Genomic DNA, 56,937 nt, shown 5'->3' with positions numbered 1-56,937 from the left:
CTGGACAGTTTTCTGTCCCTGAAGATCGCGCGCGCCACGCAGCAATGGCAGCTGAAGAACGTGAAGCGCCGCGTCGATGCACAGGTTGCGTTCGACGGGGCCGAGTTTTCTGAGTATCTGGATCAGGTCCACAGCCACCAGCACATGTTGCGGCGGCATTTACAGAAGACCGGTCAGACTGCCTTTTTCATTACCTATGACGACCTGGCCGAGTTGGACGTTCTGAACGGTCTGGCCGCATGGCTGGGGGTTGAGGCGCGGCTTAGCAAACTTGACGATACTCTGAAACCGCAAAACCCGGCTCCTGCCGTATCGAAAGTCACCAACCCCGATGAGATGCAAGACGCCCTGTCCAAGCTGGACAGGTTCGGATTGCACCAGCCCGCCCGTTTCGAACCAAACCGGGGCGCGGCGGTGCCGCAATACGTCGCCGCAGCCAGATCAGCATTGATGTATTTGCCCATTCGCGGCGGCATAGAGCCTGTTATTGCGCAATGGATGGCCAGCCTGGATGGCTGTTCTACGGACGATCTGGTCACAAACCGGAACCGCAAGGAAATCCGCGTCTGGATGCAAGACCACCCCGGACACCGAAAGTTCACCGTGTTGCGCCACCCGTTGGCACGGGCGCATTCGGCGTTCTGCCAGTACATTCTGGATACCGGGCCGGGCAGTTACAAGATGGTCCGCAATTATCTGCGCAACCGCCTCGACCTGCCAATCCCCGGGCAGGTACGCGACAACAATTACTCGGTCGAACAGCATCGGGATGCATTTCTGGCGTTCCTCGGGTTCCTGCGCATGAACCTCAACGGTCAGACGCCGATCCGCGTTGACGGGACGTGGTGCAGCCAGTCCCGCACGCTGGATGGCATTGCCAGCTTTCTGATGCCCGACGTGATTCTGCGGGAAGAGGAGCTGATCACGGCTCTGCCGGATCTGGCCCGCTCAACAGGCCACCCCAATCCGCCGGTTCCCGGCCCGTGCGCGCAAGATGTTCCGTATACGCTGGATCAGATCTATGACGAACAGCTTGAAGCGCTGGCATCCGAGGTCTACCAGCACGACTATGAAACATTCGGGATTGCAGCGTGGGCGCCTGTGCCCCCTAAGGGCGCAGAGTGATCAGCGTCCCTCGGTTGACCATCGCATAGATTTCTTCGATCTCGTCATTCTTGACCGCGATGCATCCCGCGGTCCAATCCGGAGTTTTCTTGGCGCGTTTGAACTCGGATCGCAGATTTGGCTGCCCGTGAATGAAGATGTCCCCACCCGGATCAACTCCCTCAGCCTTGGCCTTGGCGATGTCCTGAGAGTTGGGATACGATATCCCGATAGACAGGTGATACCGGCTGTTGGGGTTGTGCCGATCGATCAGGTAACTTCCTTCGGGCGTGCGGCCGTCTCCGCGTTTGGTTTTTGTGCCCTGCGGCGCAAACCCCAAATCCACATCATATTCCTTGAGGACTTTTTCGTGGTGCAACAAATAAAGTTTGCGCGCGCCCTTGTTGACCACCAGCGAGGTGACCTCGGGCCCATCATAAGTCAGAAAATTTGGTCGGGCTGATGCACAAGCCGAAAGGCCCAGCGTTGCCATCGCCCCCAATCCGAATGCTCGACGATCCATGTTTCACTGCCTGCTTTGTTTTTTGGGGCTTATTATGCCAAAAAATGCGAAAACTGAAATCACTTTTTGATGTTCAAGTTTTCGGTCAGATGCCGCTCGATGCTCTCCAAGCGTTCCAGAACCTCATCACGATACGCATCAGTTTTGACCTCATCCTCTGCATGGTGCGCGTCCTGCATGGAATTTACGATCAGACCCACCAATAGGTTCACCACCGCAAAGGTGGTGACCATGATGAAGGGGACGAAGAACAGCCAGGCATAGGGATAAACCTCCATCACCGGGCGGACGATCCCCATCGACCAGCTTTCCAGCGTCATGATCTGAAACAGTGTATAGGCTGACCGGCCAAGATCGCCGAACCAATCCGGGAAGGTTGCCGAGAACAGCTTGGTCGAGATCACGGCACCGATATAGAACAGAATTGCCATCAGCAGGAACACACTGGCCATTCCCGGCAGGGCCGAGATGAACCCTTCAACCACCCGGCGCAGTCTTGGCGCAACGGAAATCACGCGCAATACCCGCAGGATTCGCAGGGCTCGCAGAACGGACAGGCCTCCGGCGCTGGGAACAAGCGCAATGCCGACGATCAGGAAATCGAAATTGTTCCAGCCGTTTGTGAAAAACCTGCGCCCAGTCGCGATCAGTTTCATGGTAATTTCCGCCACAAAGATCGCAAGGCACAGCTTGTCCAGCATCACGATCAGCGGCCCGGCGGCTTCCATCAGGGTCGGCGACGTCTCCATCCCTAAAAGCACTGCGTTAAGGATGATGACAGCCGTTATGAATTGCCCGAATGCAGGCGCTTCGATGATGTTCAGCAAACGCTGTCTGAAACCCATGGGTCGCTTTCTCCTGTCTGATCAAGATGCGGCGTTCAGGGTAAACCGCGCAGCAAGTTCCGTATGTGACGACCATCGAAACTGGTCAACGACCTGCACCCATTCAAGGGTATAGCCAGCGTTAACCAATATTTTTGCATCGCGCGCGAAGGTGACGGGGTTGCACGAGACATAGGCAATCACCGGGCGTCTGGCCTGTGCCAGCTCGGCCACCTGCGCCTCGGCACCGGCGCGGGGCGGGTCCAGTACGATTGCGTCAAACGATTTCAGTTCATCCGGCATCAACGGACGACGGAACAGGTCGCGGGCCTCGGTCGTCACGCGTTTCAGACTTTGCGCCCTGCGCCAGCCCTGATCCAGTGCCTGCACCATGTCTGCCGCACCTTCTACCGCGTGAACCTCGGCTTTTTCCGCCAGCGGCAATGAGAATGTGCCGCTGCCCGCAAACAGGTCAACAATTCGTTTCGCACCCTGCGCCGCCTCGGAAACGGCCTGTAATAGAGCCTGTTCTCCGTCTTTGGTCGCCTGAAGGAAGGCACCGGGCGGCGGCGTGACGACGGCGGCCCCAAAGCGCTGAACCGGAGCGTGGCGCATGGCGATCACTTCACCATCCCAGCTGAGCCGCGCTAGACCGTGTTTTTCGGTTTCTTGCGCCAGTGCCAGCTCCAGCGGCCCATCCAAGGGCTTGCCGCCCTTGACGGCCACATCCAGCCCGCCTTCGGACAGGGTGAGCGTGACGGCCAAGACGCCCTTGCGGCTGCCGCCCAGAACCGCCAGCGCCTCGGCCACGGAAATTGCGGCGATCAGGGCCGGGTCAAGCAAACGGCAGTCCGGGATTTCGGTGATCGTATCCGATGCACGTCCATGGAACCCGGCCAATGTGCCTTTCTTGGTCCGCCTGACGGCAATCGTGGCGCGTCGGCGTGAGTGTTCGGGAGATGTGTGTATCGGACGCATCGGCGCCTCAACCCCCTGCGCGGACAGGGCGTTGCGGACAATGCTCAGCTTCCAGTCGGCGACAAACGCATCAGAGGCGTGTTGCAACTGACAGCCACCGCAGGCTTTGTAATGGCGACACGGGGCCTTTACCCGGTCATCAGACGGCACCTCGACGCGGATATCGGTCAGCACCTGATCAACAAGGGTGCCGCTGACAACCTCACCCGGAAGGGTGCGCGGGGCATAAACGGGCCCATCAGCGATGCCGTCGCCCTGATGGCCAAGCCGGGTTATTGTGTATTTCTGCGTCATGAGGGGCCTGATATCCGGGCTTTGGGTGCAACAAAACCCTTATTCGGCAGCTTCTGCCTGAATGAAGCCACCAGATTGCCGATGCCAGAACCGGGCGTAAAGCCCGCCCTGATCCAAAAGGTCTTCGTGGGTTCCGGTTTCCACGATTTGCCCCTGATCCAGAACGATGATCCGGTCCATCTCGCTGAGCGTTGACAATCTGTGGGCGATGGCCAGAACGGTTTTGCCCTGCATCACCCGGTGAAGCGCCGATTGAATCGACGCCTCGACCTCGGAATCAAGGGCTGAGGTTGCCTCGTCCAGAACCAGAATGGGTGCGTCCTTAAGAATAGCGCGTGCAAGGGCGATCCGTTGCCTTTGACCACCGCTGAGCTTTACACCTCTCTCGCCCAGATGAGCGTCATAGCCGGTACGGCCCTGGGCGTCCTTGAGGCTCAGGATGAAGTCATGCGCTTCGGCCTTGATTGCGGCCTTGATCAACTCGGCCTCGGACGCGTCCGGGCGGCCATAGAGGATGTTTTCGCGGGCGGACCTGTTGAACATCGCCGTTTCCTGCGTGACCATGCCGATCTGGCGGCGCAAACTGTCCTGCGTGACTTGCGACACGTCCTGCCCATCGATGCAAATAGCGCCGTTTTCCCTGTCATAGAGCCGAAGAAGAAGCGAAACGAGTGTTGATTTGCCCGCCCCTGAGGCACCGACAATTCCCAGCTTTTCGCCCGGTTGCACGGTGAGCGTCAGGTCCGTAACACCGCCGACGTCCCGGCCGTAAGCAAAACTGACATCTTCGAACGAGATGGATCCTTCGGTTACATCAAGATCTTTCGCGCTGCGCGCATCCTCGACCCTGTCCCGTCTGGCCAGCGTCTTCATCCCGTTTTCGATCTCACCCACATTGGCATAGAGCCCCATCAACGTGAAGCTGACCCATCCGGTCATCTGCGAAATCCGAACCGACACCGCGCCAGCGGCAACGATGTCACCGGCGGTTGCCATTCCGAACTGCCATAACCACAGCGTCGCCCCCAGCAGGAGAACAGGCAGAATGCCGGCAAGCGCCATCAGGATGAACCGGAAACTGGCCGACAGCTTGCCGAACGCCAGTGATTTTTTCCGCAGCTCGACCATCGAGTGCCGCGCGGCCTGATCTTCGAAATCCGAGTGCGCAAAAAGCTTGACGGTTTTGATGTTGGTGATCGTGTCGACCACCTGCCCCGAAACCATCGCCCGCGCCCCTGCACGTGCAGCCGAGCGTATGCGAATACGCGGCAGGTACCAGCGCACCAGAAGGAAATAGACCACCAGCCAGGCTGCAAAGGGCAGCATCACCAAAGGATGAATAGACCCTAACAAAAGCAAAGAGCCCGCTAGCGACGCCAACGCAAACACAATCGCACTGATCGTTTCGGACACGACCGAGGCCATGGCGTTCGACGTCTGCATCTGTTTCTGGGCAATGCGCCCGGCGAAATCATCGTCGAAATAGGTGACAGACTGGCCCAGCGTCCAGCGGTTCAGCTTGGCCAGCACCAAAGGCGTGATGTTGGGCATCACGATATAGTTGTTTGAAATCGAAGACAGCCCAAACAGGATCGGGCGCAGCAGCATGAAGAACACCACCGCCCCAAAGATCATCCACATATTCCCGGCGGTCATGAAATGCTCGGGCCCGCTGGATGTTGCCACATCGATCACACGCCCCAGAATCCACGCTGTTCCAGCCTCCATCGCGCCAGCCAGGGCCGAAAAGAACGCGGCGACAAACAGCATGGGCCACGCGCCCGAAAGGCTCCAGCGAATGAACGCCCCCAATGTCTGCGGCGGGGGCGTTTCTGTGGTCCTGAACGGATAGATGAGATCGGCAATCTTCATTCAGCGGCCTCCGGGTTCATGAAGCCGCCAGATTGCCGCGCCCAGAACTGCGCGTAAAGGCCACCCTGCGCCAATAGATCAGAATGCGCGCCCTCTTCGACGATGCGGCCCCCGTCCATCACCAGAATGCGATCCATCTGCGCAATGGTGCTGAGACGGTGGGCGATTGCGATCACGGTCTTGCCCTGCATCATTCCGTAGAGCGTTTCCTGAATTGATGCTTCGACCTCGGAATCCAGCGCCGATGTCGCCTCGTCCAGCAAGAGGATTGGCGCGTCCTTCAGGATCACCCGGGCCAGCGTTACCCGCTGCCGCTGACCACCAGACAGCTTTACGCCCCGCTCACCCACATGCGCATCATACCCGGTGCGCCCCTGCGGGTCTTGCAGGTCAAGGATGAACGCGTGCGCTTCGGCCTGTTTGGCTGCGGCAATCATCTGCGCCTCGGTCGCGTCCGGACGACCGTAAAGGATGTTGTCACGCACAGAGCGATGCAGCAACGCACTATCTTGCTGGACCATGCCGATATGGCTGCGCAGACTGTCCTGTGTGACATCCGCTATGTTCTGATCATCAATCAGAATGGCACCGCGTTCGACGTCATAAAACCGCAAAAGCAGCTTTACCAGAGTCGATTTCCCGGCACCCGACCGCCCAATGAGACCGACTTTTTCGCCGGGCTGAATGGTCAGGTTGATGTGGTCAAGCCCACCGGCCTCGCGCCCGTAATGGTGCGAGAGATTGCGGATCTGGATCTCACCCCTGGTCAACCGCAGGGGTTTGGCCTCGCGCGCGTCAAGCAGATCGATGGGTTGGGCAATGGTCTCCATCCCCTCAGCCACGATACCAAGCTGGCGGAAAAAGCTGGTCAACGCCCACATGATCCATCCGGTCATGGCGTTCAGGCGCAGGGTCAGTGCGGTTGCTGCCGCGACGACGCCGACCGAAGCGGAACCCTGCATCCACAAGGCAATTGCCCAGCCCACGACACCCACGATCAGCACCCCGTTCAGGGTAACCAGAACCGCATCCATGATGGTGAAAATCCGCATCTCGATCTGGAATGTCCGGCGGGTTTCCTCGATTGCTTCGCGGGCATAGTCCAGCTCTTGCGGGCCATGGGCGAACATCTTGACGGAATGAATGTTGGTATAGCTGTCCACGACGCGGCCGGTAACAGTTGATCGCGCATCGGAGGCCGCCTTGGAGGCCGGCCCGACACGGTGAACCGTCCAGCGCACCAGCATCGCGTAGAACACAAACCAGATCAGCAGCGGGATCAACAGGCGCGCATCCGCTACATAAAGCAGGATCGCCGCACCGACCAGGTAGGCCAGTGAAAAGGAAATCGCGTCAAAGACCTGAAAGATCACCTCACCCGCTGCGGGCGGTGTCTGCATGATCCGGTTGGCAATTCGCCCTGCAAAATCGTTTTCGAACCAGCCAACCGACTGACGCAGAACGTGTTTATGGGCGCGCCATCGGATCAGAGTGCCAAAGTTCGGCAGGATCGTGTTGTTCAGGATCAGTACGTCGACCAGATGCAACAAAGGGCGCAGAAACAGGACAAAGGCCGCGATCAACAGCAGCTCGGTCCCGTGGTTCTGCCAAACCTCGGTTGGGGTACCGCCCAACAGGTCGACGACACGACCCATATAATAGATCAACCCGATCTCGACACCGGCGACGATAATGGAAATCAGCGCAGCCCAGACAAAGACCCGGTAGAACGGGCGCGAATAGTCCAGCAGGAACGGCCACAGCCGGGTCGGCGGCGTGTCAGCCTCATGATAGGCGACAAAAGGGTCAACAAGGTTTTCGAAATAGCGAAACATGGAGTGTGCTCCGATTGAGCAGAGAAAAAGACGTGCGAAGACAGATGGCGCCTGAACACCACCCTTTACGGGGCAAGTGTCCCGGCTTTAGCCGAACCAGATCCCGTAATACATTCGCATTCCTCCATCCATATGACGGGCGCACCTAACCACAATGGGCAAAAGTTGTCATCCCCTTTTGAGACTAAACATCAGCTTGCAAGCAAGTCTTCGCGTGACAGCTCAAAACCCGACGCGATCCAGAGGCTTTCAAGCTCGGCCAGTTTCTGGCCCAGCGCCGGGCCGGTGAACCCGGGGATCAGGTCCTTGGCCTGTATCGGGAAACGCGCGGCTGCACCTGCGTGCAGGTCCTGTCTGAAGTTTTCGGACCAGGGTTGTTCAAAGAAGGCGCACCGCAAAAGGGTTTTGTTCAAACCGCCTTCGTCACCATACCGATAGCCCAGTTCAGCCACGCTGGTGGTTGACTGCGCTTCCGTCCGCATTCCGGTCAGGCGTTGCAGTTGCGAACGGCTCAGGCGCAGGGTTGCGGCATCATCGGGCGTCGCGATAGCCGCCAGACGACGCAGGGGGTTCGGCTCGGCACCTGCCGCATTTTCCAAAGCGACCAGCGGTGCCAGCGACCGGTCATCCGCGCCCGGCAGCAATTGCGCCAATACGCCGGTGCTGCGCATCGTCGCAATGGCCGGGGCCGGATCAGGCGCGCCCAGCAGTTTCAGCAGTTCGGCCCCGACGCGTTCCCGCGACAACGAGGTCAGCCCATCAAGATTGGCACCAATGGCAGCCAGCGCGTCCGGGTCGAAACCGGCATCCGGGTCACCATACCAAGCGTGAAACCGGAAATAGCGCAGTGACCGCAAATAGTCTTCGCGAATGCGATCTTGGGCCTCGCCGATGAACCGCACGCGCCGGGCCTGAAGGTCGGGAAGCCCGCCAAGGGGGTCTAACACGGTGCCATCTGGCAGTGCATAAAGCGCATTCATGGTAAAGTCGCGCCGCGCGGCATCTTCTTCGACGTTATCGGAAAAGGCGATGACGGCGCGGCGGCCATCAGTTTCGACGTCACGCCGGAAAGTGGTGATCTCGTGCGGGATACCGGCGCTGACCACTGTAATCGTGCCATGGTCGATACCGGTGGGGATGGCCTTGAGGCCCGCTGCCTGCGCCATCTCGACAACCTGTTCAGGCCGGGCGTCAGTGGCAATGTCGATATCCGACACCGGCGCGCCCAGCAGCGCATTGCGCACGCACCCGCCCACAAAAAGCGCTTGCGCCCCGGATGAGGTCAGGGCGGCGCATACCTTTTGGGTCGCCGGTTCGCTGACCCAAAGTTCTTCAATCTGCATCATTCATTCACCCGTGCAGCAAGCCCGCGCAATATGCGGGCCGTCGCGCCCCATATGTAATAAGGGCCGTACGGAACTGTGTAATATCTGCGTTTCTGGCCACGCCAGCGGCGAGATTCAACCAGATAGTTCTTGGGATTCAAGAGATGCGCAAGGGGGGTCGAAAAGACTTCGTCGACTTCGCCGGGTTCCGGAACAGGTTGGAATCCCTTTCGAAGAACGGCCACCACGGGTGTAACCGTGAAAGAGGTGACTGTTTCATGCGTCGGCAGGTAACCCAGAATTTCTGGAAGATCCGCGGGAAGACCAATCTCTTCCTGTGCTTCGCGCAGGGCCGTAGCCGTGACATCTGCATCCCCTTCATCCTGTTTGCCGCCGGGGAACGCGATCTGACCCGGGTGGTGTTTGAGGGCCGAGGACCGTTTCGTCAGAATCACCCGAGGGGTGTCATCTGCAAGCGAGATTGCAACCAGAACCCCCGCCGGGCGCAGGCGACGCCCGGGCGGCAGGGAAGTGTCCGGGTTCAGGTCAAAGTCGCTGGACCCGTGACCGGGACGGCGCAGCGCCGTCCGGATCTGTTCAATCGGGTCAAGCACCCTTGCGGTCTTCGGCTTCAAAGCCAACTGTTGACGGATCGAGCACGTAATGTGCGCCGCAGAACTGGCAATCGGCAGTGACCTGACCTTCGGGCGTCGTCATCTTTTCGAGGTCCTTTGCCGAATAGATCGACAGGCTCTGCCGCACCCGCTCTTCGGAGCAGGTGCAGCCAAACTGCACGGACTGCGCATCATAGACCCGTGGCTGTTCTTCGTGGAATAGCCGGACCAACAATTCAGTCGGCGCAATTGAAGGACCGATCAACTCAAGATCCTCGACTGTGTCCAGCAGGATATTGACCCGGCCCCAGTTTTCGCCCTCTTCGCCGTCGACCAGATCGCTGGCGGTCAGAATCTCGCCATTGCCTTCCCCCGAGGCGGCGAATGGCGAGGCTTTGGGCATATGCTGCAACATGATACCACCGGCACGCCAGTGTTCATTCACGCCGGGCTCGGTCGATTTGCCAAAGCTCAGCGAGAACCGGGTTGGCAGCTGTTCGGACTGCGCAAAATAGGCCTCGGCGCAGGCGCTGAGAGAGGCTCCGGTCAGCGGAGTGATGCCCTGATAGGGCTGCGTGCCTTTGCCCTGATCTATCATGATGGCAAAATACCCTTCGCCCACCTGATCGAAGGGGGCCGTATCAGTGAGCCGGTCACGGTCAAAGCTGGCATAGGCCCGGATCTGCGCAGGCTGGCCTTCGGTCTTGGGTGCGTAATAGTCGGTCGCAATCATGCGCACCGGCCCCTTGGACTGCACCTGCAACGACAGCTTCCAGCGCAGCGCAACCGTCTGCCCGATCAATGCGGTCAGCAGGGCCATCTCGGCCACCAGCGCCTCGACCTGTTCGGGGTAGTCATGCTGCTTCAGGATGCCATCCAGCACACCATCCAGACGAGCCACACGGCCACGCATATCCGATACATCGAGTTGAAAGGGCAGGACGGTATCGTCCCACGCGATTTTCGTTCCAAGAGACATGGGGTTTCCTTACGCGCCACAGGTTGGCATACCGGCACCATATAGGTCGAACAGATTAGGTTTTAAGGGGCCATACATGATCAGGCGGTTCGGTGAAACCCCAGAGCCGGGGCGGAAATACACGCGACGGGTCGGTGTTTACGCACTTTTGCCCCGCAGAAGTCACCTTTTGCTGACCTGCCAGACAGAACCCGGACCCGACCTGCAATTGCCCGGCGGGGGTATTGATCCGGGCGAATCACCTGTTACCGCCCTGCATCGTGAAGTCTTTGAAGAAACCGGGTGGATTATTGCTGCACCCCGACGGATTGGCGCCTTTCGACGCTTCACCTATATGCCGGAATACGACCTGTGGGCCGAGAAGGTCTGCCTGATCTATCGCGCCCGCCCCGTACGCCGCATAGGACCGCCGACCGAGGCGTTTCACGAAGCGTTGTGGATGGAAACCGCCGACGCCGTCGGTTTACTGGGAAATGACGGTGACCGGCATTTTGCCGAAATACACCTCGGCTCGCTTTAAGGTCCGTTATATTCAAAGAAGACGGCCGAGACGTCGTCTCCGATACCGTCTTTCGGTGACATCACTTGTGTCAAACGCCAGAACATATCGTCCAGAAACTCTGACCCGCCCCTTTCCGAGATGCTCTGTTGGGCCATCTGACGCAAACCGTCTTCGTCCAACAAACCGCCACCAGCCAGTTGGCATTCGGTAAACCCGTCCGAGTACAAAAGCAGCTTGTCGCCGGGCTGCATCTGCGTTTCGATTTGTTGAAAGCTCGCATCTTCGATCAATCCTATGGGCAAGCCTCCGTCACCAAGAAACTCAGCGCGGCCACCCTGCCGCAGCAGCAGGGGATGCGGATGCCCGGCTTGCACCATCTTCAGATGCCCGTTGCGCAGGTCGACGATGGCGTAGACCATCGTAAAATACTCTTCGATACCTTCATCGGCCATCAGCCGGGAATTGAGCGTTTCAGCCACATGTTCTGGTGGCAGAAGTGCGTAAAACTTGTCGAACCTCCGCTCCATCGCGACGTTCTGATCGAAATGCTTGCTGGACAGATATCCCCCCAATCGCGCCGTCATCATGGCCGAGGTGATACCATGCCCGGATACGTCGATGCTGTAGAACCCAAGCCGGTTCACCCCGGGCGAGAACATCCCCACCAGATCACCGCCGATATGACCACAAGGTTTCAGCAACAAACTGACCCGCGATTTGCCGAATGTCCGGGTCAGTTCGGGAACCAGCGATTCCTGAATTTTCCGCGCCTGCATCAGGTCCTTGTCGATCGCGTCATGCGCAAGCCTGAGTTCCTTGAGCGCGGATTCAATCAGGCGGTTTTTCTGGGAGAGCTCGCGCTGCATGTCCAGAATGCGCGCACCAGCTGAAATCCGGGCGCGCAGTTCGTCCGCCTCAAGCGGCTTGATCAGAAAATCGTCGGCCCCGGCATCCAGACCGCGCGCGACTTCCTGCTTTTCGCTTTTGGATGTCAGAAGGATGAAATAGCTGTATTGATCCGTTTCCAAGGCCCGAAAGGCACAGCAGAATTCAAGGCCGCTCATCCCCGGCATGACCCAGTCGCTCAGCACAAGATCGGGCGGATTATCGACACAAAGCGCCAAAGCGGCATGGCCTGTATCGGCCTCGATCACCTCGAACCCCCATTTCCTGAGCGAGGCCACCAGAATGCGCCGTTGCAAGCGGCTGTCATCCACCACCAGCACCGTGCGGATCGCGCCGAAATCCAGATCAGTTCTGGTTTCCTCAAGACTCGCCCCCGGCACCATTTACCCTCTGCTCTGATGAGTTTCGTTACTTATGGCGACCCTATCGCCGACTGATTTAACATCCGGTGAAGAGTGACGATTGCCGAAGCGTGGCCCCGTTAACCTGCTTTTTACCGGACGCGTCTATTCAGAACCATGACCATTCATTAGCTGGTGTATAGGATGATCCACTGGGCCAGAGTCAGGCAGTTGCGGGATGAAGTCGGCCCCGAGGAATTCGATGAGGTGGTAGAGATATTTCTGGAAGAGGTGCAGGACGTGATCACCCGCCTGCGCCGCGATACCAACCGGGCCGAGCTGGAACAGAACCTGCATTTCCTGAAAGGAAGCGCGTTGAGCCTGGGGTTCGATCAATTCTCGAAACTCTGCCAGGATGGGGAACGGCAGGCCGCAGCAGGGCAAGGGGCCGAGGTTGATCTGCCGGCGCTTTTGGCCGCTTTCAACAGCTCGAAAACCATGTTTGAAGCTGAGCTGAACAAGAACCTGAGCTAGATCACGAACTGTGCCAGCGTCTCGTCCTCGGTGATGTCGGTATAGGTGAACCCGGCATCGTCCAGATGGGCAAACAGGCGCATAAAGTTTTCGGGCTTGCGGGTTTCGATCCCGATCAGAACCGAACCGAAATTGCGCGCCGATTTCTTCATGTATTCAAACCGCGCGATATCATCCTCGGGGCCGAGAATATTCAGGAACTCCTTCAGGGCGCCGGGTCGCTGCGGCAGGCGCAGGATGAAGTACTTTTTCACACCGGAATAACGCTGCGCACGTTCCTTGACCTCGGGAAGGCGTTCGAAATCGAAATTGCCGCCGGATGTCAGGCAGACCACGGTCTTTCCGCGAACAAAACTTTGGATATCGCCTACTGCCTCGATCGCCAGCGCCCCCGCAGGTTCCAGCACGATGCCTTCAACATTCAGCATCTCAATCATGGTGGTGCAGATACGGTCCTCGGACAGCACCAGAACATCCGACAGGTGACGTGATTTCAACAACTCGAACGGCTTTTCACCGATCCGCCCGACCGCCGCGCCATCGACAAAGGTATCTACTCGATCCAGCGAAACAGGGTGTCCTGCTGCGAGGGCTGCGCGCAGACAGGCCCCTCCGGCCGGTTCGACGAACAGGCAATGGGTGCGGTCCCCGAACCAAGTGGCCACGCCGGCGGACATGCCGCCTCCGCCCACGGGAAGTACAATGTGATCGGGCGCACCGCCCATCTGCCTTTCGATTTCAACCGCCAGCGAGGCTTGCCCTTCGATCACATCGGCATCGTCAAAAGGCGACAGGAAATACCCGCCCTGCTGTACGCACCACGCTTGAGCGGCAGCGAGCGTGTCATCGAAATAGTCACCGATCAGATGAATCTCGACGTTATCCCCGCCAAAAATGCGGGTTTTCTGGATCTTCTGCTGCGGCGTCGTGACCGGCATGAAGATCACGCCCCGGACGCCCAGATGCTTGCACATGAAGGCCACGCCCTGCGCGTGATTGCCCGCACTGGCACAGACGAACAGGTCCTGCCCCTGCTGCTTGCGCATGGCGTTAAAGGCACCGCGGATCTTGTAGGAGCGCACCGGGCTCAGGTCTTCGCGCTTGAGCCAGATATCCGCCCCATAACGTTCGGACAGGTGGGCATTGCGCTGCAACGGCGTTGCCGGGAAGACAGAGCGCATCGCCTTTTCGGCGGCGCGGGCGCGAGTCATGAAGTCAGTCATGCGGCATTCCCTGCCCCATCAGCGCGATAAGGGCAAGGAATACATATGTGTACGCGGGTCAGGAGAGTTGGCGTTTTTCAATAAAGACGCCATACATGGTTGTCAGGATGCTGACGTTGATCAACGGCAGGATCAGCATTCCAAAAAACAATGTCAGTAAGATGCCTAACAGAGGAATAAACGCCAACCCGGTGAATATTAGCTGAACCAGAAATTGGAACAGAAAATTCACGATCAAAAGAACAATAATAGCCCCCGATGCACCCTGAGTGCTGTTCCATACATCTGCCAGAGTCGCCGGGTGCCCGATAGCTGCCGCTGGCAAGACGATAGAAAGGCGATAAAAGCAGACAACCAGAAAGATGGCATAAACAGCGACAAGCGCGAATCCGATTGAGCCGCCACTCAGTGCTGACATAACAAAGCCCATCGGAAGGAATGCAATGGCCATCAAAATTCCCAACATCAGAAAGCGACCGAAATAGGCCTGAATCCTGTCGAAGCGGAATGTCGGGAGTATTCCCGTGGGATATTCTTCCATCAGGATGAAGCGGTGCCATGACACCGCGATCCAGAACATGGTAACGGACATTACCGCCAGTAAAACGACCACAAAGACAAAGGCTGAACCTGCGGTTGCACCTGGCGGCAACGCGCCTGTGTTGTCTTCAAGCGCCTCAAGCGGAATACCAAGCGCCAAAAACACGCCCACGATGATGATTGTCGCAATTAGAGCAGGGCCAACCGTTATCTGTAGCACCTGCTTGATGTTTCCAAATACCATCCGCACAGAATGCAAGAAAATCTGCCATCCCAACATTTTAAACCGCCCCTTCAACCAATGCTTGTTATTCTCTGCACCCGTTTCACCCCATTTCAGGTACTGCGTCAATCCTCACAACTTGCCCCCGCGTCCAAAACCCGCTAGGGGCCAATCGTTCTACGCATAAAGGGAAGTCAGATGTCCGCGCCCAAGAAAGTTGTTCTGGCCTATTCCGGTGGCCTTGATACCTCGATCATTCTGAAATGGCTGCAGACCGAGTATGGCTGTGAGGTCGTGACCTTCACTGCCGATCTGGGTCAGGGCGAGGAGCTGGAGCCCGCGCGCCAAAAGGCCGAATTGCTGGGGATCAAGCCCGAGAACATCTATATCGAGGATATCCGCGAGGAATTCGTCCGCGATTTCGTCTTCCCGATGTTCCGTGCCAATGCGCAATATGAAGGTCTGTACCTGCTGGGCACCTCGATCGCGCGGCCGCTGATCTCGAAACGCCTGATTGAGATCGCTGACGAAACTGGTGCTGATGCCGTCGCCCATGGTGCAACCGGCAAAGGCAATGACCAGGTCCGGTTCGAACTGGCAGCATATGCGCTGAACCCAGACATCAAGGTGATCGCCCCCTGGCGTGAATGGGATCTGACCAGCCGTACCAAGCTGCTGGAGTTTGCCGAGCAGAACCAGATTCCGATTGCCAAGGACAAACGGGGTGAGGCGCCGTTCTCGGTCGATGCGAACCTGCTGCATACCTCATCCGAGGGCAAGGTTCTGGAAGACCCTGCCGATATGGCGCCCGACTATGTCTATCAGCGAACCGTCCACCCCGAGGACGCCCCGAACGAGCCTGAGTTCATCGAGATCGGCTTTGAAAAAGGCGACGCGGTCAGCATCAACGGCGAGGCGATGAGCCCGGCTACGATCCTGACCAAGCTGAACGAATACGGCGGCAAGCACGGTATTGGCCGTCTGGACCTGGTCGAAGGCCGTTTTGTAGGCATGAAGTCGCGCGGTATCTACGAGACACCCGGCGGCACCATCCTGCTGGAAGCGCACCGTGGCATTGAATCCATCACCATGGACCGTGGCGCGATGCATCTGAAAGACCAGCTGATGCCGCAATATGCGGAACTCATCTATAACGGTTTCTGGTACAGCCCCGAGCGCCAGATGCTGCAAGCCGCCATCGACAGGTCGCAAGAGCATGTCACCGGCACCGTTCGCGTGAAGCTGTACAAAGGTCTGGCCTCGACCGTGGGTCGCTGGTCGGATCATTCGCTGTACTCTGAGGCGCATGTGACCTTCGAAGAGGATGCAGGTGCGTACGATCAGAAAGATGCGGCAGGCTTTATCCAACTGAATGCGCTGCGTCTGAAACTGCTGGCTGCGCGCAACAAGCGCCTGTCCAAGTGATCGACGAAGACGATAGCGACGACGAACTCGACATGTTCATCGAGGCGCAGGACACGGTTTGGGCCGATGTCCTGCGCGAACTTGAACAGGGGCAGAAAACCAGCCACTGGATGTGGTTCGTGTTTCCGCAACTGGCCGAGCTAGGCCAATCCCATATGGCACAGCTCTACGGCATTGAAGATCTGGACGAGGCGACACGCTATCTGAACCACCCGGAACTGCGCGACCGGCTTAGGCAGGCGGCCTCGCTGATGTTGCTGCACGCAGGACGCGATGCCAGCGACATTCTGGGCGGGATTGACGCGAAAAAGCTGCGATCTTCGATGACATTGTTTTCGTCTGTGGCAGATGCTCCGCCCGAGTTTCGTGCTGTTCTGGACGCCTTCTATGGCGGTAAGCCTTGTGACCGGACGGTTCAGATCCTCGGCGCATCGTGATCAGAAGTTCCAGTTGGGTCAGCCTTGCCTGTTCGGCACCTGACGCATTACGCATTCGGAAACCGTGAAAGGATCCCGAATGCTTCAGGACATCGCCGATGGAATTCAAAAAGGGCTGAACGGCAAAAGCTTTGACGGTTCGCTCAAATTCGATTGCGGCGCGGACGGTGTGATTGTTCTGGCGGACAATCAGGCATCGACGCAGGACCGGGACACGGATTGCACAATCCGCATCTCGCAGGAAAACCTGACCAAGCTGCTGACCGGAAAGCTGAACCCGATGACCGGCGTTGCTTTGGGCAAGCTCAAGATCTCGGGCAATATGGGTGTTGCGATGAAGCTGGGGCAACTGCTGGGCTGAATTTGCCGCAAAGCTGGCCTTTGGTCCGAGTCCAGCCAGACTGGCGGTTCCACCCGCGGTGTATCGCAGTTCCGCATCGGGATACCTGTCGCGCATGATCTGTTGCAAATGAGCGGAGGTTTCGCCCACCCATCAAATGAGCCGTATACAGGTGATCGCAGACGATAAACTCGTCTCACCAGCGCGTGACATTGCATGACAGGCAATTGCAAGGCGGTCGAACCCGCGTCAATCTCATCTTAAAAGGAGACCTGACATGATGCGGACTGCTTATTTCGAAACCGTCAGACCAGCCCTTCTGTTTACACTGATTGCATTGGCTGCCCTGTTGCGCGCGCTGCCTGCCCCGGCTGCAGGAACCGAAACGCTGACGGTGGCCGGAGGGTGTTTCTGGTGCGTGGAATCCGATTTCGAATCCGTGCCCGGCGTTATCGATGCGGTGTCGGGGTACACCGGCGGGACATCTGCGGACCCGACATATGATCAGGTTTCAAAAGGGGGGACCGGCCATTACGAGGCGGTTCAGATCACGTTCGATCCGGCGCGGGTTTCTCGCGCATCGTTGCTGAGCATGTATTTCCGGTCGGTTGACCCGACAGACGCCGGTGGCCAGTTCTGCGACCGGGGCGAAAGCTATCGAACCGCGATATTCGTCTCTAACACAGGAGAAAAGGCGCTGGCGGAACAAGCCAAAACAGACGCGCAGCAAGCGCTGGGGCAGACCATTGTCACCCCGGTTCTGAGCGCAGGACCCTTTTACCCCGCCGAGGCGTATCATCAGAATTATTACAAAGGCAACAAACTGGTCCTTACCCGCTTTGGACCAAAGCGTCAGCACAACGCCTACAAAGCGTATCGCAAAGCCTGTGGTCGTGACGCGCGCGTCAAGCAGCTTTGGGGCGGGGAAGCGCCATTTGCAGGGTCCTAGTCAAAGGATGCGTCACGCACTTCTTTCAGATCGGGAATGACATCCGCCGTTCCGTGCCGCATGACCATCAGAGCTGCGGCGCGGTTTGCCTGCAATATGGCCTGTTCCATTGGCATTCCGCGATCCATGCCTGCCAGCACATAGCCGGTGAAGGTGTCGCCTGCCCCTGTGGTATCCACCGCCCGCACCTTATGCGCGGGAAACTCGACCGGATCGTTGCCCTGCTGCAAGTACCTCGCGCCTTTTGAGCCGAGGGTAACGATGACATGCCGAACAGGCAGATCGGCGATGCTCAGACCGGTTTCCTGACGCAGTTGCTCGGCCTCCACCTCATTCAGGATCAGAAAATCCAGAAAAGGCAGAACGCCCTGAACGGCCTGTGCCTGAAACGGGGCTGCGGCATAACAGACGGTCAAGCCAAGCTTGCGCCCCAGCTGCGCCGCTTCGACCTGGGCATTGGTTTCATTCTGCAAGATCAGCAGATCACCGGTGTTTGCCGAGGCCAGCACCTGCCCCAGATGGGCGGGTTCCAATGCGTGATTGGCGCCGGGATACAGGATAATCAGGTTTTCACCCTCGGCATCCACCGCAATGATGGCGTGGCCCGTGGGAACATCCACCTCAGAGATATGGCGTGTATCCACACCATATTCTGTTAGTCGATCCTTGGCCCAGCGCCCATCGGGCCCCACGGCACCTATATGGCTGACGCGTGATCCCGCACGCGCAGCGGCCACCGACATGTTGGCCCCCTTGCCGCCCAGAAACCGATCCAGCCGACGGGCGGCCAGGGTTTCCCCCGGCGCAGGCAGATGCGGCAGGTCATAGACCATATCCGCGTTGATCGAGCCGAGATTCCAGATCGTCATGATTTATCCGATGTCGCAAGAGGCCAGAATGGCCATATTCAGAATATCGTTCGCGGTCGAGACGGTCGAGCAGATCTGGATCGGCTTGTCGATGCCTGACAGGATCGGGCCAATCACGGTGGCTCCACCCATTTCCTGCATCAGCTTGGTCGAGATTGATGCCGAATGCCGGGCCGGAACGATCAGGATATTCGCCGGACCGGTCAGGCGCGAGAACGGATAGGCCGTTTGCTGTTCGACGTTCAGGGCAACGTCCACCGTCATTTCACCCTCGTATTCAAAGTCAACGCCGCGCCGATCCAGCACAGCCGGGGCCCGGTGCATCTTTTCAGCACGTTCTGACACCGGATAGCCAAAAGTTGAGAAGCTGACAAAAGCCACGCGGGGCTCCAACCCCATATGCCGGGCAACTGCGGCCGAACGTTCGGCAATATTCGCCAGATCGTTTTCGTCAGGCCATTCATGCACCAGTGTGTCGCCAATCAGGACAATCCGGCCTTTATGCAGCAAAGCTGTCACACCGGCGGCACCATTGGCGGCATCGGCATCAAACACATGGTTGATCCGGTCGAGCACATGCGCAGACTTGCGGGTTGCGCCGGTGACCAGACCATCACCATGCCCATGGGCCAGCATCAGCGACGAAAACACATGCCGGTCCCGTGCGGCCAGACGGTGAATATCTTTGCGGTCAAATCCCTTACGCTGCAAGCGCTGATACAGGAAGTTCGAATAGGTTTCGAGATGCGTGGTATTGGCGGCATTCACGACCTCGATTTCGCGTACAGCGTCGCCCAGGCCCGTGGCTTCCAGTTTGGCCTTAACATCGTCTGGCCGACCCACCACAAGCGCCTTGCCGAAACCTGACCGCTGATACATGACCGCTGCGCGCAATACCCGGGGATCGTCGCCCTCGGCGAAAATCATGCGGCTTTGCGCCTGACGCGCACGGGCGTTCAAACCGCGCAGGATGCTGGCGGTCGGGTCCATCCGGGATTTCAGACTCAGCTCATACGCGTCCATGTCGATGATCGGACGGCGCGCGGCACCGGTGTCCATCCCCGCCCTTGCAACGGCCGGCGGGATACGGTGGATCAAACGCGGGTCGAACGGAGTAGGGATGATATAGTCACGCCCAAAGGTCAGCGACTTGCCATAGGCCATGGCGACCTCATCCGGCACATCCTCGCGCGCCAGATTGGCAAGTGCGTGGGCGCAGGCGATCTTCATCTCATCATTGATGGCGCGGGCGTGAATGTCCAACGCGCCTCGGAACAGGTAGGGGAAGCCCAGAACGTTATTCACCTGGTTTGGATAATCGCTGCGCCCGGTGGCAACGATCGCATCCACGCGAACCTCGTGCGCTTCTTCTGGAGTAATCTCGGGGTCGGGGTTGGCCATCGCAAAGATGACAGGATTGTCGGCCATGCTGGCAACCATATCCTGCGTGACCGCGCCTTTCACCGAAACGCCCAGGAACACATCCGCCCCCTTCATCGCGTCTTCCAATGTGCGCAAGTCGGTTGTGATCGCGTGGGCCGATTTCCACTGGTTCATGCCCTCTGTCCGGCCCTGATAGATCACGCCCTTGGTATCGCAGACAATGCAGTTTTCATGCCGCGCGCCCATTGCCTTGAGCAGTTCGATACAGGCAATCCCCGCGGCACCTGCGCCATTCAGAACGATTTTCACGTCCTCGATCTTCTTGCCCGAGATATGCAGCGCGTTCAGCAGGCCCGCCGCACAGATCACGGCCGTGCCGTGCTGGTCATCGTGAAAGACGGGGATGTCCATCTCTTCCTTCAGTCGCTGTTCGATGATGAAACACTCGGGCGCCTTGATGTCTTCCAGATTGATGCCGCCAAAGGTTGGCCCCATCAGACGCACTGCACGGCAGAATTCGTCCGGGTCTTCGGTGTCCAGCTCGATATCGATCGAGTTCACGTCGGCGAACCGTTTGAACAGGACCGATTTGCCTTCCATCACCGGTTTCGAGCCCAGCGCGCCGAGGTTACCAAGGCCCAACACCGCCGTCCCGTTCGAGATTACGGCCACCAGGTTGCCCTTGTTGGTATAATCATAGGCCGTTTCCGGGTTTTCCGCGATAGCCTCGCAGGGAACGGCCACACCCGGGCTGTAGGCCAGCGACAGATCTCGCTGCGTTGTCATGGGGACGGTGGCCTGCACCTCCCACTTGCCGGGGGTGGGGTCCAGGTGAAAGGCCAATGCCTCTTCTTTGGTGATCTTCGCTTTGGGCATCTTAAATGTCGTTTCCATGACTTCAGGGCTGACGCCTCATAGCGCAGGAGAACGCCCGCCTCAACGAGAATGAGTTTTCGGCTTTTACAGAAGATGCGGGATTTGTAAGGTCGCGCCCGGAATACGCCAAAAGGGGGCCGCTTTTGTCCACAGTCACGCCAATGATGGCGCAATACCTCGAAATCAAAGAGGCCCACCCGAATGCCCTGCTGTTTTATCGCATGGGTGATTTCTACGAGATGTTTTTCGAGGATGCCGTCAACGCTGCTGAGGCGCTGGATATCGCGCTGACCAAGCGCGGCAAGCACAATGACGAAGACATCCCGATGTGTGGCGTGCCGGTGCATTCGGCCGAAGGGTACCTTTTGACCCTGATCCGCAAGGGCTTTCGCGTTGCGGTCTGTGAACAGTTGGAAAGCCCGGCTGAAGCAAAGAAAAGAGGCTCTAAATCGGTCGTAAAACGTGATGTCGTGCGACTCGTCACGCCCGGAACACTGACCGAGGATGCGTTGCTTGAGGCGCGCCGACACAACTTTCTGGCTGCCTATGCCGAGGTCCGGGACGACGCCGCGCTTGCCTGGGCCGATATTTCGACGGGCGCGTTTCACGTGATGCCACTGACCTCGGTCCGGCTCAGCCCCGAGCTTGCCCGGCTTGCGCCCTCCGAACTGATCGTGGCCGATGGAACGCAGGAAAAGCTGAACGAAACGCTGCTTGATCTGGGGATTTCACTGACGCCGGTCGGGCGCGCCAGTTTCGACAGCACGGCGGCGGAAAAGCGCATCTGCGGGCTGTTTCACGTGGGTGCCTTGGACGCGTTCGGCAGTTTCGGCCGCGCCGAAGTGTCCGCGATGGGCGCGCTGATCGACTATCTGGAGATTACGCAAAAGGGCAAACTGCCCCTGCTGCAAACGCCGCTGAAAGAATCTGAGGATCGCGTCGTTCAGATCGACGCTGCAACGCGTCGAAACCTTGAGCTGACCCGTTCCCTATCTGGCGGGCGCGCAGGATCGCTTCTTTCTGTCGTTGACCGGACCGTTACCCCCGGCGGCGCGCGATTGCTGGAACAGCGGCTTTCAAGCCCTTCTCGAAATCTGGATGTGATCCATGCCCGGCTTGACGCAGTCAGTTTCACCGCTGGTGACAGCTTGATCGCGTCTGATCTGCGCGAAGCCTTGCGCAAAGCCCCGGATCTGGACCGCGCCCTGTCGCGTTTGTCACTCGAGCGCGGCGGACCTCGTGACCTGACAGCCATTCGCAACGGGCTGACACAGGCGGCCACGATTGCCGAAATCTGCACCGATCAGGATTTGCCAGTGTTGCTGGCGACCGCGCTTCAGAACCTTGCTGGTTTCGATGACTTGCTGACTTTGCTGGACGAAGCGCTGGTGGCCGAACCCCCGCTTCTGACCCGCGACGGAGGCTTTATCGCGCCAGGTTTTGATACTGAATTGGACGAGGCCCGCACCCTGCGCGACGAAGGCCGGTCCGTTATCGCCGGGTTTCAACGAAAATACGTCGAACACACCGGCATCACCTCGCTGAAAATCAAGCACAACAACGTGCTGGGCTATTTCATCGAAACCACGGCCACCCATGCCGAAAAGATGCTGAACCCACCCTTTAGCGAAGCCTATATTCATCGCCAGACGACAGCCAACCAGGTGCGGTTTACAACCGTCGAACTGTCCGAGATCGAAACTCGTATCCTGAACGCCGGAAATCTGGCGCTGGAGATTGAAAAGCGGCTCTATCAAAGGCTTTCTGGCGCGATACTGGACCTCGCTGCCCGATTGAATCAGGCCGCCCGCGGGCTTGCCGAACTGGACTTGACGACCGCCTTGGCTGATCTTGCGCGGGGTGAAAACTGGTGCCGTCCAAAGGTTGACGGCTCTCGCGCATTCAATGTGCAGGGTGGTCGCCATCCGGTTGTGGAACACGCCCTCCGGCAGCAAAGTGGCGGTGCATTCATTTCCAATGATTGCGATCTGAGTGTCCAAGACGGTGCGGCTATATGGTTACTGACGGGTCCGAACATGGCCGGTAAATCAACCTTTCTGCGCCAGAACGCCCTGATCGCACTGCTTGCCCAAATGGGCAGCTATGTCCCGGCCGAAGAGGCGCATATCGGCGTCATCAGTCAGCTGTTCAGCCGCGTAGGAGCCTCGGACGATCTGGCGCGGGGGAGGTCGACGTTCATGGTCGAAATGGTGGAAACCGCCGCCATCCTGAATCAGGCCGATGACCGTGCATTGGTGATCCTGGACGAAATCGGCCGTGGTACCGCCACCTATGATGGCCTCTCGATTGCCTGGGCCACATTGGAACACCTGCACGCGGCCAACAAATGTCGCGCATTGTTTGCCACGCATTATCATGAGCTTACGGCTTTGGCCGGTAAACTCGAAGGTGTCGATAACGCCACCGTAGCGGTCAAAGAGTGGGATGGCGAAGTCATCTTCCTGCACGAGGTTCACAAGGGCGCGGCTGACCGGTCTTATGGGGTGCAGGTTGCGCAACTAGCCGGTTTACCCGCTTCTGTTGTCGAACGTGCCCGGATGGTTCTGGACCAGCTTGAAAAAACCGAACGCGAAGGCGGCAAACAAAAAGCGCTGATTGATGACCTGCCGCTGTTCTCAGCAGCCGCGCCGCCACCCCCGCCCGCACCGAAAACTTCGCCAGTGACCAAGATATTGGAGGGTGTCCTGCCCGACGAACTGACCCCGCGCGAAGCGCTGGATCTGATCTACAAACTGAAAGAGGCGGCCAGATCCTGACCGCCCTTCATCTTTTCAAAAATACTCTCGCCGAAGGCTTGGCTGTGAAAAGCCAATCAGCTTGCTGGCGTTGAAGAGACCCCGACTTGAGCCGGACGCAACAGGCGGTCGTGCAGCATGAAACCCTCGGCAGACACCTGAATGATGTCCCCTGCCCGCGTGCCCGGCACCGGGGCCTCGAACATTGCTTCGTGCACATTCGGATCAAACCGGTCGCCAACCTGGGGCGTAATCACTTCGATCCCGTGTTTCTGGAACACATCCTTCAGGGCACGCATGGTCAGTTCGACGCCCTCCAGCAGCCCGGCGGCGACCTCTTTCTGCTCGTCAGTCGCGGCCTCAAGTGCGCGCTTCATGTTGTCGTAAACGGGCAGCATATCACGGGCCAGCTTGGAACCGCCATACTGCTCGGCATCGCGGCGCGCCTTGTCGCCACGTTTGCGTGCGTTCTCGGCATCGGCAAGCGCGCGCATGAATTTGTCTTTATACTCATCCCGCTCGGCGCGCAGCTCGTCCAGCTCGAGCGCCTCGTCACTGATCTCAGCAAACTCCTCGGCCAGCTCTTCCGCTTCTGCCGCCATGATATCGTCCAGAAAATCTTCGTTCTTGGGCTCTGCCATCTCTTACCCTCTAGCTCCGGTCGGATATCAGCTTGCCGACCAGTTGCGCCGTATAATCCACGATCGGCACGATCCGTCCATAATTCAGACGCGTGGGCCCGATGACCCCGACCGCACCGATTATCTTTCGATCAGCGTTCATATATGGAGACACCACCAAAGAGGAACCCGAAAGTGAGAAAAGTTTGTTCTCAGACCCAATAAAAATGCGCACACCCTCGCCGCTTTCCGTCAATTCAAGGAAATCCGCGATGTCGCGCTTGCGTTCCAGATCATCAAACAGGCTGCGAATACGCTCCAGCTCTCCGGCCTGGCCGGGTTCGTTCAACAGATTCGCCCGTCCCCGCACGATCAGACGGGCCGAGTCGGCTCCGTCTCCGTCCCAAGCGGCCAGCCCGCTTTCGACCAGCTCGCGCGCCAATACATCGATTTCCTGCTTGCGCGCCTGAATCTGTTTCTGCATCTGACGGCGTACTTCGCTAAGCGTGCGCCCCTCGATCAGCGCATTCAGAAAATTCGCGGCCTCGCGCATCGAACTGGGCGTCTGGCCGGGTGGTGGTGTGAACAGACGATTTTCGACATGGCCGTCCGAAAAGACCAGAACCACCAAAGCCTTGTCATGCCCCAAGGAAACAAACTCGATATGCTTGATTTCTGCTTCATGCTTTGGTGTCAGGACCAGCGACGCACCTTGCGTCAGGTGTGACAAAGCTGACCCGACCCGATCCAGCATTCCGCCAACATCGCCCGCGTTAGAGCCTAATGTTTCTTCCAGTTTTTGCTTGTCGTCGACGCCCAGATCGCCAACCTCAAGTAAACCGTCCACGAACATACGCAGTCCTTGCTGCGTCGGTACCCGACCCGCGCTGATATGCGGGCTGTCCAGAAGACCCAGAAACTCCAGGTCCTGCATCACATTGCGCACGGTTGCGGCACTGACCTTTTCCGACAGGCTGCGCGTCAGGGTTCGGCTTCCGACCGGCTCTCCGCTTTCCAGATAACTTTCAACGATCAGCCGGAACACCTCGCGCGACCGGTCGTTCATCTCGTCCAGAATTTTGCTCGCTTCACTCATGCGTTTTCCCCTGCTGGTTCATCATTAAATAGCAGGCAAATGAAAGGTCAATCGGGGTTGCATCGTAACGCTGCGGGGCGGTATCCCCAACCCAGCAAACAAAGGATTCCCATGCGACCCTCTGGAAGAGACTTAAGTGAAATGCGCACCGTTTCAATCGAAACGGGGTTCACCAAACATGCCGAAGGTTCCTGCCTGATCAAGATGGGCGATACCCATGTGCTGTGCACCGCCACGATCGAAGATCGGGTACCCCCTTTCATTAAGGGTTCGGGGCTTGGCTGGGTCACCGCCGAATACGGTATGCTGCCCCGCGCCACCAACACCCGGATGCGGCGTGAAGCGGCCTCGGGCAAGCAAGGTGGCCGTACGGTGGAAATTCAGCGCCTGATCGGTCGCGCCCTGCGGGCCGGCGTCGACCGGGTTGCACTTGGCGAACGTCAGATCACCGTTGATTGCGATGTGATCCAGGCCGATGGCGGCACCCGCTGTGCCTCAATCACCGGCGGCTGGGTTGCTCTGCGATTGGCCGTCAACAAACTGATGAAGGCAGGTGACGTGATTTCAGATCCGCTGGTTGATCCGGTCGCCGCCGTGTCCTGCGGTATCTATGCGGGCCAGCCTGTTCTGGATCTCGACTATCCCGAAGACAGCGAGGCCGGTGTCGACGGCAACTTTATCATGACCGGGTCAGGCAAACTGATCGAGGTCCAGATGAGCGCCGAAGGTTCTGTATTCAGCCGTGCCCAGATGGATCAGCTGATGGATCTTGCGGAAAAAGGTGTTGCCGAGCTGGCCGCAGCCCAGAAAGCCGCCACCACATGACCCGTAAGTTTGACAGCGACAGGCTTCTGGTTGCGACCCACAACAAAGGCAAGCTTGAGGAGATGGCGCATCTCCTCGAACCTTTTGGCGTGACGGTTGTGGGTGCGGCGGACATGGACCTGCCTGAACCGGAAGAGACCGAGGACACCTTTGTCGGCAACGCCCGGATCAAGGCCCACGCCGCCGCAAAGGCCACCGGGCTGCCCGCCCTGTCAGACGATTCTGGAATCACAATCGACGCGCTGGACGGCGCGCCGGGTGTTTATACCGCTGATTGGGCCGAAACCGGCAACGGTCGCGACTTCCTGATGGCGATGACCCGCGCCCATAATGAGCTTGAGGCAAAGAGCGCCCCCCACCCCCGCACCGCGCAATTCCGCAGCACACTGGTGCTGGCCTGGCCTGATGGGCACGATGAAGTGTTTGAAGGTGTTGCCCCCGGTCATCTTGTCTGGCCCATCCGCGGCGAAGGTGGATTCGGCTATGATCCGATGTTTGTTCCCGAAGGGTACGACATTACCTTTGCCGAGATGGATCGCTGGGAAAAGAACAAGATCAGCCATCGCGGACGCGCGGTTGAGAAGTTCGTGAAAGGCTGCTTTGGCGGATGATTGGCGCAACGGAGGCTTTGGCCTTTACGTGCATTGGCCTTTTTGCGAGGCCAAGTGCCCCTATTGCGACTTCAACAGCCATGTTTCCAGAAACATTGATCAAAAACAATGGCTTGACGCCTATCTAAGCGAATTGCGGCGCTCGGCTGCCGAAACCCCGGATCGGGTGCTGAACACGATCTTTTTCGGCGGTGGAACCCCGTCTTTGATGGACCCGGAAATCGTTGCCGCCGTGATCGGTGAGGCCCGTGCGCTCTGGCACCCCTCCAACACCATGGAAATCACGCTGGAGGCAAATCCCGGATCAGTCGAGGCCGGGCGGTTCGCGGCCTATCGTGATGCAGGCGTCAACCGGATATCGATGGGCGTGCAGGCGCTCAACGACGAAGACCTGCGCCGCTTGGGGCGAATTCACACTTTGGCCGAGGCCCGCGCTGCTTTTGACATCGCCCGTGATTGTTTTGAACGGGTGAGCTTTGACCTGATCTATGCCAGGCAACACCAAACGTTGGACGCCTGGCGGGCCGAGTTGAACGAAGCTCTGTCCATGGCCGTGGATCACCTGTCGCTGTATCAGCTGACAATCGAAGAAGGCACGGCTTTTGGCGATCGTTATGCTGTCGGAAAACTGCGCGGCTTGCCCGAAGATGACAGTGCGGCCGACATGTACCTTGCAACACAAGAGATTTGCGAGAAACACGGCCTGCCCGCCTATGAGGTGTCCAACCACGCCCGCCCCGGTGCAGAGTCGCAGCACAATCTGGTCTATTGGCGTTACGGGGACTATGTCGGCATTGGTCCCGGTGCTCATGGGCGAATAACGGTGGGTGGTGAAAGACACGCGACCGAAACCCATCTGAACCCGCAGCGTTGGCTTGACGCCGCCACGAAGGGTGACGGAGAAAAGAAACGCTACGTCCTTTCGCCTGAAGATCAGGCGAACGAATACCTTATGATGGGCATGAGGATCTCAGAAGGACTAGATGTAGATAGCTGGGAGGCCCTGTCAGGCTGTCCACTTTCTGACGAAACCGTGGACCATCTGGTCGGCATTAATATGATTGAACGTGAAAACAACAGACTCAGAGCAACACCAGCGGGGCGCGCCGTGCTGAATGCTGTAATCCGGGAATTAATGGGCTGAATATGCAGTATCTTTGGGCGGGGCTGGGATTGCTTTGCGTTGCGATGGCCGCGATTGGGGTTGTTCTGCCTCTTCTTCCAACGGTTCCGTTTTTGTTGCTGGCAGCGTTTTTCTTTGCGCGATCCTCTTCACGGTTGCATAACTGGCTACTGTCGCACCGGATTTTCGGGCCAATGATACTGGATTGGCAGAGTTCGGGCGCAATACGCCCGGCCGCAAAAAAGGCAGCAACCTTTTCGGTCGCCGCCGTTTTCGGGGTGTCTTTGCTACTATCCGTTCCGCCCTTCGTGCTGATCATTCAGATCATTGTTCTGGGTGGCGTCCTGATATTTATCTGGACGCGCCCTAACGGCTGAGCTTTGCACAAAGATCGTCAAGCTGATCCAGGTTTTCATATGTCAGAACAACCTGACCGGATTCCGTTCCCGCCTTGTGATTGATTAAGACTTTCATAGCCAAAATAGCGGACAGGTCTTTTTCCAGCGCGCGCGTATCAGCATCTTTTCCAGCATCCAGATTCCTGGATCTGGAAGCAGGTCGTGGAGTGTCGCCTTGCTGTTGTTTCTTGACCAACGCTTCGGTTGCACGCACAGACAGGCCATCCTTGACGATCTGTTTTGCCAATTCCGAGGGGTTTTCCGCCGTAATCAGCGCACGCGCATGGCCGGCCGATAATTTCCCTTCAATAACAAGTGTTTGTACGTCTATTGGCAGAGACAAAAGCCGCAACAGGTTCGCAATGTGGCTGCGGCTTTTCCCCAATGCCTCGGCAAGCTTTTCTTGCGTGTGCCCAAAGCGATCCATCAACTGCCTGTAGCCGGCGGCCTCTTCCACCGCGTTCAGGTCAGCACGCTGGATGTTTTCGATAATTGCAACTTCCAGTACTTCGGTATCATCAAACTCACGCACGATCACTGGGATCTCGTGCAGCTGCGCCATCTGAGCCGCCCGCCACCTGCGTTCACCAGCGACGATTTCATATTCTCCGGCCCCCGCCGGACGTACGATCAAGGGTTGGATAATACCTTTTTCCCGGACCGACGCGGCAAGCTCATCCAGTTGTTCGGGTTGAAACGTGCGTCGCGGCTGATTTGGGTTTGCCTTCAGCTTTTCGATCGGAACTTTCAGATCAGGTCTGCGCGCGTCAGATGATACCCGGTTGCCCGCTTCCGGATTAACATCCGCCATGAGTGCGGACAATCCCCGGCCCAACCCTCTGGATTTCGCTTTCCTGGTGCTCATGTCGGCCTCCTCACCACCGCTCATGCTGCGGTTTTGTTGTTCTTATGCATGATCTCACGGGCCAGATGCCGATACGCCATCGCACCAAGTGATCCCGAGTCATACTGCAATACCGGCAGCGCATAGGATGGCGCCTCGCTGACCCGCACATTCCTGGGTATCTTTGTTTTAAAAACCATCTCACCCAGATTGTCACGCGCATCCTTTTCGACCTGGCGGGACAAGTTGTTGCGGTTGTCATACATGGTTAACACAACACCTTCGATTCTCAGGTCTGGATTCGCGGTTTGCCGGACCTCCCGGATCGTCAACATCAATTGCGAAAGACCCTCCAACGCAAAGAACTCACTTTGCAGCGGCACAAGGACAGAATGGGCGGCAACCATCGCATTTACGGTCAAGAGGTTCAGTGACGGCGGGCAATCTATCAGGATGAAATCCAGCTCAAACGCGTCCACTGCCGTCTGACGCAGCGCATCGTGCAGCAGATAGCTGCGTTTTTCGTTGGAAATCAGCTCGATATCTGCCGAGCTCAAGTCAACCGTTGCAGGGACAACCAGAAGGTTTTTGATCTCCGTCTCCTGAACCACTGCCTCCAAGGGCGCGTCATCCAGGATGAGATCATAAGTGGTCCAATCCCGATCTTCGACCCCTAAACCGGTTGATGCATTCCCTTGTGGATCGAGGTCAACCACCAATACCCTGCAGCCAGCTTCGGCCAACCCTGCCGCTAGGTTGATTGCTGTGGTTGTTTTCCCTACTCCGCCCTTCTGATTGGCAACCGCAATTATCCGGGGTCCGGACGGTCGAGACAGATCAACCACGTGATACTCCTTTGATCTTAAGGATAACGGCCTGAGGTTCAGTTAAACTTGTAATGGCCTCAGCATCGAAATTCCATTCCTCACGCGCCTCATCCAGCTCTTTTTTCCAGTTTGCACCTTTGGGCAACAGCGCGGTCCCGTTTTCACCTAAATGCCTGTCACAGAATGATAACAATGTACGCAGATCCGCCAGCGCGCGCGCCGAAACGATGTTTGCGCCCAGGGGTTCAACCACCTCGATCCGCTTAGAAATCACTTTACACGACACGCCACATTCACGGGCGACGTTACGCAGAAAAGCCGATTTTCTCTGGTCGCTTTCCACCAGAGAGAAACTGGCGGTCGGAGCTTCCTTGGCAGCAATAATGGCGCATACCATTCCGGGGAACCCGCCGCCACTGCCAAGGTCCACCCAGGTTTCAAACGTTTCAGCGCATCGAAAAACTTGGACAGAATCCAGAATATGCCGATCCCACATGAATTCCAGACTATTGCGTGAAACAAGATTTATCCTGGGATTCCAGCGGTTCACCAGATCAACATAGATTTTCAGACGTTCGAATGTTTCACGTGAAACATTCAAGCCATCAAACTTGGAAAAATCGGCCATCATGCCTGACGCGCTCGTTGATCGCGGCGCAATTTCGCCAGGACAAGGGTGAGCGCAGCCGGTGTAACGCCTTCGACTCGGCTTGCTTGCGCTATGTTCGACGGTTTGGCCTGTGACAGTTTCTGCTTCATCTCAGAAGACAGCCCGTCCAGGCCAAAATAGTCAAATTCACGCGGGATAACATAGGATTCATCCCGCTTCATAGCCTCAACATCGCGCTTTTGCCGGTCGATATAGTTCGCATAAAGTGCGTCACGTTCGATTTGAAGCCGGATCGCCACGTCTACATCTTGTAGATCTGGTATCAAGGGAAACAAGTCCTCGAAAGATGTATCCGGAAATGCCAGAATCGCCATTCCATCTCGGCGGTTTCCATCCTGGTTGACGTTGATCCCGGCTGAAAGAACTTCCTTGGGTGTGTATGTGCGAGCGGTCAGCTTGGATTTCGCTGCATCAAGCTGGCTCATTTTCTTCTCAAAATGCGCCTGACGCCTCTCTCCGACACAGCCAAGTTCCAACCCAATCGGCGTCAACCGTTGATCTGCATTATCTGCACGCAGAGACAGTCGGAACTCGGCCCTGGAGGTGAACATTCGATAAGGCTCTGCCACACCACGTGTCGTCAGGTCGTCTATCATCACGCCGATATAGCTGTCTGATCTGGTGAAAATGACCGGTTCGCGGCCCTGTACGTCCAGCGCCGCGTTAAGGCCAGCAACCATCCCTTGTGCCGCAGCTTCCTCATATCCTGTGGTTCCGTTGATCTGCCCTGCCAGATATAGTCCCGGAACGTCGGGTAGCGACAAGGACGCGGTTAAGACACGTGGGTCCACATAATCATATTCGATCGCATAGCCCGGTTGAAGAATGTCCGCATTTTCAAGCCCTTTGATCGACCGAACGTATTCCAATTGCACGTCCTGAGGCAGTGACGTTGAAATACCGTTGGGATAAATCGTGTGATCATTGACGCCTTCGGGCTCAAGAAAAACCTGATGCGAGTCCTTATCTGCAAAGCGAACAATCTTATCTTCGATCGAAGGGCAATATCTTGGACCTATGCCATCGATATGGCCCCCATACATCGCCGATTTTGAGAGGTTTGCTTCGATGATCTCGTGCGTCTTGGCATTGGTATGTGTAATACCGCAGGAAATCTGAGGCGCGACAACCGATGTTGACAGGAAAGAAAACAAGGTCGGGTCCTCATCCCCGTCCTGTCTTTCCAAACCTGACCAGTCGATAGTGCGCCCATCCAGACGCGGCGGTGTGCCGGTTTTCAAGCGTCCCAGCGGAAGGTTATAGCTATCCAACCTCTCGGCCAGTTTTATCGACGGGCGATCTCCCATCCGCCCACCAGCCCGTGACACGTCGCCGATATGGATGACGCCGCGCAGGAAGGTTCCGGAAGTCAGAACAACGGCTTTGGCATGCACTTCCGACCCATCTCCAAGCAGGACACCGGCGACACGGAGTCCGTCCATCAGGAAGTCTACAACCTCCCCAACGATAATGGACAGGTTTTCCTGGTTGCTGATTTCGTTTTGCATTGCCGCACGATAAAGGGCGCGGTCAGCCTGCGTTCTGGGACCCTGAACAGCCGGACCTTTTCGCCGGTTCAACAGTCGAAACTGAATACCAGCCTGGTCAGCGACGCGACCCATTACACCGTCCAGCGCGTCAATCTCTCGAACCAGATGTCCCTTCCCCAACCCACCGATAGCCGGGTTGCAGGACATGACGCCGATATCGGTCGCAGATAATGTCACCAAAGCGGTTTTCGCACCCATCCTGGCAGCGGCGTGCGCGGCTTCCGTACCGGCATGACCGGCCCCAACCACGATGACATCAAAGTTTGAATGTTTCACGTGAAACAATCCTTATTTTCCTAAACAAAAGCTGGAGAAGATTTCATCCAACAGTGTCTCGACATCAATTCTGCCGACCAGAGATTCAAGCGCCCGTATGGCAGTCCTTAACTCCTCCGCAGCGATATCATACAGGTCCGGGCCTGATTCCAGAACCGTGATCGCAGCAACAAGTGAAGCCGATGCCTTGTTCATCGCAGCGCGATGGCGTTCACGCGTGGCTATACCATTTGTTGTGGTTCTTTCACTCAAGGCCCACGAAATCTGGTCGACAAGCGCATCAATCCCCTGTCCTGTCTTTCCTGAAACACCTTCACTCTTATCTTCCCGCAGGTCTGCTTTGGGCAGAACATGGATATCGCCATCCTGCACAGCTACATCCAGCTCTTCCGGGACTTCGGTCAGAAAAACACGCAAGTCTGCCGCTTCTGCCCGTTTTCGAGCCAGCTCGATCCCAAGATTCTCGACGTGATCTTCGGTTTCCCGCAACCCGGCCGTATCCAGCAATGTCACCGGCAAGCCAGCCAGATCCATACGAACCTCGATCACATCCCGGGTTGTGCCTGCGAATTCCGAGGTAATTGCGGCTTCACGTCCTGCAAGCGCGTTCAACAGGGTTGATTTTCCTGCATTGGGAAGACCAACAATAGCCACTTCAAATCCGGTACGAATACGCTCGGCAATCTTCACCCCATCTGCTTCTCGACGAAGATCTGCCAGAACACCGCTTGTCAAATCGCGGACTTCCGGCGTGACGTCGGTGGGGACGTCTTCATCAGCGAAATCGATGACGGCTTCCAGCAACGATGCCGCGCGGATCAGATCGCGCCGCCAGCGCTCGGCCAGCGTGCCAAGCTCACCGGCAAGAATGGTCTGGGCCTGCTTACGCTGTGCCTCGGTTTCCGCGTCAATCAGGTCTGCAAGGCCTTCGACCTGTGTCAGATCCATCTTGCCATTTTCAAGGGCCCGGCGTGTGAATTCACCCGGGTCCGCCAGCCGCAGCCCATCGGTGTTCGACAAACAGCGCAGAACCGCATTGACCGAGGCCGTGCTGCCATGGATCTGAAGTTCTGCCACGTCTTCCCCGGTGAAACTTGCCGGTGCCTGAAAGGTCAGAACCAGACCATCATCCAGACGTGATCCGTCCTGATCCCGCAGGGTGCGCAAGACTATTCCCCGCTTGGGCAGTTCCGCGCCGCTCAGACATGCAGCTGCGGAATGCGCTTCGGGGCCAGAGAGGCGAATGACCGCCACCCCTGCTTTGCCTTGCGCGCTGGCCAAGGCGAATATCGTATCCATTCGTAGGCCTCGCGTCGCTTAAGACCTGTGTCATGTGTTCATTGAATCGAAGAACTCGCCGTTTGTCTTCGTCTGTTTCAACTTCGACAACAGGAACTCGATTGCGTCGGTGGTGCCCATCGGATTGAGGATACGGCGCAGAACGAAGGTTTTGGCCAGATCGCCCTTGTCGACCAGCAGGTCCTCTTTCCGTGTACCGGATTTGAGGATGTCGATCGCCGGGAACACGCGTTTGTCTGCAATCTTGCGGTCCAAAACGATTTCCGAGTTACCAGTACCTTTGAATTCTTCAAAGATCACCTCGTCCATCCGGCTGCCGGTATCGATCAGCGCCGTGGCGATGATGGTCAGCGATCCGCCCTCTTCGATGTTCCGGGCCGCGCCGAAGAAACGCTTGGGCCGCTGCAGCGCGTTTGCGTCCACACCACCGGTCAGAACCTTGCCCGAGGATGGTACAACGGTGTTAAAAGCCCTACCAAGTCTTGTGATTGAGTCGAGTAGAATAACAACATCTCGTTTATGTTCGACCAGGCGCTTGGCCTTTTCAATGACCATCTCCGACACGGCCACGTGACGCGTTGCGGGCTCATCGAAGGTTGACGACACAACCTCACCCTTAACCGAGCGCTGCATGTCGGTCACTTCTTCCGGGCGTTCGTCGATCAGCAGGACAATCAGGTAACACTCCGGATGGTTCTGTTCGATCGAATGCGCGATGTTCTGCAGGATCACGGTTTTACCAGTCCGCGGCGGTGCCACGATCAGCGAACGCTGACCTTTACCGATCGGCGCAACCAGATCGATCACGCGCGCGGACTTATCCTTGATGGTGGGATCTTCGATTTCCATCTTCAGACGCTCATCCGGGTACAGAGGCGTCAGGTTGTCGAACAGGATCTTGTGCTTGGCCTTCTCGGGATCTTCAAAGTTGATCATGGTGACATTGGTCAGCGCGAAATAACGCTCATTCTCGTCCGGCGCCTTGATCTCGCCCTCGACCGTGTCCCCGGTCCGCAGTGAGTGCAGACGGATCATATCGGGCGAAACATAGATATCGTCAGGACCCGGCAAATAGTTTGCCTCGGGCGAGCGCAGAAAGCCGAACCCATCCTGTAGCACTTCCAGTACGCCATCACCGCCGACGGTCCAGCCATCATCGGCACGTTCGCGGAGAATCTGGAACATCATCTCGCCCTTGCGCATGGTCGAGGCGTTTTCGATCTCCAGCTCTTCGGCCATTGCCAGAAGGTCTTTGGGGCTTTTGGCTTTCAGGTCGGCCAGATTCAGGGATTCATTGGACATGATACATACCTTCACCGCTGAAAACGCGGCTTGAAGTGGAATTTCAGTACGGAAAATACGCCGCCCGGACGGGCGTGTTGTGATCTACATAAGCGCAGCGTCGTTCGGAGTCAAACAGGCGTTCAGAACTTCAGTATGACCGCCAGAACGATGGTAACCATCAGAATGGTCGGAACCTCGTTCATCATGCGATATTGCCGCCCAGTGAGCTTATTCTGGCCTGCCAGAAAATCCTTTCTTCGGGCCATAAGCCAATGGTGGAACCAGGTCATCGCGATCACGCCCGCGCCTTTAACCCAGGGCCATGCGAAATCCCATCCGACGATCCCCGGTGTGAACACCATGATCAGCCCGCATAACCAGGTCACAACCATCGCGGGGCGCATGATCACCCGCAGCAGCTTGTCTTCCATTTCAAAGAAGATGTCTTGCGCGCCCTCTACGGCCTGCGCTTTTTCGACGTGATAAACAAACAGTCTGGGCAGATAGAACAAGCCCGCCATCCATGAGATCACGGCCATGATATGTAATGACTTCACCCACGGGTAAATCGTGAAAAGAAGGTCTGTCATGCCGGCTCCGAACGTTGTTCGGAACTCTCCCTAATAAAAAAATAAGAAAAGAAAAAGGATGATGGTTTTGTAGGGTGCTAAATATCCGTGGATTATTATTTTTACCCTAGCGTTTTCCCCAGGGGGACAAAATATCTGAGGTTCCCAGAGATTCTGTTGATAGTACAAATTATATATATAAATCAGTTATTTACGTTGAACCAGGCGAATCTGGTCTGTGGATAACCCGATGGGTATCGCTGGATACATCTGTTATCCCACGAGTTAGAGTTATCCTTGTCCCGACAGGATGAGATTTGAGCGACTCGGGGATCTTTGCCACAAAATTCCCGGGGTTGCGTGTCAACCGGAAAACCATACAAAACACCCCAGAACTCTCATCGATTTGCACACGGGGTTTTCCACATGTCTGTCCCCATTCTTCTGGCTTCGGGATCTGTTATTCGCGCGCAACTGCTAAGGAACGCAGGTGTGCCGTTTGCGGTTCAAACGGCGCGCGTGGATGAAGAGACGGTCAAACGGGCGTTGCTGGCAGAGGATGCCGCACCACGCGATATTGCGGATACGCTGGCGGAGATCAAAGCGCGTAAGGTCAGTGACAAAAACCCTGGCGCCATGGTGATCGGTTGCGATCAGGTGCTGGATTTCGAAGGGCAGCTGCTGTCAAAGCCCGAAACCCCGGAACAGGCGTTGGCCCAACTGAAAGATATGCGCGGCAAGCGGCACATGCTTTTGTCCGCTGTTGTGATCTATCAGGATGGTGAGCCGATCTGGCGGCATGTGGGGCAAGCGCGTTTGCGGATGCGGGCCAGTTCCGATGCCTTTCTGAAAGACTATGTTACGCGGAACTGGGACAGCATTCGCCATGCCGTCGGAGCCTACAAGCTGGAAGAAGAAGGCGTCCGCCTGTTCGCCACCATTGACGGCGACTATTTTAACGTTTTGGGTATGCCTCTGTTAGAGCTTCTCAACTTTCTGGCTGTCAAAGGGGTGATCGAGCAATGACAGACAACCGGGTTCCTTTAGCCGGAGTGATCGGGCACCCCATCGGGCATTCGCGTTCACCCAAGCTGCACGGGCATTGGTTAAAGACCTATGGGCTTGTCGGGCATTATATCCCGATGGACGTCGCCTCTGCTGATCTGGAGACTGTGCTGCGAACCCTGCCCAAAGCGGGCTTTGTCGGGGCCAACGTGACCGTTCCGCACAAAGAAGCTGCGCTGAAGATCGCAGATCACGTTTCCGACCGCGCAACGGTCATTGGTGCCGCAAATACGCTGGTATTCCGAACTGATGGTTCGATCCACGCAGATAACACCGACGGGTACGGGTTTATGGAAAACCTGCGCAATGGCGCACCTGACTGGAATGCGAAAGATGGCCCGGCGGTGGTGTTTGGTGCCGGGGGCGCTGCCCGTGCCGTTTTGCAGGCTTTGTCTGATGCCGGGGTGCCGGAAATCCTGCTGACCAACCGGACGCGCGCCCGCGCGGATCATCTGAAGGAAGAGTTCGGCCAACGCATTCGCGTGGTCGATTGGGTTCAGGCGGGAAATGTCATTGAAAACGCCGAACTGGTGGTCAATACGACTTCACTGGGGATGCAGGGCCAGCCAGAGCTGCGCGTGCCGTTGGACGGGTTGCAGCCCGGTGCCGTGGTAACGGACCTGGTCTATGCGCCTTTGAAAACCCGCCTGCTTCAAACTGCCGAGGAGGCCGGATGCACCACAGTCGATGGTCTGGGGATGTTGCTACATCAGGCTGTTCCCGGATTTGAACGCTGGTTTGGTGTCCGCCCCGAAGTAGACGCGGATACGCGCGCGGCGGCCCTGGCATGAGTTTTGCGCTTGGCCTGACAGGCTCAATCGGTATGGGGAAAAGCACCACAGCGCAGATGTTCGTTGAAGAAGGGTGCGCATTGTGGGATGCGGATGCGGCGGTGCATCGGCTGTATGCCATTGGTGGAGCAGCGGTTGAACCAATGCGGGCAGCCTTTCCCGATGCGATACGTGATGGAGTGGTCAGCCGAGACGCGTTGAAACGAATTATCGCGGGTGACCCGGCCACGTTGAAAGCGATTGAGGCGATTGTGCATCCACTTGTCGCTGCTGATCGTGCGGAATTTCGCGAAAGCGCTACAAGCGACATCCTGGTGTTCGATATTCCGCTTTTGTTTGAAACGGGCGCTGATGCAGCAATGGACGCAGTGGCCTGCGTTTCGGTCCCAGCCGAAGTCCAAAAGCGGCGCGTTATGGAACGGGGTACAATGACCGAGGCGCAGTTCGAGCAGATCCGCGCCAAGCAGATGCCGAACGATGAAAAATGCGCGCGGTCGGATTTTGTGATCGTGACCGATACTCTGGACCACGCCCGCGCGCAGGTGCAGGATGTGGTCAGGCAGATACGGGCGGGGATGGCACATGCGTGAGATTGTACTGGATACCGAAACCACCGGGTTTGATCCCGAAAGCGGAGATCGGATCGTGGAAATCGGCGCCGTTGAGCTGTGGAACCACGTTGCCACCGGTGAAACCTACCACGTCTATATCAACCCCGAACGCTCTATGCCGGAAGAGGCGTTTGGCGTGCATGGTATAGGTCCCGATCTGCTGGAAACCCCGCGCCCGCCGGAAAAGGGCGAAGTGACTCTGAAAGACAAGCCGGTCTTTGCAAAGGTTGGCCATGGATTTCGCGAATTTGTTGGCGATGCGCGGTTGGTGATCCACAACGCCTCATTCGACATGAAGTTCCTGAATGCCGAGTTGAAATGGATGGGTGCCCCGCTTATCCCCATGGAGCAGGCGTTGGATACACTGGCAATTGCCCGTAAACGGTTCCCCGGTTCGCCAGCGTCACTGGATGCGCTGTGCCGTCGCTTCAATATCGACAACTCGAACCGTGTGTTGCACGGCGCGTTGCTCGACTCGGAAATTCTGGCCGAGGTTTACCTGGAATTGATCGGTGGGCGGCAGCCGGATTTTGGTCTGTCGACATCCACATCTTCTGCGGACGGTGGCAGCGATGATTGGCGAGCTACACCGCGCAGCACACCATTGCCATCCCGGATCACCGAGGATGAACGCGCAGCACATGAAGCTTTCGTGGAAAAACTGGGCGACAACGCCTTGTGGACCCGCGCCTGATCCGGACAGGCGCAGGTCAAAACCTTACGCGTCGGCTTTTTGGGCCTGTTCGGCCTGACGGCGCATCAACTCGTTGCGATAGAGCGCTACGAAATCGATATTGTCCAAGTTGACCGGCGGGAAGCCGCCATCGCGGGTGATATCGCTGACGATGCGGCGCAGGAACGGGAACAACATGCGCGGGCACTCGATCATCAGGAACGGGTGCAGCTGATCTTCCGGCACACCTTCCACGTGGAACATTCCGCAATAGTCCAGTTCACACAGGAACAAGATGTCATCCATGCCTTTGGCTTTGGATGTCAGGTTCAGCTTGATCGAAACTTCGAACTGATGGTCCGCCGCGCGTTTTTTGGCATCCAGATTCACCTGAACGGCGATTTCCGGTTGTACGTCTCCGGAAACGCCCTTTTGCGCCATCACGTTTTCAAAGGACATATCACGGATGAACTGCCCCAGAACACGCATCTGAACCTGCGGGGCGGCTTGGGCCGCAGTGTTTTCTGCAGCGTTTTCTTCGGCCATGGATCTACTCCAAAAATGAAATTCGCCACTGCTTAGCAAGTTGGGCGCGGCACCTCAATGCTGGTGGGGGCCTTCCACCCATTTCGAAGGCTTCGAGGAGTCTTTTTTTGGCCGAACTTCGGTGAATTCCCCATCGATGATATCGCCCTGATCGAAAGGGTTCCCCCGGGTTTGATATCCGGGGCCCGGCCCCATCTGGAACTGAGTCACTGTAACCTTGGATTTCAGGTACCGGAAAACGGCGATGCGGATACCGGGAACTAACAACGCAAAACCAACGGCATCAGTGAAAAAACCCGGTGTCAGCAACAAAGCGCCCGACAACAGGATCATTGCCCCATGGGCCAGGGGTTCGGTCGGATCGTCCAATTCGGCAAAGGACCGTTGCAGCCGTCCAAGCGCCATGCGACCTTGTGTCCGCACCAAAACCGTGCCCAGAACCGCGGTCAGCACTACGATGGCAAGTGTCGGCCACAACCCAATCAAACCACCAACCTGAATAAACAGCGCGATTTCGATTATGGGCACCAACAAAAATGCCAAGAACAGATACATTTGCGTTATCCTTTCCCTTAGGCCGGGCTGTGGACTTGCCACTCACTGTCACCTACATAGTGGCATGAGGCCGTGTATACAAAGTCGCGGCGTTGAAAAGAGAATGAAATGAGCGACAACCCTATGATCCAGCTCCTGGTCCTGGCCGGAATTGCCATTTTCCTGATCCTGCGCCTCAAAAGCGTATTGGGCACGCGTGAAGGCTTTGAAAAACCGCCTGTGCAGCAACAGCCCGAAGCGCATAAATCGCGCCGCGGTTTCGAGGTGATCGATGGCGGCCCGGATCATGACATTACCGACCATGTCGCCGAAGACAGCGAACAGGCGCAAACCCTGGCTGCAATGAAACGTGTCGAGCCCGGCTTCTCGGTCGGCGAGTTCGTTCAGGGCGCGCGCGGCGCGTATGAGATGATCGTGATGGGGTTTGAAAGGGGCAATCTGGATGAAATCCAGCCTTTCCTGTCGGAAGAAGTGTTCGAGACTTTCGTTTCGGTCGTGGCAGCTCGTGAAGATCAGGGCCTGACCATCGAGGCCGAATTCATCGGCGTGCGGGAAACCACCCTGACGGATGTGAAATTCGACAAGGACTCAAACCAGGCCGAAATCACGATGAAGTTCGTGGGAGAGCTGACCTCGGTCGTGCGCGATCGCGGAGGCGACATCGTCGAAGGCAACCCGAATACCGTGAAGCGCCAGAAAGACAGCTGGACCTTTGCCCGTGTCATGGGCAAGGACGATCCGAACTGGCTGCTTGTCGCCACGGACGCATGATTGCAACGCTTCGGTCGCTTTTACTGGTGGGCGCAATGACCACCGCCAGCGCTGCCGGAGCCGAGGCAACGCGATCCATTCTGTCGTTTGACGATCTGCAGGGCTGGGCGGAGGACGACCACGGCGCGGCCCTTTCCGTTTTTCTGAACACGTGCGGTGATCTGGATGACCCGGATTGGCGCGCCTTGTGTGGTGTGGCCAGAACATATGAACCGGATGCTGCCCGCGCCTTTTTCGAGTTATTCTTCCGCCCTGTTCTGGTCGAGGATGACAAAGAGGGCCTGTTTACCGGCTATTTTGAACCCGAGCTTGACGGCGCGCGCACCCGGACAGACCGTTTCAAATACCCGATCTACAAGATGCCACCCGAAGCCCGTGCGGAAGGACCATGGCTGAGCCGTCGTGACATCCTGACCGGCGATGTGATGCAGGGCCGCGGGCTAGAGATTGCCTGGGTCGACGACCCAGTTGAGCTGTTCTTTCTGCAAATTCAGGGCTCGGGGCGTATTCGATTGTCGGATGGCGGAGCGCTGCGGGTTGGATATGGTGGTGCGAATGGTCACCCCTATCGGTCGATCGGTGTCGAGTTGGTGCGACGCGGGGTTCTGGGTGCGCATGAGGTCAGCGCCCAGATGATCCGCGCCTGGGTGCGCAAGAACCCCGAGGCCGGTGCCGAGTTGCTGTTTCACAACCCGTCATACGTGTTTTTTCGCGAAGTTTCACGCGTTGCCCCTGAATTTGGACCTTTGGGGGCGATGAACCGGTCGATCACGACAATGCGCTCGATTGCGGCGGACCCCGCCTATACACCATTGGGCGCACCTGTCTGGGTGGAAAAGGACGGTGAAAACCCGTTGCGACGGCTAATGATCGCGCAGGACACAGGCGCGGCCATCAAAGGTGCGCAACGGGCGGACATCTTTTTCGGTACCGGTGAAGAAGCCGGACAGGCTGCGGGCAGGCTGAAAGATCCGGGTCGGATGGTTCTGTTGTTGCCTATTCAGCGCGCCTATGCCCTGTTGCCGGATGAATTCTGATGACCCGGCGCAAACTGACAACCGATGAGATCGAGCTTTGGCGCAAGGTCACCAAACAGGCCGAGCGTCTGCATCCGGACTGTCTTCAGACCGTCCATCCGACCACCCTGCCGAAACCCAGGCCCAGAAAAACACCAAAACCCCGGTTTGAGGTGTTTGAGCTTGGTCAGAACCTTCAGCCGAACTCGAAGCCAAACGATCTGAAACCATCGTTGACGGACGCGCTGCGTGCCGCGCCTGTTCAGATGGATATCAAGGCTTTTGGCCGGATGAAGCGCGGTAAGCTAAAGCCCGAAGGCAAGCTGGATCTTCACGGTATGCGGGTTGATACGGCCCATCCTGCGTTGATCCGTTTTATCCTGAGCGCGCAGGCACAAGGTAAACGACTGGTTCTGGTGGTAACCGGCAAGGGCAAGGACCGCGACGAACCCGGCCCAATCCCGACGCCGCGTGGCGTATTACGCAATCAAGTGCCGCATTGGCTGTCCATACCGCCGTTGGCGCAGGCGGTGATGCAGATCACGCCCGCGCATATCAGTCATGGCGGCGAGGGTGCTTATTACGTCTATCTCAGGCGAATGCGCTAAAAATCCCGACGGGCGCGGGAAATGCCTGTTCGGACCAGAACGCAAACCAGCACGAAGAACACCCCAATCCAGATGAACTGTGTGTTCAGCGAAACGCCAAGGTCTATCAGAACGCCGGTCAGGCCCGGGCCGATGGCCGATCCCAGCACCATGACGGCCGCGGCCATCGCCTTGATCGCACCGATATGCCGGGTTCCGTAGAATTCGGCCCAGAATGCGCTGGGCAATGTGCTGTTTGCTCCAACCGTCAAGGCCAGGAAGACCAGCCCCAGGGTCGCGCCGCTGATCGAATTGGTTGTGCCCAGAATAACGAACCCAAGTGCGATCGGAAGCTGGTAGTAGGGCATGATCCGGGCGGTCCCCCATTTATCCAGCGCCCAGCCTGCGACAAACATGGAAAACAGAGATATTCCGGTAAAGATCGGGAATAGAGCCACCAGTTGGATATGCTGCCAACCCTTCACATCAGCCAGAAAAACCTGATGGAAAAAAAATGCGGTGATGAATGCGGATGGCCCAAGCACTGATGGCACCATAAACCAGAACAAAGGATGGAACAGAGCGTCCCGCCGGGTCCAGTGTTTTCCCTGCATTCCCGATGCTGAAAACGCGTTGGCGAGGCTTTGTGGAGTTCTCTCTTCTCGCAGCAGCCGCATCAGAACCGGAATACCCAGTACCGTGATGCCCGCCGCGGCAACCCACAGCCAGCGCCAATCCAGATAGACCATGGCGCCAACAAAAATCAGCGGCAACAACGCCTCGCCAAGCGCATAGCCGGTGGACGCGATGGAAAGTGCTTTGCCCCGCGTAACCGTGAACCAGCGGGCCATTGCGACCACGGCAAGATGCGTGCTCATCCCCTGCCCAAATAACCGCAGCAGAAAGATCACCAGTGGTAACAGCAGCAGCCAGGTGTTCAGCGCCATTGCAATGGCGGCCAACGCCAGTCCCGCCAACACAACTGGGCCCAATACCCGTACGCGGAAGATATCCGTCAACCCTCCAGCCCAGATCATCACGATTGCAGACAGGGTCGTGCCTAACGTGTACAGCCCACCCCATGCGCCGTGGCTGAGGCCATATTCAGAGCGGATTTCACCAGCAAAGACCGAGATGAAAAAGGTTTGCCCGAAACTGGACAGAAATGTCAGCAGAACGCCGGTCGCAAGCCAGGTCGCGTTGTCCACAAGAAACCGGTGCAGGGAAACCCGCGTCACGGATTGCTCACCTGGGCCTGGCCGGTTTCAGTCAGCACGATCTCTGTTGCGCCAACAGGATTGCGCTGGCTTGGCGGTACGAGGATGTCGATCCCGCGCCGGTCATCGCGCCCAAAGGTTTCGCTGACCCGGCGCACGGAGCGGAGGATAGTCAACAGGGCCGGAGAAGTGGCGGCCACAAAATGGGAAGATTCCGCATCGCTGTTGAAGGCAGTCGTATCCACGATTTCAATCGGATATTCGGACAGTTTCTCGGCCGATCCGATATTGCCCAGCCTTTCACCATCGGCGGTTCCCCTCAGCCGACCTGAAATGTTCAGGATCTTATCTTTCTTGGACACCATCACGACAAAAGGATCAGGAGGATTGTCGATACTGTTCATCTGCGACCGAAAAACATCCACGTCCAGATCGGGAGAGATCAGAATAACACCTTCCAGATTTCGCTTTGCCCAGCCCGGCTGTTTCAGTTCGGTTTGCCGTATCATCTCCATAGCCAGCGCGCCGCCCATTGAATGCGCCACAAGGGCCACCCGCCTGACCCCCATCGACTTGAGAAGACGAATGGTTTCCTCCAGCCCATCACGGGCAAACAACATGCTGTCCAGATCATAGGCATAACCATAGCCTGTCGCGCGGCTGGGCCATGAATAGACAAGGATTTGACCGGGAATACCGATATCATGTGACAGCTGAGCAGCCCGGAACAATGTCTCTGTCTGAGTGGAGTTATAGCCATGCACAAAAATCGTGACTTCGTCAGCCCCACTCAGCCTGTCCTTCAACTGTTGCGGCCCGCTTAGCTGATCGACCTCTGCCAGTACGAACTGCTTTCTCGGGTCAGGGTTTGCGTATGAAAATTTAAGGCTTCCCGGTGAACGGCCCGGTGGTATCGACACGGTCGTTTCCAGAAATTGCAGGCGTTCTGCGCGGCGGAATCCATACGCGCCATCGGGCTCGCGCGCACGTGTGGTGGCCGCAAAAACCGTTTCGGGAGTTCCGATTTTCAATGCAGATGGGACCGTTTCGGATACCGTCCGGTCGACGCAGGCCGCCAGCACGACCGGACACAGAATGAAGATTAAGAAACGCAGCACGGATAGCCCCCGGAAACAAGTGCCGACACGCTACCTTATTCTAATCCCGCGTCCAGCACGGCACGCGCAAAAGCGGCAGAAACCGGCCTGAGCGGGTACAATCTGTAACAGACCGTACCCCTACGAAACCGACCTTTGCCGGTACCGATAGCCTAGACCTCTGTGTCCTCGCCCTGCTCTTTGCGCGGCATTTCTTCGATCAGGCGTGTTTCCAGCAATTGCCCGTTTCGATACAGGATCGGATAGGCCACCGCAGCGATGTGGCTGTTGAATTCCCGGAACGCGCGCAGGGTTTCCAGGTGGATATCGCTGGTCTCAAAGCTTTCCGTACTGCCGTGCTGCAAGCGTTTGAGGTGGCGTTTGCGGCTGTCACGCTCGGCCCGTTTGATTTCGGTTTTCTCAAGGCTCAGCAGACGGGCGCTTTCCAGATCGTCCGAGATCAGAACGTTTGAGGCCAGTTTGAGGTTGGCGAGGATGCCTTCGTGCATCTCAACCAGTTCCGACCAGCCGTCTTTTGAAAATGAAGCACCTTTCTTCCGCATGTCGCCCGCCAGAACGGTCAACCGCTTGGCAACAACGTCGCCCGCAGTTTCCAGACGGATTGCGTATTCCATCAGGTCGCGTGCCACTTTTGCGTTCTGCTTTCCGAATGTCTCCTCGGGAATGGCGGCCACGAATTTTCGAATACCCGACAGGCAGTCGTTCACATCTTCGTCCATGTCCCTTACGGCGCGTATCTGGTCCTTGTCGCCGCTGCGGTACAATTCCAGTGACGGGCGGAACATCGACTCGACCAGATCGCTCATCCGCAGCAGTTCACGCTTGAGGCTGGACAGCGCCTGGGAGGGGCTGCCGGCGGTGCGCACATCCAGCGCGCTGGCCGGGCGACCTGCCTGGGCCAGCGCGTTCGCAGATTTCGGGTCCGGAAAAAACTGCTCGAACGGCGTGCGCAAACGCCCGCAGAACGGCAGCGCCAGCACCAGCAACGAAGCATTGAACGCTAGATGCGCATTGACTAGCATCTGACCGCCCTGCAAATCCCCCAGAACACCGGCACGCAGTGCCGCAGTCGCCGCGAAAAGGGTGACTATCGCCCAGCTGCCGCGCAAGGCCAGGTTGGCAAAAGGTATGCGCCTGGCAGGCATCTCCATCCCCCGGCTCAACCAAACAGGTATGAAGGCTGAACCGAAATTGGCCCCCAATACCAGCGACAGCCCGGCGGCAAACGGAATCGCGCCAATCTGGACCAGCGTCACACACATCAGGATTGCCGCGACCGAGGAATGCATGACAAAGGCCAGCGCGCCGCCGACCAGAAACGCTGTAATATAGTCGCGTGCCAGATACTCGGCGACGGCAGGCAGAAAGGCACTGTCCCGGATCGGGTCCATGGCTTCGCGCAAAAAGCGCAATGAAATCAAGATGAACGCAATCCCCATCAGGATGCGCCCCAATTGCCGGGGCCTCTTGGCCTCGGTCTTGACAAACAGATACCCGCCAACCGCCAGAAGCAAAGGTATCAGCCAACCCAGCTGGAATGACAACACCTGAATAATCAGCGCCGAACCGAGATCAGCGCCCAGCACGATTGCAAGGCCGGTGGGAAAGGTCAGGAACCCCCCAGCAGCAAAACCCGATGTCAAAAGGGCAACCGCTGCCGAGCTTTGCAGAACCACCGCCATCACAATGCCGACCATTGACGCCTGCGCGTAATGGCTTTGGCCCGTCATGAGGCGCTGGAACGAAGCCCCATAGCTGCGCTCGATCCCAGTGCGGACCATCCGCACTGCGTAAAGCAGCAGCATCGTGGCTCCGGCCAGGCTGATGAGAAAGCTTACTATCGCCATGATCCTACCCGTTCACCAAGTCCAACATTTCCCCGTGCAGCTCGGGTGTAGCCGCTGAAATCACCCGGCCGTCAGAATTCAAGTCAAGCGGCTGACCCTGCCAATCTGTCATCACCCCACCCGCAGCTTCAACCACGGCCAGCACTGGCAGGTAATCATAGGGCTGTAGATCATAGTCGATCACAGCATCCACATGACCCGCCGCCAGCAGGGCATGGGGGTAGCAATCATAGGCGAACCGTCTGGTCTGTCCAGATTGCATCAGCCTGTCGAATAACGCCGGATGATCGCGATAGATCTTGTCCCCTTCGTTTACAAAAAGAATGGACTGATCCAGCCGCGTTTGGGCCGAAGTCGTGATCGCATGACCATTCAACGTGGCGCCCTGGCCAAAAACGCCGGTAAACACTTCATTTATCGCCGGCATGCCGATCACGCCGATATCGGGTTTGCCGTCAACCAGATGCCCCAACAGAAACCCAAACAGCGGATGACCTGACAGGAATGACCGGGTTCCATCGATCGGGTCGATGATCCAAACCTCGCGGCATTCCTGCCCTTCGAACCCATGTTCTTCTCCAAAGACGCCGTGATCGGGGAAATACTGTTCAAGATAGGCGCGAACCTGGGATTCAACACCCTTGTCGGCCTGTGTCACCGGGCTTTCATCCGATTTGAACTCGACCCCCAGCGCGCCACGAAAATACCCCCGCGCTGCTTTGCTGGCCAGGTCAGCTATCTTTACCGCATGAGACAGCAGGTCGGCGCTTTCGTCGGTCTGTGAGGTCCTTGGATTCAGCATTCGATTCTATCCTGTTTAGCGATGAAGCGCGGGTATTGGAGGCGATAAGTTAGAAAGCCCCTTGTCGGCGTTGGTCTGGGTAAAGCCCAAACAAAAGCCTTTGGCACTCACTTTTTGTCTGAAGTGAGTCTTGCTGCATCGGGGTCCTCAAATTCCACCACAAGTTTCCACAGTAATCCCACAAAACCACCCAAGTACAACAAAAAAATCTTACATTACCTCGTATTCAAGATAAATGTGTGGATTTAGAGAAATACCACGCCGACTGTTTTTTGCAGACTCAGGCCGGTTGTTAGCAAAACAGTCAAACCCCAATGTCAGAGGTCCGTTGGGGGCCGGAAAGCTTGAAAAAAGCCGTGCGTTTTTACTCGTGCTGTTTGCCCGAAGTCGATGAAGACAAGTTCCGCGTTGACCATACAGCTCGTAGAAAAGCCACCTGTTTGGCGCGTTTTCGTTTTGAAAACAAAACCAGAGGTGAAGCCACCTGCAGTAAAGCACTTATCAATGCATTCAAAAAAGGAGCCGGGCGTTTGTGTTTGCGTGCCGCGTAAACACGTGAGCGACCCATGTGCCAGGCTTTGATCGCAGCTATCTTTGGGTTTTTGGGAGAAGATTCTCCACCAATATGGGTTACTTCCGCGTCGGGAAGGAATATCAAGGGCCCCACTTGTTCATTCAAACGCAGACAGATGTCGTCATCTTCGTGGTACAAGAAGATATTTGCATCGAATCCACCGACCTTCTCGAACGCCGACTGGCGCACAAGCAACGCTGCGCCAGACAATATCGGAACCTGTAAATCAGTATCGGTTTCAATCCCGCGCAACCACTTATTACGTGGTAGCAAGACACTGGATCGTTTCAGCAATCCTTTGCCAGACTTTTGAGTAAATGCGGGGTTGAACGCTGAAGCAGTTTTGTGACGGTCTGCACCGGCCAGCATCTTCTCCAAGCTGCCGCTCGTTAAGCGCGCGTCCGGATTCAAAAACAGCAAGTATTCCGTCTCTACCCCGGCTGCACCCTGGTTACACCCTACTCCAAAACCCATGTTCTGGTCGTTTAGAATGAGTTTGGCGTTCTTGAGTTGTGCAAGCCGCTTTAGCTCTTCTAAATCGCCCGAACCATTGTCGACCAACACTATCGGAACACCATCGGGAACCGACGCCAGCATCTGAGGAAGAGTGCTGGCGCTGTTATAGGTTACACTGATAATTGTAACACGCGGTTTCAATGCTTGTCCGTTCATTTACATCTCGGAATTTGATAAGACTGGAGGAATCTCCCGGTCGTCTGACCTTTAGGAAGATTTACCTTTCTCAGCAAGCCTCCGCTTTCTCACTTTGAGGCGGGCACGATTCAGTTCGCGCAACAAGCTATAGAAACCCGTTCCTGTGTTGTTTATTGAAGAACCCCTGAATCGAGACCGAATTCTCCGCGAGGTTTTGATGCTGTCCTTGAACAACTTCTACTCGGTTATAACAAAAGCAAAGGCTCCAAAGCCGGAAGGGAACTGAAAGCAAACCCCTGTCAGGGAAGCTTTCGCCCTGAGGCAATAAATATGATTGAAGGTTTCAACCGTCAATGGTAGCCCCTCCATAGCCGAGAAACTTGTCGGTAACTCACGTGTTTCGCTAGCTGCCAATCTCTGAGGATCCAAAATTTGAACTGGAATAAGGTATTTTTTCGTGAAGACTGGAAGCCTCGGTCTCTGGTAAGGCTCGTCGTTTTTCGTCGCAATAAAACCCCAAGACGGGGTCTTCAGCGTGTAGTCTACAAAAAAAATGGAATGGTACGCCCCGTCTTTGGACCTTGGCTCACCCGTGCAGCTGCGCCTTTGTCGCCCTTTCAAACAAAGGCTGAGACCACGCTGCCTCAGATCGACGTGCTGAACCAGCTTCATCCGGTATCCGAACAAGCCGAGGGTTGGAAGCGGGCCGGCAAATCGCCACAGCTTCTGCCCCAAGACGAAGTCATCCAGAAACTGGACCAAATCCACGGTACATGGGCCGTTCTGTCCGTTAGCCATGACAACTACACGGAAGTCCCAGGCGGTGTGCAAGTCTGTCTGATGCGCGAACAAGATCTCGTCAACAAGGCGGGCGGCCATTTTCTCAACATCCACCCCGCGCAACCCTTGCCCTGCCTTGCAAGTGCCGAGAACACCGATATCGCCGTTGTACTCATGATCAATGGACAAACCGTCGGTACCTGCCTTATGTCGGATCTGATCGCGGCAATTAGTTCATTGCGGCACGAGGGCACGAAATTGTCGCTCACCATACACCATTTGCTCGGGCACAACCCCGAACAGATCGCACAGCTCGGCACACATATCGTGTCTGAAAATATAGTGCTTTGGCTGCATGACTATTTCACAATTTGCCCTGGCTATAAGCTGCTGCGCAACGATCTGAGCTATTGCGGCGCGCCGGATGTGACCTCCAATGCCTGCGAGGTCTGTGCCTATGGCGAGGAGCGGGTGCACCATCTGCCACGCATGAAACACCTCTTTGAGGCATTGTCCCCCACCGTGTTGGCACCGTCTGAGTTCACACACAATCTGTGGCTGGCCCGGGCAGGCCTCCCAGCAGCAAAGACCCTGTCTGTTCCGCACCTCACCCTGTCCTGGCAAGACCGGACAGCGCCTGTGTCAGAAACGCCGTCCGCCCGCATTCGCATTGGTTTTCTCGGCACTCCCGTGCGGCACAAGGGCTGGCCGGTTTTCGAAGAACTGGCCCATGACAAGGCTCTGCGCGACAGGTTCGAATTCGTCTCCTTCTTCAAATCAAACCTGAAGTCGAAAGTTCGCAACGTGCCGATCCAGATCACGCCAAAGCAGCCCAATGCGATGGTTGAGGCCGTTGCCGCTGAGAAGTTAGATATTGTGCTGCATTGGCCGCAATGGCCGGAAACCTTCGCTTTGACCGCTTACGAAGCCTATCAAGGCGGGGCGGCGCTGATCACCAACAGTGTTTCGGGAAATGTCGCGGCCACTGTTGAGGCTATGGGCCGCGGCGTTGTGTTGAAAGACGTAAATGACCTGATGCGCTTCTTGTCCTCGGACGCCGTAGACACACTGGTAGCTCAAGTCCGCGCCGAACGCGCTGCCTCCGAGGTCGTCTCATCAAACAGCCAGCTTTCGCTGAGCGTCTTTTGGGGGAAAACCTGATATGCCCGTTCACGCTTATACAAGTTTTTCTTACAGCTATCTCAACCGCGCGCGCGTGCTCTCAGCCAGCCTGCGCAAACATCACCCCGATTGGATATTGTGGGCGGTTCTGACCGACAAGACACCACCGGATTTCGAGCTCGACTGGAGTAAGGAAGACTTTGACCATGTTGTGACCGCGGAAGACCTTTACGGCGAGACAACTAATAGTTGGCTGTTCCGACACGATATTGTCGAGGCCTGTACGGCGGTTAAAGGCCGGGCCTTGCAGCACATCATGGATCAGCCCGAATGCACGCAGGTGTTCTACTTCGATCCCGATATCGCACTGTTTAACCCGGTCACCCCAGTGTCCGAAATCCTTGAGACTGCCTCTATCGTTTTGACCCCCCACCAGCTCGATCCCGACGATCAACTGGACACCCAAGCACTCATCGACAACGAGATCACCTCGCTGGATTACGGTGTGTTCAATCTTGGCTTCGTTGCGGTGCAGAACTGTCCCGAAGCCCGGCGCTTTGCCGATTGGTGGGCCGCGCGTCTCGACGATTGGTGCCACGACCGGCTCGATATTGGTGTATTCGTGGATCAGAAATGGTGCAATCTTGTACCTTGCTTCTTCGACGATGTGCGCGTTTTGCGTGATCCCGGCTACAATGTCGCAAGCTGGAACCTGAGCCGCCGCACCATGAAATTCAATGAGGAGGGGTTGGCGTTGATCAATGGCCATCCACTCCGCTTTTATCACTTCACCAAGCTTGGTCCGATTGGGGATGCGATGACCCGTCGCTATGCCGGGGAGAACAGCGAAATCTTCGAGCTTTGGTGGTGGTACCGCCAGAAAATCAAGAACTACACGGATCCGGACATTCCAGACCGTTGGTGGCACTATGGTCAGTTCAGCGATGGTACGAAAATACCGAAATTGGTTCGGGAATTGTACCGGAACCGGGTCGATTTACAGAACGCCTTCCCCGAACCTTTCGTATCCGGAACCGGCTCGTTTCAAGCCTGGCTGGCCGCAGAAGGTTATCTGTGACTGAAATCGACTTGCGTTTCGGCATGCTGGCGTAGGCCTATAAACCCCGCGTAGGCGGTTCTGCAAAGCAGTGGCTATTCTTAACACAAGTTCGGGCTGGTATCCCCTGATCATTATGCTACTCACTATAAAACACCACACGGCAAGAGGATCACATGCGGAACCCCAAGACGTTAAGCCGTGTCAGTGTGTACTAAATGGCTCGAATCGACACGCTTTATGGAACGATCTCCGTTCCCAACTGGCCAGACGATCTAATCGTCAGTGCGCTTCATGCTTTTGGGGAATGGGCCCCGATCGAGCAACGGCTCTTTGCAAGGCTCATCCGCAAGAATGACCGGGTCGTTGACGGTGGGGCCTTTCTGGGAACCTTTGGGCTTGGTGCCGTGCAAATGGCGGCCAGTTGGGACCAGCTTCCGGCACATCTTCTGGCAGTCGAACCCAGCCGGGCGCTGGAGCCGTATTTGCGCACCACACTTATGGAAAACAGCCCCTGCGAGTGGGATGTCGCCTCCCATGCCATCGGCCTCACGGAAGAAACCCTTGTTCAGGCCGGGGATACGGATGGCAACCAAGGCGCACTTACCTATGTGGCCGCACCCGAGGACGCGGTCACATCTGAAAAAAAAGTCACGGCGTTACCCTTGTGGCGTATCCGGGAAACCTATGGGGATTACGATTGCCTGAAGCTCGATGTCGAGGGGTGGGAATTCAACGCGTTGCGCAGTGACTTCGATTACCTGAAGGCGCGCAAGCCCGTGATCTGGGCTGAATGTAACGAAGAGTCCGGCAGTCTGAAAGTGCTGGAGGCCATGACAGCCCTCGGGTACGCGCCGCTCTATATCGCTTTTCCCGCGTTTCGCGCGGGCAATTTCAAACAGAACCCGGAGACCTTCTTTCCAATGGCCTATGAGGCTGTGCTTGTTGGGGCGGACAGCATAAGTTTGGAGGCCCTAACTGCGGACATAAATCCTGCAGAGGTTATCTCCGCCCCTGTGCGCGACTCCTGGGAACTGCGTCAGGCGATGTGGCGCACGCCACGATGGGCGGAAGAGAGCTGGCTTACACTCAATCGATCGGAGCTTATCGCGTTGCTTGGACGCGCGGTTCGGGGGGAGACCCTTGCAGAATTTCTGAACACCCCAGACGATGCCGCCTAGTGCGGGGCGCGCGTGGTTTCAGGGAATGGACGAAGCGCCACGGCTTCGTTGAAAAGCGACTGGGCAAACTCTCCTTGTAACGTGCGGATCACATCCAGCGTAATGTCCGACGTGCGGTGATCTTCCCAAATCGGTGATTTTTTCAGAAAGGTAAAGCCGCGCGGAACCGTGAAATTCGGCACTGCATAGCTGATCCCCTGGCGGGCCACGACAAACAGGATCAACTGGATCAGGGCTTCACGGTCGAGCGCTTTGTCCTGCAGCGCGGAGGCCACGACCTCGGCCGTGTGACGGTGGCCGAAGGAGATCAAGGTCTCTGCAATATGCCGGAGCTCAGCCGTGCCAAGCCGGGCTAGCTGCTGTGGCAGGTCTGCTGTGTTCAACGCCTCGCCATGGCTGAGCCCCGTGCTCAGAACCCAACGGGTAAACCCGATCTCACCGCGCCGGACGGTTCGAGACTTCGAATTGCTCAGCCGCAACCGCTTCCAGAACCGCACAAACCCGGGATGACGGAGCACATTGGGACCAAGCGATTGGGCAAAGGACGCGTAATGAAACCTCCGGTTACCAGTATGCTGATAGGCCCATTCCAACGTTTGATACTCGGGCATGTCACCGCCACGCGGCCTGCGCCGTTTCATCTGGTAGATCGTGGCATGTGAACAGGCGGCGGCAAAATCCAGCCCGCTGGTTTCGGCCTCTGCAATCCAGTCACAGGCGCCGGGCAGAGGAAACCAAACACTATCATTGAGGATAAGTAATCTTTGCAGGTCGTCCAAATGGTCCTCGATCTCAAGTATCGCATCACGGTAACCGCCGAAATCATAGCCGAAATTGGGGCGTTCGAGATATCTCCAGGCCTGTTCTGTGACACAGCCCCGGTCTGTCTCATTAAGCGGAAGGTTCGACACAACTAGCGGTGCGTAGCCCGCCGCGGCGATGTATTTGATCGCCTCGAGATGCGACGCGAGCAGGCCGTGCCCGGGAAAAATCAGGTAGATCGCGATTTTTTCATTTAGCGGCGCCGCCCCGTCAAACCGGGAGATCTGCTTACGTTCTACACAGTTGTAATAGAGCCGCCGAAAAGGGTCGTAAAGCATCGCCTTTGGCAGCCCGCCAATCTGGAAAAGCAGCCTGCGCAACTCGCGTATAACCTTGCTCGGTGGCATCCAGTCAGCTCCCCAGTTGCGCCTCGTTCCAGATCACAGGCTTATAAAACGTATCTGTGATTGGCAACCGCCGCCAGCGGCTTCAAAAGCGCAATGAACCGCCCCGGGTTTACCGGAGAGTTTTTTGTTCAAAGCTTATGCGACTTCATCAAGGGCATTCATGCTTGCATAGAAGGCATCCTCCATTTCCTGCGGCCTGTGACCGATTGCGCCGTGGCGCAGCTCAGAGTTGTATTAACTGACCCATTGCAAGGTTTCCCACTCGACTTGACCGACAGACTTACAGCTGTGGGGTCAGTTGCGGATAGGGGCGGAATCCTGCGCTGAGGTGGTGAGTGGCGGGAGTCTCTGATCACTGGCAAAATTCGGCATACTCAGGCTCATCAATACGATTGCCAAAGAGACATCGGTGGTTGCCGCGAAGTCACGAAATCTCTTACCGTATCCATTCGTCTAGTGCGTTGGGCGAACTCTGTTTCTCGGGCGCGAAGATATAAAATTTATCTCCCACATTGTCCGTCGTCAGATACTTTGGGACAGCCGAGCGGTTTTGTGGTTTGAGGATCTGGTGTTGATTGTCACTGAGAACTGACCCGGTATGCCCATAAATTGTCACCGAGATTTGACCAACCCTCAGTTATGCGCCGTGGTCTATGACGCGGTCAATGTTTTGGTCTCCTTTCCTGTTTTCTTTGCAGCCTCTGAGCTGGCCTTGAAGCGGTAGCTGTCGTTGCCAGTTTCGAGGATGTGGCAGCGGTGGGTAAGCCGATCCAAGAGAGCCGTGGTCATCTTTGCATCCCCGAAGACCTGCGCCCATTCCGAGAAGCTGAGGTTGGTGGTGATGATCACGCTGGTGCGCTCATAGAGTTTGCTAAGCAGATGAAAGAGCAGTACGCCTCCGGATGAGCTGAAGGGCAGATAGCCAAGCTCGTCCAAGATGACCAAGTCGACCATGGTCAGCATCTCAGCCATCTTCCCTGCTTTGCCGAGTGCTTTTTCTTGTTCCAGCGCATTGACCAATTCCACGGTCGAGAAGAAGCGGACCTTGCGCCTGTGTTGCTCAATCGCTTGGACGCCAATTGCAGTGGCTGTGTGGCTTTTGCCCGTGCCAGGTCCACCGATCAGCACGACATTCTCTGCTGCTTCGATAAACTCGCAGCGGTGCAGCTGCCGCACTGTTGCTTCGTTGATTTCACTCGATGCAAAGTCGAAGCCCGTCAGGTCTTTGTATGCTGGAAAGCGGGCGACCTTTGTGTGGTAGGCGATAGACCGCACCTCTCGTTCGGCGATCTCGGCCTTGAGCAGCTGTGACAGCATTGGCGTGGCAGCTTCGAACGCTGGCGGGCCCTGGGCGATCAGGTCGTCGACGGCATTTGCCATACCATAGAGCTTGAGGCTGCGCAGCATGATGACGATAGAGGCTCCTGCTGGGTCATGACGCATGGCGCTTCTCCCCAGCCTGTCTCAACCCATCATAGCGATCGACGTTGGCCTCTGGCGTTGTTTGCAATGCCAGTGCGTCCGGCGGATCGACTTCGGGGTGATCTGTCGGCTTACGGTCGATCAATCGGTGCAGCAGGTTCAGAATATGCGTTTTGGTCGGCACACCCGCTTCCAGCGCCAGTTCTACCGCGCACAGGACATCTTCCTCATTATGCTGAAGAACCAATGACAGGACATCGACCATCTCTCGGTCTCCGCCCTCTTTGCGCAGCATATGATCCTGCAATTGACGGAAGGCGCTTGGCATCTCCGCGAACGGAGCACCATTCCGAAGCGCGCCCGGTTTGCGTTGGATAACAGCGAGATAGTGGCGCCAGTCATAGATGACCTTGCCGGGCTTGCGATGAGACCGTTCGATGATCCGCGCATGCTCGCAAACCGTTTGCCCCTCAGCGACGACAACCAGCCGATCAGGGTAGACATGCAGGCTGATACGGCGGTTCGCAAAGCTGGCGGGCACGCTGTAGCGATTGCGTTCGAAGGTAATCAGACATGTCGGGGACACACGCTTGCTGTGCTCGATGAAGCCATCAAAGGCTGGCGGAAGTGCCATCAGCATGGGCTTCTCGGCTTCCCAAAACGTCAGCGGTGGACCCCGGTAAGGCTTTGTGTGGTGTCTCTGTCCAAAGCGCGACGCAACGATCTTCGAGCGTGTCTAACGTCAGCGCCAATGGGACAGTTTAGGGTGATTTGATAAGAGAGGGCTTCTGGCCCATCGTAACCACCAAGGAGTGGAGATGAGACAGAAACCCGGAACACGCACGAGCCATGGCGAAAAGATCGTCAAGGACATCCGAAGCACGACGCGCAAACAGTATTCAGCAGAAGAGAAGATCCGTATTTTTCTGAAAGACTTACACCGTGAGGACTACAACCAATTAAAGAAGGAAGCCATCCTCCTCATGTAGAGCTGCAAGCCGAGGTTCGATATCCTCCTCAACTTCGTACTTCGGAATATCAAGCCATTTGATATCGTCTTGATTGGCGGCACCGGGAAATTCTGGGCTTCGACCATTGAACATTTCGACCAGTGTATAGGTGTCCTCAACATCTTCTCCGGCGGTCATTTCAGACACAAAACTCAACAGATCGTTAGTCTCGTCCCAATCAGTCGGGTCCAAAACCCCGTCTTCAGATACCATTTTCGGGTCGATAGACGAGGGCGCGGCCAGCTTTGGAAGTGCATATCCGACGGTGCCGCTACCGTTGATGTCGTAACCATAAAAGGCTTCGACATCTATGACATTGGGAACAATGCTGCTGCTGATATAAGCGCCGTTACTGTCGGTGATCCATTCTCCGTAGGAACCGTTAGTGTTCTTCCAAAGAATACGATAACCGCTGCCGTCCGCCTCGGCATGTATGGCTTGCCATCCGGGATAGCTGTTAGGCCCGGCGTTTGCTCCGTTGCGAGTTAGGTTGATGGCGGCGTCGATGACATAGACGCCGCGGGTAGACGAGCCAAGTGTGTTGGAGCCGTTTGTTTCGATTGTCGTTGTCTTGTGGCCAATTGTACCGTCGTTGTTCAGGTCCGTGTTATAGACTGTCTCAAGATCAACCACGTTCGCGGTGTCGCCGCTGCTGATATAAGCGCCGTTACTGTCGGTGATCCATTCTCCGTAGGAACCGTTAGTGTTCTTCCAAAGAATACGAT

The 56,937-nt window shown here is 56.9% G+C and carries 54 protein-coding genes and 1 pseudogene (1 of these 55 only partly in view); 22 read left to right on the top strand and 33 right to left on the bottom strand.

The features are described from left to right. Nucleotides 1–1,125 carry the 3' portion of a nodulation protein NodH gene (locus AC2FLU_RS05345; RefSeq protein WP_480554319.1) on the top strand. Its footprint begins 327 nt before the window's first position, so the window shows 1,125 of its 1,452 coding nt (coding positions 328–1,452); its start codon lies off the left edge, out of view; the stop codon is at nt 1,123–1,125. On the opposite strand, the gene AC2FLU_RS05340 is transcribed toward AC2FLU_RS05345, so the two are convergent. The 8 genes from AC2FLU_RS05340 to hslO all read right to left on the bottom strand — a co-directional run bounded on the left by AC2FLU_RS05340 (nt 1,109) and on the right by hslO (nt 10,348). Continuing rightward, a complete protein-coding gene (locus tag AC2FLU_RS05340) occupies nt 1,109–1,627 on the bottom strand; it encodes a L,D-transpeptidase family protein (RefSeq protein WP_480474368.1) in 519 nt (172 codons plus the stop codon). The genes AC2FLU_RS05345 and AC2FLU_RS05340 overlap by 17 nt on opposite strands. Before the next feature lie 59 nt (nt 1,628–1,686). Further along, entirely contained in the window at nt 1,687–2,472 is a 786-nt protein-coding gene (locus AC2FLU_RS05335; RefSeq protein WP_496808956.1) for an ion transporter, read from the bottom strand. Between the two features lie 21 nt (nt 2,473–2,493). Next, complete coding sequence (locus tag AC2FLU_RS05330; protein WP_480518200.1) at nt 2,494–3,723, bottom strand: class I SAM-dependent RNA methyltransferase; 1,230 nt, start codon at nt 3,721–3,723, stop codon at nt 2,494–2,496. A 39-nt stretch (nt 3,724–3,762) separates the two neighbouring features. Next, a complete protein-coding gene (locus tag AC2FLU_RS05325; RefSeq protein ID WP_496808957.1) occupies nt 3,763–5,595 on the bottom strand; it encodes an ABC transporter ATP-binding protein in 1,833 nt (610 codons plus the stop codon). Further along, nucleotides 5,592–7,430 (bottom strand): ABC transporter ATP-binding protein, encoded by a 1,839-nt coding sequence (locus tag AC2FLU_RS05320; RefSeq protein ID WP_480554318.1) that lies wholly within the window; start codon nt 7,428–7,430, stop codon nt 5,592–5,594. The genes AC2FLU_RS05325 and AC2FLU_RS05320 overlap by 4 nt, the downstream gene beginning before the upstream one ends. 191 nt (nt 7,431–7,621) lie before the next feature. Then, on the bottom strand, nt 7,622–8,776 hold the full coding sequence (locus AC2FLU_RS05315) for a CCA tRNA nucleotidyltransferase (protein WP_480474373.1): 1,155 nt from the start codon (nt 8,774–8,776) through the stop codon (nt 7,622–7,624). Continuing rightward, nucleotides 8,773–9,369: a CoA pyrophosphatase gene (locus tag AC2FLU_RS05310; RefSeq protein ID WP_480474374.1), complete on the bottom strand. Its 597-nt coding sequence runs from the start codon at nt 9,367–9,369 to the stop codon at nt 8,773–8,775. Before AC2FLU_RS05310 ends, AC2FLU_RS05315 begins: the two co-directional genes overlap by 4 nt. Then, complete coding sequence (gene hslO, locus AC2FLU_RS05305) at nt 9,362–10,348, bottom strand: Hsp33 family molecular chaperone HslO (RefSeq protein ID WP_496811901.1); 987 nt, start codon at nt 10,346–10,348, stop codon at nt 9,362–9,364. The genes AC2FLU_RS05310 and hslO overlap by 8 nt, the downstream gene beginning before the upstream one ends. Before the next feature lie 76 nt (nt 10,349–10,424). Here hslO and AC2FLU_RS05300 point away from each other — a divergent pair, with 76 nt between their 5' ends. After that, nucleotides 10,425–10,868, top strand: a complete 444-nt coding sequence (locus AC2FLU_RS05300; protein ID WP_480474376.1) for an NUDIX hydrolase — start codon at nt 10,425–10,427, stop codon at nt 10,866–10,868. Here the strand turns inward: AC2FLU_RS05300 and AC2FLU_RS05295 are convergent. Continuing rightward, complete coding sequence (locus tag AC2FLU_RS05295; protein WP_480474377.1) at nt 10,865–12,139, bottom strand: PP2C family protein-serine/threonine phosphatase; 1,275 nt, start codon at nt 12,137–12,139, stop codon at nt 10,865–10,867. The genes AC2FLU_RS05300 and AC2FLU_RS05295 overlap by 4 nt on opposite strands. A gap of 162 nt (nt 12,140–12,301) precedes the next feature. Between AC2FLU_RS05295 and AC2FLU_RS05290 the strand changes: the two genes are divergently transcribed. Next, complete coding sequence (locus AC2FLU_RS05290; RefSeq protein ID WP_480622666.1) at nt 12,302–12,631, top strand: Hpt domain-containing protein; 330 nt, start codon at nt 12,302–12,304, stop codon at nt 12,629–12,631. On the opposite strand, the gene ilvA is transcribed toward AC2FLU_RS05290, so the two are convergent. After that, the gene (gene ilvA / locus AC2FLU_RS05285) at nt 12,628–13,854 is read right to left on the bottom strand and encodes a threonine ammonia-lyase IlvA (protein ID WP_480624800.1); all 1,227 of its coding nucleotides are present in this window, start codon (nt 13,852–13,854) and stop codon (nt 12,628–12,630) included. The genes AC2FLU_RS05290 and ilvA overlap by 4 nt on opposite strands. A 58-nt stretch (nt 13,855–13,912) precedes the next feature. Next, nucleotides 13,913–14,614, bottom strand: a complete 702-nt coding sequence (locus AC2FLU_RS05280) for a hypothetical protein (RefSeq protein WP_496811900.1) — start codon at nt 14,612–14,614, stop codon at nt 13,913–13,915. 201 nt (nt 14,615–14,815) lie between these two features. On the opposite strand from AC2FLU_RS05280, the gene AC2FLU_RS05275 reads away from it, so the two are divergent. The 4 genes from AC2FLU_RS05275 (at nt 14,816) to msrA (ending at nt 17,768) form a co-directional block, all read left to right on the top strand. Next, nucleotides 14,816–16,042, top strand: coding sequence for an argininosuccinate synthase (locus tag AC2FLU_RS05275; RefSeq protein WP_496811899.1), 1,227 nt, complete (start codon nt 14,816–14,818; stop codon nt 16,040–16,042). A 32-nt stretch (nt 16,043–16,074) separates the two neighbouring features. Continuing rightward, entirely contained in the window at nt 16,075–16,479 is a 405-nt protein-coding gene (locus AC2FLU_RS05270) for a DUF1810 domain-containing protein (RefSeq protein ID WP_480518265.1), read from the top strand. Nucleotides 16,480–16,558: 79 nt separating this feature from the next. Then, nucleotides 16,559–16,840 (top strand): SCP2 sterol-binding domain-containing protein, encoded by a 282-nt coding sequence (locus AC2FLU_RS05265; RefSeq protein ID WP_267363740.1) that lies wholly within the window; start codon nt 16,559–16,561, stop codon nt 16,838–16,840. A gap of 256 nt (nt 16,841–17,096) precedes the next feature. Beyond that, nucleotides 17,097–17,768, top strand: coding sequence for a peptide-methionine (S)-S-oxide reductase MsrA (msrA, locus tag AC2FLU_RS05260; protein ID WP_480554313.1), 672 nt, complete (start codon nt 17,097–17,099; stop codon nt 17,766–17,768). On the opposite strand, the gene AC2FLU_RS05255 is transcribed toward msrA, so the two are convergent. Then, nucleotides 17,765–18,637, bottom strand: coding sequence for a ribokinase (locus AC2FLU_RS05255; RefSeq protein ID WP_480554312.1), 873 nt, complete (start codon nt 18,635–18,637; stop codon nt 17,765–17,767). The two genes, msrA and AC2FLU_RS05255, sit on opposite strands and share 4 nt — an antisense overlap. A 3-nt stretch (nt 18,638–18,640) precedes the next feature. Next, a complete protein-coding gene (locus AC2FLU_RS05250; RefSeq protein WP_480494020.1) occupies nt 18,641–20,896 on the bottom strand; it encodes an NADP-dependent malic enzyme in 2,256 nt (751 codons plus the stop codon). Between the two features lie 161 nt (nt 20,897–21,057). Here AC2FLU_RS05250 and mutS point away from each other — a divergent pair, with 161 nt between their 5' ends. Continuing rightward, nucleotides 21,058–23,673, top strand: a complete 2,616-nt coding sequence (gene mutS / locus AC2FLU_RS05245; protein WP_496808978.1) for a DNA mismatch repair protein MutS — start codon at nt 21,058–21,060, stop codon at nt 23,671–23,673. Nucleotides 23,674–23,729: 56 nt separating this feature from the next. Here mutS and AC2FLU_RS05240 read toward each other — a convergent pair whose 3' ends face one another. Beyond that, entirely contained in the window at nt 23,730–24,293 is a 564-nt protein-coding gene (locus AC2FLU_RS05240) for a nucleotide exchange factor GrpE (protein WP_480494021.1), read from the bottom strand. Between the two features lie 10 nt (nt 24,294–24,303). Then, nucleotides 24,304–25,368, bottom strand: a complete 1,065-nt coding sequence (gene hrcA, locus AC2FLU_RS05235; protein ID WP_480494022.1) for a heat-inducible transcriptional repressor HrcA — start codon at nt 25,366–25,368, stop codon at nt 24,304–24,306. A 111-nt stretch (nt 25,369–25,479) separates the two neighbouring features. On the opposite strand from hrcA, the gene rph reads away from it, so the two are divergent. From rph to AC2FLU_RS05215, 4 genes are read left to right on the top strand one after another with little or no spacing between them, the layout of a single operon-like run. Then, entirely contained in the window at nt 25,480–26,193 is a 714-nt protein-coding gene (rph, locus tag AC2FLU_RS05230; RefSeq protein WP_496808959.1) for a ribonuclease PH, read from the top strand. Further along, nucleotides 26,190–26,804 (top strand): RdgB/HAM1 family non-canonical purine NTP pyrophosphatase, encoded by a 615-nt coding sequence (gene rdgB / locus AC2FLU_RS05225; RefSeq protein WP_480494023.1) that lies wholly within the window; start codon nt 26,190–26,192, stop codon nt 26,802–26,804. Before rph ends, rdgB begins: the two co-directional genes overlap by 4 nt. After that, nucleotides 26,794–27,948 carry a radical SAM family heme chaperone HemW gene (hemW, locus tag AC2FLU_RS05220; protein ID WP_496808960.1) on the top strand — a complete coding sequence of 385 codons (1,155 nt, stop codon included), beginning with the start codon at nt 26,794–26,796 and terminating at the stop codon, nt 27,946–27,948. The genes rdgB and hemW overlap by 11 nt, the downstream gene beginning before the upstream one ends. 2 nt (nt 27,949–27,950) lie before the next feature. Beyond that, the gene (locus AC2FLU_RS05215; protein WP_480554309.1) at nt 27,951–28,304 is read left to right on the top strand and encodes a YbaN family protein; all 354 of its coding nucleotides are present in this window, start codon (nt 27,951–27,953) and stop codon (nt 28,302–28,304) included. On the opposite strand, the gene AC2FLU_RS05210 is transcribed toward AC2FLU_RS05215, so the two are convergent. From AC2FLU_RS05210 to AC2FLU_RS05180, 7 genes are all read right to left on the bottom strand, one after another. Then, on the bottom strand, nt 28,294–29,190 hold the full coding sequence (locus AC2FLU_RS05210) for a ParB/RepB/Spo0J family partition protein (protein ID WP_496808961.1): 897 nt from the start codon (nt 29,188–29,190) through the stop codon (nt 28,294–28,296). The two genes, AC2FLU_RS05215 and AC2FLU_RS05210, sit on opposite strands and share 11 nt — an antisense overlap. A gap of 20 nt (nt 29,191–29,210) precedes the next feature. Then, nucleotides 29,211–30,014, bottom strand: coding sequence for a ParA family protein (locus tag AC2FLU_RS05205; protein ID WP_480554307.1), 804 nt, complete (start codon nt 30,012–30,014; stop codon nt 29,211–29,213). Next, entirely contained in the window at nt 30,007–30,624 is a 618-nt protein-coding gene (gene rsmG / locus AC2FLU_RS05200; RefSeq protein WP_480554306.1) for a 16S rRNA (guanine(527)-N(7))-methyltransferase RsmG, read from the bottom strand. The genes AC2FLU_RS05205 and rsmG overlap by 8 nt, the downstream gene beginning before the upstream one ends. Continuing rightward, nucleotides 30,624–32,492 (bottom strand): tRNA uridine-5-carboxymethylaminomethyl(34) synthesis enzyme MnmG, encoded by a 1,869-nt coding sequence (gene mnmG, locus AC2FLU_RS05195; RefSeq protein WP_496808962.1) that lies wholly within the window; start codon nt 32,490–32,492, stop codon nt 30,624–30,626. Before mnmG ends, rsmG begins: the two co-directional genes overlap by 1 nt. A gap of 12 nt (nt 32,493–32,504) precedes the next feature. Beyond that, the gene (mnmE, locus tag AC2FLU_RS05190) at nt 32,505–33,791 is read right to left on the bottom strand and encodes a tRNA uridine-5-carboxymethylaminomethyl(34) synthesis GTPase MnmE (protein WP_496811898.1); all 1,287 of its coding nucleotides are present in this window, start codon (nt 33,789–33,791) and stop codon (nt 32,505–32,507) included. Between the two features lie 30 nt (nt 33,792–33,821). Next, complete coding sequence (gene rho, locus AC2FLU_RS05185) at nt 33,822–35,093, bottom strand: transcription termination factor Rho (protein ID WP_480494027.1); 1,272 nt, start codon at nt 35,091–35,093, stop codon at nt 33,822–33,824. Nucleotides 35,094–35,215: 122 nt separating this feature from the next. Beyond that, a complete protein-coding gene (locus AC2FLU_RS05180; protein WP_480554302.1) occupies nt 35,216–35,665 on the bottom strand; it encodes a CopD family protein in 450 nt (149 codons plus the stop codon). Nucleotides 35,666–36,070: 405 nt separating this feature from the next. Here AC2FLU_RS05180 and AC2FLU_RS05175 point away from each other — a divergent pair, with 405 nt between their 5' ends. Genes AC2FLU_RS05175 through dnaQ form a run of 4 tightly spaced genes read left to right on the top strand, consistent with a single transcriptional unit; the run spans nt 36,071 to nt 38,805 of the window. Further along, complete coding sequence (locus AC2FLU_RS05175) at nt 36,071–36,670, top strand: Maf family protein (RefSeq protein WP_496808963.1); 600 nt, start codon at nt 36,071–36,073, stop codon at nt 36,668–36,670. Next, entirely contained in the window at nt 36,667–37,500 is an 834-nt protein-coding gene (locus AC2FLU_RS05170) for a shikimate dehydrogenase (protein ID WP_480518235.1), read from the top strand. The genes AC2FLU_RS05175 and AC2FLU_RS05170 overlap by 4 nt, the downstream gene beginning before the upstream one ends. Continuing rightward, nucleotides 37,497–38,090 carry a dephospho-CoA kinase gene (gene coaE, locus AC2FLU_RS05165; RefSeq protein WP_496808964.1) on the top strand — a complete coding sequence of 198 codons (594 nt, stop codon included), beginning with the start codon at nt 37,497–37,499 and terminating at the stop codon, nt 38,088–38,090. Before AC2FLU_RS05170 ends, coaE begins: the two co-directional genes overlap by 4 nt. Continuing rightward, the gene (gene dnaQ / locus AC2FLU_RS05160) at nt 38,083–38,805 is read left to right on the top strand and encodes a DNA polymerase III subunit epsilon (RefSeq protein ID WP_496808965.1); all 723 of its coding nucleotides are present in this window, start codon (nt 38,083–38,085) and stop codon (nt 38,803–38,805) included. Before coaE ends, dnaQ begins: the two co-directional genes overlap by 8 nt. Before the next feature lie 24 nt (nt 38,806–38,829). Here dnaQ and secB read toward each other — a convergent pair whose 3' ends face one another. Continuing rightward, the gene (gene secB, locus AC2FLU_RS05155; RefSeq protein WP_209506872.1) at nt 38,830–39,330 is read right to left on the bottom strand and encodes a protein-export chaperone SecB; all 501 of its coding nucleotides are present in this window, start codon (nt 39,328–39,330) and stop codon (nt 38,830–38,832) included. Between the two features lie 54 nt (nt 39,331–39,384). Continuing rightward, entirely contained in the window at nt 39,385–39,885 is a 501-nt protein-coding gene (locus AC2FLU_RS05150; RefSeq protein WP_480474399.1) for an FxsA family protein, read from the bottom strand. Between the two features lie 108 nt (nt 39,886–39,993). Between AC2FLU_RS05150 and AC2FLU_RS05145 the strand changes: the two genes are divergently transcribed. The 3 genes from AC2FLU_RS05145 to AC2FLU_RS05135 are packed head-to-tail and all read left to right on the top strand — an operon-like array spanning nt 39,994 to nt 42,280. Then, nucleotides 39,994–40,656 carry a Tim44/TimA family putative adaptor protein gene (locus tag AC2FLU_RS05145; protein ID WP_480474400.1) on the top strand — a complete coding sequence of 221 codons (663 nt, stop codon included), beginning with the start codon at nt 39,994–39,996 and terminating at the stop codon, nt 40,654–40,656. Next, entirely contained in the window at nt 40,653–41,693 is a 1,041-nt protein-coding gene (gene mltA / locus AC2FLU_RS05140; protein WP_480474401.1) for a murein transglycosylase A, read from the top strand. The genes AC2FLU_RS05145 and mltA overlap by 4 nt, the downstream gene beginning before the upstream one ends. Further along, nucleotides 41,693–42,280, top strand: coding sequence for a Smr/MutS family protein (locus AC2FLU_RS05135; RefSeq protein WP_496808966.1), 588 nt, complete (start codon nt 41,693–41,695; stop codon nt 42,278–42,280). Before mltA ends, AC2FLU_RS05135 begins: the two co-directional genes overlap by 1 nt. On the opposite strand, the gene AC2FLU_RS05130 is transcribed toward AC2FLU_RS05135, so the two are convergent. From AC2FLU_RS05130 to AC2FLU_RS05110, 5 genes are all read right to left on the bottom strand, one after another. Beyond that, nucleotides 42,277–43,497, bottom strand: a complete 1,221-nt coding sequence (locus tag AC2FLU_RS05130; RefSeq protein ID WP_496808967.1) for an MFS transporter — start codon at nt 43,495–43,497, stop codon at nt 42,277–42,279. The two genes, AC2FLU_RS05135 and AC2FLU_RS05130, sit on opposite strands and share 4 nt — an antisense overlap. Then, nucleotides 43,494–44,594, bottom strand: a complete 1,101-nt coding sequence (locus AC2FLU_RS05125; RefSeq protein ID WP_480474404.1) for an alpha/beta hydrolase — start codon at nt 44,592–44,594, stop codon at nt 43,494–43,496. The genes AC2FLU_RS05130 and AC2FLU_RS05125 overlap by 4 nt, the downstream gene beginning before the upstream one ends. Nucleotides 44,595–44,746: 152 nt before the next feature. Continuing rightward, complete coding sequence (locus AC2FLU_RS05120; RefSeq protein ID WP_496808968.1) at nt 44,747–46,441, bottom strand: Na/Pi cotransporter family protein; 1,695 nt, start codon at nt 46,439–46,441, stop codon at nt 44,747–44,749. A 4-nt stretch (nt 46,442–46,445) separates the two neighbouring features. Next, nucleotides 46,446–47,243, bottom strand: a complete 798-nt coding sequence (locus tag AC2FLU_RS05115) for an inositol monophosphatase family protein (RefSeq protein ID WP_496808969.1) — start codon at nt 47,241–47,243, stop codon at nt 46,446–46,448. 364 nt (nt 47,244–47,607) lie between these two features. Continuing rightward, nucleotides 47,608–48,489 (bottom strand): glycosyltransferase family 2 protein, encoded by an 882-nt coding sequence (locus AC2FLU_RS05110; protein ID WP_496808970.1) that lies wholly within the window; start codon nt 48,487–48,489, stop codon nt 47,608–47,610. A gap of 540 nt (nt 48,490–49,029) precedes the next feature. On the opposite strand from AC2FLU_RS05110, the gene AC2FLU_RS05105 reads away from it, so the two are divergent. From AC2FLU_RS05105 to AC2FLU_RS05095, 3 genes are all read left to right on the top strand, one after another. Continuing rightward, nucleotides 49,030–50,412: a glycosyltransferase family protein gene (locus AC2FLU_RS05105; protein WP_496808971.1), complete on the top strand. Its 1,383-nt coding sequence runs from the start codon at nt 49,030–49,032 to the stop codon at nt 50,410–50,412. 1 nt (nt 50,413) lies between these two features. Beyond that, on the top strand, nt 50,414–51,451 hold the full coding sequence (locus tag AC2FLU_RS05100) for a hypothetical protein (protein ID WP_496808972.1): 1,038 nt from the start codon (nt 50,414–50,416) through the stop codon (nt 51,449–51,451). A gap of 197 nt (nt 51,452–51,648) precedes the next feature. After that, on the top strand, nt 51,649–52,611 hold the full coding sequence (locus tag AC2FLU_RS05095) for an FkbM family methyltransferase (protein ID WP_496808973.1): 963 nt from the start codon (nt 51,649–51,651) through the stop codon (nt 52,609–52,611). On the opposite strand, the gene AC2FLU_RS05090 is transcribed toward AC2FLU_RS05095, so the two are convergent. The 4 genes and pseudogenes from AC2FLU_RS05090 to AC2FLU_RS05075 form a co-directional block, all read right to left on the bottom strand. Continuing rightward, complete coding sequence (locus tag AC2FLU_RS05090; RefSeq protein ID WP_480606590.1) at nt 52,608–53,780, bottom strand: rhamnan synthesis F family protein; 1,173 nt, start codon at nt 53,778–53,780, stop codon at nt 52,608–52,610. The two genes, AC2FLU_RS05095 and AC2FLU_RS05090, sit on opposite strands and share 4 nt — an antisense overlap. Before the next feature lie 651 nt (nt 53,781–54,431). Further along, nucleotides 54,432–55,223, bottom strand: coding sequence for an IS21-like element helper ATPase IstB (gene istB / locus AC2FLU_RS05085; RefSeq protein WP_496808974.1), 792 nt, complete (start codon nt 55,221–55,223; stop codon nt 54,432–54,434). Continuing rightward, nucleotides 55,213–55,933: pseudogene (locus AC2FLU_RS05080) on the bottom strand (Mu transposase domain-containing protein); the annotation flags it as partial. The pseudogene AC2FLU_RS05080 and the gene istB, both read right to left, overlap by 11 nt. A gap of 228 nt (nt 55,934–56,161) precedes the next feature. Beyond that, nucleotides 56,162–56,937 (bottom strand): hypothetical protein (locus tag AC2FLU_RS05075; RefSeq protein ID WP_496808975.1); only part of this gene is annotated, 776 nt, incomplete at its 5' end.

The sequence above is a fragment of the Ruegeria sp. SAZD013 genome (genome assembly GCF_059612525.1).
This window is presented reverse-complemented; position numbering and strand designations above follow the sequence as displayed.

Excerpts from the sequence above, each read along its gene's own strand:
- rsmG (WP_480554306.1), bottom strand. The coding sequence starts at position 30,624 with ATGGCCGATTTTTCCAAGTTTGATGGCTTGAATGTTTCACGTGAAACA.
- AC2FLU_RS05300 (WP_480474376.1), top strand. The coding sequence starts at position 10,425 with ATGATCAGGCGGTTCGGTGAAACCCCAGAGCCGGGGCGGAAATACACG.
- AC2FLU_RS05270 (WP_480518265.1), top strand. The coding sequence starts at position 16,075 with ATGTTCATCGAGGCGCAGGACACGGTTTGGGCCGATGTCCTGCGCGAA.
- AC2FLU_RS05320 (WP_480554318.1), bottom strand. The coding sequence starts at position 7,430 with ATGTTTCGCTATTTCGAAAACCTTGTTGACCCTTTTGTCGCCTATCAT.
- AC2FLU_RS05250 (WP_480494020.1), bottom strand. The coding sequence starts at position 20,896 with ATGCCCAAAGCGAAGATCACCAAAGAAGAGGCATTGGCCTTTCACCTG.
- AC2FLU_RS05100 (WP_496808972.1), top strand. The coding sequence starts at position 50,414 with ATGCCCGTTCACGCTTATACAAGTTTTTCTTACAGCTATCTCAACCGC.
- AC2FLU_RS05210 (WP_496808961.1), bottom strand. The coding sequence starts at position 29,190 with ATGAGCACCAGGAAAGCGAAATCCAGAGGGTTGGGCCGGGGATTGTCC.
- rho (WP_480494027.1), bottom strand. The coding sequence starts at position 35,093 with ATGTCCAATGAATCCCTGAATCTGGCCGACCTGAAAGCCAAAAGCCCC.
- rph (WP_496808959.1), top strand. The coding sequence starts at position 25,480 with ATGCGACCCTCTGGAAGAGACTTAAGTGAAATGCGCACCGTTTCAATC.
- AC2FLU_RS05265 (WP_267363740.1), top strand. The coding sequence starts at position 16,559 with ATGCTTCAGGACATCGCCGATGGAATTCAAAAAGGGCTGAACGGCAAA.
- AC2FLU_RS05315 (WP_480474373.1), bottom strand. The coding sequence starts at position 8,776 with ATGATGCAGATTGAAGAACTTTGGGTCAGCGAACCGGCGACCCAAAAG.
- AC2FLU_RS05175 (WP_496808963.1), top strand. The coding sequence starts at position 36,071 with ATGTCTGTCCCCATTCTTCTGGCTTCGGGATCTGTTATTCGCGCGCAA.
- AC2FLU_RS05340 (WP_480474368.1), bottom strand. The coding sequence starts at position 1,627 with ATGGATCGTCGAGCATTCGGATTGGGGGCGATGGCAACGCTGGGCCTT.
- AC2FLU_RS05330 (WP_480518200.1), bottom strand. The coding sequence starts at position 3,723 with ATGACGCAGAAATACACAATAACCCGGCTTGGCCATCAGGGCGACGGC.
- AC2FLU_RS05170 (WP_480518235.1), top strand. The coding sequence starts at position 36,667 with ATGACAGACAACCGGGTTCCTTTAGCCGGAGTGATCGGGCACCCCATC.
- dnaQ (WP_496808965.1), top strand. The coding sequence starts at position 38,083 with ATGCGTGAGATTGTACTGGATACCGAAACCACCGGGTTTGATCCCGAA.
- AC2FLU_RS05240 (WP_480494021.1), bottom strand. The coding sequence starts at position 24,293 with ATGGCAGAGCCCAAGAACGAAGATTTTCTGGACGATATCATGGCGGCA.
- AC2FLU_RS05180 (WP_480554302.1), bottom strand. The coding sequence starts at position 35,665 with ATGACAGACCTTCTTTTCACGATTTACCCGTGGGTGAAGTCATTACAT.
- AC2FLU_RS05295 (WP_480474377.1), bottom strand. The coding sequence starts at position 12,139 with ATGGTGCCGGGGGCGAGTCTTGAGGAAACCAGAACTGATCTGGATTTC.
- AC2FLU_RS05335 (WP_496808956.1), bottom strand. The coding sequence starts at position 2,472 with ATGGGTTTCAGACAGCGTTTGCTGAACATCATCGAAGCGCCTGCATTC.
- mutS (WP_496808978.1), top strand. The coding sequence starts at position 21,058 with ATGATGGCGCAATACCTCGAAATCAAAGAGGCCCACCCGAATGCCCTG.
- AC2FLU_RS05090 (WP_480606590.1), bottom strand. The coding sequence starts at position 53,780 with ATGCCACCGAGCAAGGTTATACGCGAGTTGCGCAGGCTGCTTTTCCAG.
- msrA (WP_480554313.1), top strand. The coding sequence starts at position 17,097 with ATGATGCGGACTGCTTATTTCGAAACCGTCAGACCAGCCCTTCTGTTT.
- istB (WP_496808974.1), bottom strand. The coding sequence starts at position 55,223 with ATGCGTCATGACCCAGCAGGAGCCTCTATCGTCATCATGCTGCGCAGC.
- AC2FLU_RS05135 (WP_496808966.1), top strand. The coding sequence starts at position 41,693 with ATGACCCGGCGCAAACTGACAACCGATGAGATCGAGCTTTGGCGCAAG.
- AC2FLU_RS05105 (WP_496808971.1), top strand. The coding sequence starts at position 49,030 with ATGGTACGCCCCGTCTTTGGACCTTGGCTCACCCGTGCAGCTGCGCCT.
- AC2FLU_RS05290 (WP_480622666.1), top strand. The coding sequence starts at position 12,302 with ATGATCCACTGGGCCAGAGTCAGGCAGTTGCGGGATGAAGTCGGCCCC.
- AC2FLU_RS05110 (WP_496808970.1), bottom strand. The coding sequence starts at position 48,489 with ATGAACGGACAAGCATTGAAACCGCGTGTTACAATTATCAGTGTAACC.
- rdgB (WP_480494023.1), top strand. The coding sequence starts at position 26,190 with ATGACCCGTAAGTTTGACAGCGACAGGCTTCTGGTTGCGACCCACAAC.
- ilvA (WP_480624800.1), bottom strand. The coding sequence starts at position 13,854 with ATGACTGACTTCATGACTCGCGCCCGCGCCGCCGAAAAGGCGATGCGC.
- coaE (WP_496808964.1), top strand. The coding sequence starts at position 37,497 with ATGAGTTTTGCGCTTGGCCTGACAGGCTCAATCGGTATGGGGAAAAGC.
- AC2FLU_RS05150 (WP_480474399.1), bottom strand. The coding sequence starts at position 39,885 with ATGTATCTGTTCTTGGCATTTTTGTTGGTGCCCATAATCGAAATCGCG.
- mltA (WP_480474401.1), top strand. The coding sequence starts at position 40,653 with ATGATTGCAACGCTTCGGTCGCTTTTACTGGTGGGCGCAATGACCACC.
- AC2FLU_RS05215 (WP_480554309.1), top strand. The coding sequence starts at position 27,951 with ATGCAGTATCTTTGGGCGGGGCTGGGATTGCTTTGCGTTGCGATGGCC.
- AC2FLU_RS05120 (WP_496808968.1), bottom strand. The coding sequence starts at position 46,441 with ATGGCGATAGTAAGCTTTCTCATCAGCCTGGCCGGAGCCACGATGCTG.
- AC2FLU_RS05275 (WP_496811899.1), top strand. The coding sequence starts at position 14,816 with ATGTCCGCGCCCAAGAAAGTTGTTCTGGCCTATTCCGGTGGCCTTGAT.
- hslO (WP_496811901.1), bottom strand. The coding sequence starts at position 10,348 with ATGTCTCTTGGAACGAAAATCGCGTGGGACGATACCGTCCTGCCCTTT.
- AC2FLU_RS05145 (WP_480474400.1), top strand. The coding sequence starts at position 39,994 with ATGAGCGACAACCCTATGATCCAGCTCCTGGTCCTGGCCGGAATTGCC.
- mnmE (WP_496811898.1), bottom strand. The coding sequence starts at position 33,791 with ATGGATACGATATTCGCCTTGGCCAGCGCGCAAGGCAAAGCAGGGGTG.
- AC2FLU_RS05095 (WP_496808973.1), top strand. The coding sequence starts at position 51,649 with ATGGCTCGAATCGACACGCTTTATGGAACGATCTCCGTTCCCAACTGG.
- AC2FLU_RS05115 (WP_496808969.1), bottom strand. The coding sequence starts at position 47,243 with ATGCTGAATCCAAGGACCTCACAGACCGACGAAAGCGCCGACCTGCTG.
- secB (WP_209506872.1), bottom strand. The coding sequence starts at position 39,330 with ATGGCCGAAGAAAACGCTGCAGAAAACACTGCGGCCCAAGCCGCCCCG.
- AC2FLU_RS05255 (WP_480554312.1), bottom strand. The coding sequence starts at position 18,637 with ATGACGATCTGGAATCTCGGCTCGATCAACGCGGATATGGTCTATGAC.
- hrcA (WP_480494022.1), bottom strand. The coding sequence starts at position 25,368 with ATGAGTGAAGCGAGCAAAATTCTGGACGAGATGAACGACCGGTCGCGC.
- AC2FLU_RS05325 (WP_496808957.1), bottom strand. The coding sequence starts at position 5,595 with ATGAAGATTGCCGATCTCATCTATCCGTTCAGGACCACAGAAACGCCC.